This is a genomic window from Microbispora sp. ZYX-F-249, from assembly GCF_039649665.1.
Lineage (GTDB): Bacteria > Actinomycetota > Actinomycetes > Streptosporangiales > Streptosporangiaceae > Microbispora > Microbispora maris.
This window is the reverse complement of record NZ_JBDJAW010000008.1, coordinates 170,707-228,377: the sequence shown is the minus strand read 5'-3', so window position 1 is coordinate 228,377 and position 57,671 is coordinate 170,707. Positions and strand designations below refer to the sequence as shown.

Genomic DNA, 57,671 nt, shown 5'->3' with positions numbered 1-57,671 from the left:
GCTGACGGCCGTGCTGCGCATCGGGCACCGCGACGACCGCGCGCACGGGGAGCTGCGCCACCGCCTGGCCTCGCTGCGCGCGGGCGACGACAGGATCTGGCACCCCTTCTGAGGCCGGAAGATCCGCAGGGGACACTCCCGGGAGCCGATACCCTGGAGGCATGTCTGTCGAGTCGTTGTTTCCCCGCCTGGAGCCGCTGCTGCCGAAGGTGCAGAAGCCGATCCAGTACGTCGGGGGCGAGCTTAACTCGACGGTCAAGGACTGGGACGAGGCGACCGTCCGGTGGGCCTTGATGTACCCGGACGCCTACGAGGTCGGCCTGCCCAACCAGGGGGTGCAGATCCTCTACGAGATCCTCAACGAGCTGCCCGAGACGCTGGCGGAGCGCACCTACGCGGTGTGGCCCGACCTCGAGGCGCTCATGCGGTCCGAGGGCGTCCCGCAGTTCACCGTGGACGGCCACCGGCCGGTTCGCGCGTTCGACGTCCTCGGGGTGTCGTTCGCCACCGAGCTCGGCTACACGAACCTCCTCACCGCGCTCGACCTCGCGGGGATCCCGCTGGAGGCGGTGGACCGCACCGACGAGGACCCGATCGTGCTGGCGGGCGGCCACGCCGCATTCAACCCGGAGCCCATCGCCGACTTCCTCGACGCCGCCGTGCTCGGCGACGGCGAGCAGATCGCCATCGCGATCTCCGAGGTGCTGCGCGAATGGAAGGCCGAGGGGTCGCCCGGCGGCCGCGACGAGCTGCTGCTGCGCCTCGCCTCCACGGGCGGGGTGTACGTCCCGAAGTTCTATGACGTCGAGTACCACCCGGACGGCCGCATCAAGCGCGTCGTCCCCAACCGCGACGGCGTGCCGACGCGCGTTTTCAAGCACACGGTCATGGACCTCGACGAGTGGCCGTACCCGAAGAAGCCGCTGGTCCCGCTCGCCGAGACCGTGCACGAGCGGTTCAGCGTCGAGATCTTCCGGGGGTGCACCCGGGGCTGCCGCTTCTGCCAGGCGGGGATGATCACCCGTCCGGTCCGGGAGCGGTCGATCACCACGATCGGCGACATGGTCGAGGCCGGGATCAAGGAGTCGGGCTTCAGCGAGGTCGGGCTGCTGTCGCTGTCCAGCGCCGACCACTCCGAGATCGCCGACGTCACCAGGGGTCTCGCCGACCGCTACGAGGGCAGCCAGGTCGGCCTGTCCCTGCCGTCCACGCGGGTCGACGCGTTCAACATCGACCTGGCGAACGAGCTGTCCCGCAACGGCCGCCGTTCCGGGCTCACGTTCGCGCCGGAGGGCGGGTCCGAGCGGATGCGCAAGGTGATCAACAAGATGGTCACCGAGGAGGACCTGATCCGCACCGTCACCACCGCCTACTCCAACGGATGGCGGCAGGTGAAGCTCTACTTCATGTGCGGGCTCCCGACGGAGGAGGACGAGGACGTCCTCGGCATCGCCGACCTGGCCAAGAAGGTCATCAAGGCGGGCCGTGACGCGACCGGTTCGCGGGACATCCGCTGCACGGTCTCCATCGGCGGGTTCGTGCCCAAGCCGCACACGCCGTTCCAGTGGGCCGCCCAGTGCGACCACGAGACGGTGGACCGCCGGCTGCGCGCGCTGCGCGACGCCCTGCGCTCCGACAAGGAGTACGGCAGGGCCATCGGCTACCGCTACCACGACGGCAAGCCCTCGATCGTGGAGGGGCTGCTGTCGCGGGGCGACCGCCGGGTGGGCCGGGTCATCCGCGCCGTCTGGGAGGACGGCGGCCGGTTCGACGGCTGGAGCGAGCACTTCTCGTTCGAGCGGTGGATGGCGGCGGCGGACCGTGCCCTCGCCGACGAGCCGGTCGACGTGGACTGGTACACGACGCGCGAGCGGGACGAGCACGAGGTGCTTCCCTGGGACCACCTCGACGCCGGCCTCGACCGCGAGTGGCTGTGGCAGGACTGGCAGGACGCGGTCAACAACGTCGAGGTCGAGGACTGCCGCTGGACGCCCTGCTACGACTGCGGCGTCTGCCCCACGATGGGGACGGAGATCCAGATCGGCCCCACCGGCAAGAAACTGCTGCCACTCACCGTGATCTAGAGACGGCGCGGCTTGCAGTCGTCAGAACGACGACGCAAGCCGCGCCTTTCACTGCCGTAATCTCCTGTATGCCGTAGGCGCGATCATCGATGGCGTTACGCTACGTACAGGAGGGTGGCTTATGAGTGACGGGCCGGGCGTCAGGGAAGAGTACTTCCTGGATCGCCCCATGGACGTCGAGGCTGAGCAGGAAGCGGCCGACGCACCGCTTGAGGCACTAGAGCAGCCCTGGAACCCGGTCGACATCCGGGTGTCGTCGAAGAACTTCTCAATTCGCAACGTCCTGGACATGATCGACGAGGACGAACTGGAGCTGGCCCCCGACTTTCAGCGTAACAAGGTGTGGAAACCGGGGCAGCGCTCCCGTTTGATCGAGTCGATCCTCCTGCAGATCCCCCTCCCCGCCTTCTACTTCGCCGCTGATCGTGACGGCAGCATGAAGGTCGTCGACGGCCTTCAGCGTCTGAGCACCATCCACGCGTTCGCGCGGGAGAGTGCGAACCAGTTCGCGCTCAGCGACCTCGAGTACCTGCGCAACGAGCAAGGCAAGACATTCGCCGACCTGCCCGTGGCATGGCGCCGGCGTTTCTACCAGACGCAGCTCGTCGTCCACGTCATCGATGCCGAGACTCCTTCCCAGATCAAGTACGACATCTTCAAACGCATCAACACCGGCGGGACTCCCTTGAACACGCAGGAGATCCGGCACTGTATGAGTAAGCGCCGTAGCCGTGAGTTCCTGAAGGACTGCGCCCATCACCCTGCTTTCGCGCAGGCGGTCGGATCCTCTTTCGTCGATCACCTCCGCATGGCGGACAGGGAACTCGTGCTGCGCTTTTGCGCGTTCCGGCTGCTCGGTGTGGATCGCTATGAAGGCGCGATGGATCCCTTCCTGGACGAGGCGCTCACCGTACTGGACGATCCCGGCAAGGTCGGCGACGCGAGGCTGGCCGAGTTGCGCGCAGAGTTCGTTGAGGCCATGACAATGGCGCGGAAGGTGTTCGGCGACAACGCGTTCCGTAAGTGGCCGTGGAACGCCACGAGCCGCTACCCGGTCAACAGGGCGTTGTTCGAGAGCTGGGCGACCGCCCTGGCCGCGCACCCTGAGGCGATCGACGGCCGGGAAGAGACCATAGTCCGTCGTGCGCGCGACCTTATGACGAACGACGGCTTCTACCTGGAAGCGATCACGACCTCGACCGGTGACGTACGAAAGGTCCGTTACCGCTTCGGCACGGCCAGTGAGGTGGTGTCCTCCGCGTGATCACCCGGCTGCGCATACAGAATTTCAAACGATTTCCGGAGCTCGCCATCGCGATGCGCCCGCTGACGGTGCTCACGGGATTGAACGGAACCGGCAAAAGCACGATCCTGCAGGCGCTGTTGCTCGCCCGGCAGGTGGCTGAACGTCCGCAGCGGGGCACGGTGGCCCTCAACGGTGTGCACGGGCTGGCGCTCGGCGAGGCCGAGGAGGTGCTGCATCCCGACGCGGACGAGGCCGTCATCGATATCGGCATCGACACTGCGACGGACTCGTATCGCTACCGGCTCGCGGTGCCGGACGATCGTTCTCTCAATCTTCGCGTCGTCGACCCGGATGCTGCCGCGCATCCCGCAGTCCTGTCGGGACGGGGGAGCGCCTTCACCTACCTCATGGCCGAACGTCTGGGACCGCGCGACCAACTCGCGGTTACCGCAGAGGACATGACGGATGTAGGGGTGGGCGAGCAGGGACAGTATGTCGCACAGGTGCTGGCCGTCCATGACAACGACGTTATCCGGGAGCCTCTCAGGCACCCGGGCACCGTCGATCCGCCCGGCGTCATCACTCTGCGGGCACAGGTCGAGGCGTGGGCGGAAGAGATCATTCGACCGATCCGGATCACCGCCCAATGGCCTCCCGGCCTCTCCCTGAGCGTGATCCGGTTCCAGCAGCCGGGACTGCTCAGGGACGACATCCGTCCCGCCAACATGGGATTTGGGTTTTCCTACGCCCTGCCCGTGATCGTCGCCGGCCTGCTCGCCGGTCCGGGATCGCTGTTGATCGTGGAGAATCCCGAGGCGCATCTGCATCCCGCCGGACAGTCGCGCATCGGCCGGTTTCTGGCGCGTGTGGCCGGTGCGGGGGCGCAGGTGATCGTGGAGACGCACAGCGATCACGTGCTGAACGGCATTCGCCTGGCGGCGGTGGAGGACCGCACGGTCCCGGTCGAGCAGATGCTGGTGCACTTCTTTGACGGGCAGGGCCCCGCCCCGGCGTCTGTCGAGATAACACCTCGTGGCGAGCTGACGCACTGGCCGATGGGGTTCTTCGATCAGATGGAGGAAGACCTGGGGAGGCTGGCACGTGCCAAGAGGCGATGACATCCCCCGCATCGTCATCGACGAAACGAGCTTCAACTTCGGTGATCGCCGACCGGACGAGGTCGAGATCGCGTTGGATGATTTCAACGACCAGGTGGAGGAACTCCGGTGCCGCGGCTGGACCCCATGGAAGCCCCCGATGTTCGAGGCGACCACCTGCACGCAGAGTATGGAACTGCACGAATATCTCCAGGCAGGCCCGAACGCGCAGATCAACCGCGACACACGGCTGAGGTTCTGGGGTCTGCTGGACAAGTGCCGTGAATGGGACGCTGCTGATGCGGAGTGCGATGAGGTCGCCATCGGGGCTGACCCGTCTGCAACGATGGCGATGTCAGTCGCTTATGCCCTCTCCATGTCGCTGCGCAGGCGGGCGGTCGCTTGCCTGGTGTTCCCGCTCTCTCCTCGCTCCGGGTTCGCCGAGGTCCGTGCGAGGATTGTGACGGGGCGCCTCTTCTTCTTCGCGTTCCACCGAGCTCTCGCCCCGTTCTGGCGGTATGTCTATCTGCTCGAAGATGTCGCCGAGAGTGAGTTCTTCGAGCTTGTCGAGGCCGCCTTCCCGAATCTGCTGTTCCATCCGGACCTGACCTTCCGTAGGTTGAAGGGGACCTACCAGGAGTTACGGGACCAGGTGATCGAACACCTCGGGGCCTTGAACGATCACTTTCTGTCCGTGCATCGGGAGGCCGGTGGCATGCCGGACCGGATTGCGGCCGCTTTCAGGTCGCTGGGGCTGGCCGGCATCTCACCCGACAGTCCGAACACGCACCGCAACCGGAAAGCCATGGCGCAGCGCGAGGTCAGCTACCAGGGGCAGATCTACCTTTGTGAGTGGCATTCCAAGCTGGGGCCGACGGCGGGTCGCATTCACTTCGCCTTCGGGGGTCCACTCAACGACAAGATCCTTATAGGGCTCTTCGTGGACCACCTTGAGACCTGAGGCCGTCCTAGTACTCCTGCTGCGCGACTATCCTGAAAGACGATCGACCGAGACCGGAAGGACGACGGAACTCTGAAACCCGTTCCCGACGGGCCCGCGCCCGAACCCACGGTGCAGCGACTGCGCGTGCGCTACGCCAAGCGGGGCCGCCTGCGCTTCACCAGCCACCGCGACATCTCCCGCGCCGTCGAAAGGGCGGTGCGGCGAGCAGGCATCCCGGTGGCCTACAGCGCGGGCTTCAGCCCCCACCCGAAGATCTCCTACGCCGGCGCCGCCCCCACCGGAGTGGCGAGCGAGGCCGAGTACCTCGAGATCGGGGTGAACCGGCCGTGTGACCCGCGGCGGGTTCGCGACGACCTCGACGCCTCGCTGCCGCCGGGGCTGGACGTGCTCGACGTGGTGGAGGCGCGGGACGGGAACCTGGCCGACCGGCTGGAGGGCTCGATGTGGGAGCTGGGGCTCCCCGGGGCCGATCCGGGCGAGGCCGAGCGGGCGGTCAAGGAGTTCCTGGCGGCAGGCCAGGTGGAGGTCGAGCGCCTGACCAAGAAGGGAATGCGGCGATTCGACGCCCGCCAGGCGGTGCGTTCGCTCGCCGTAGTGGAAGGGCCGGGAATTACGGCAGGTCAGGAGACCGTTCAACCGTGTGTCATACTTCGTATGGTTGTTCGGCACGAAACACCTGCCGTACGGCCCGATGACGTGCTCATGGGTCTGCGTCTCGTGGCAGGCTTCGCGCCGCCGTCACCCGCAGCGGTGACCAGGCTGGCGCAGGGGCCGCTCGACGCGACCGGTGAGCCCGCCGACCCGTTCGCCTTCGACCGGGCAGGCGGAGACCGATAAGACTTGCCGCCGAGGCGCCGACAGGAAGCCCGGCGGACCGCGAGAGACGAGAGCCTTCGCGCGGCGCGGCAACGTGCCCGGAGGCTGACGGGAGAGCGCCCGCATGCTCGACAACGAGCCCACTGACGGGGCTGTGAGCCTTGACGGTGACACGACAACGGAAGAACGAGACCAGGCCGGGGGAGACGCGGTTTCCTCCGGTCCGTCCGGCGTGTCCGCGACGCCGCGGCGCCGGTCGGCGAGCCGCCCGGCCGGGCCCCCGCCCGAGCCGGACGAGGTGCCGCCGCCGGTGACCACGGTGGTCGCCGCCGACGTCCCGGTGGCCGCCGAGCCCGCCGGCGAGACCTCCGCGCCGCCCGCGCAGGAGCCGGCGACGCAGGAGGAGCCGGTCGCGAAGGAGCGGCCCAAGCGGGTCACCCGCCGCCGTACCAAGACCGCCGAGACACAGGCCGCCGAGACACAGGTCATGGACACACAGGTCACCGAGCCGGCCGCGGAGCCGGCCGTTCCGGAGGCGGCGACGACCGGGGACGACGAGCCGGCCGCGCCGGCCCGGCGTCGCCGCACCCGCAAGAGGACCGAGGAGACCGAGCCGTCCCCCCAGCCGGAGCAGGCGGCGCAGACGGCGCAGGCCGAGGACACGGCACAGGCCGAGGAGCCCGCCGCTCCGCGGCGGCGTCGCCGTGCCCGCGCGGAAGAGCCGGCGCCGGAACGATCCAGGGCCATGAGCGCAGCCGAGGCCGAGGTCGCCGCCGCGCTCGGGCTCAACCTCCCCGACGAGGAACCGCTGGACGACGAGCCGCTCGACATCGAGGACATCGACGTCGAGGAGGACGGCGGGCGGCCGGACGTGGTGGCCGATCCCTTCGGGCTGTCGGCGCCCCAGCCGTCCGTGCCCTCGGTGACCTTCCAGGCGCCGTCGGCGCTGTTCCAGCCGATCTTCCAGGCTCCCGACCCGTTCGCGGTGCCCGCGCAGAGGCCCGCGTCGCCCGTCGCCGAGCCGACGCCGGCGGAGGACGAGGAAGCCGAGGAGCCGGAGGAGACGAGCGAGTCCGGCGACGACGAGTCCGAGGCCGACGGCGGCGCCCGCAGGCGTCGCCGCCGTCGCGGCGGACGCGGCCGGGGCGCCCGCGCCAGGGACACCGAGGACGGCGAGGAGTCCGAGGGCGAGGGCGAGGAGTCGCAGGCCGCGCCGGGCGACGAGGAGGACCGCGAGCAGGGGGACGACGACTCCGAGGGCCAGGCCGGCACCCGGCGGCGTCGCCGCCGTCGCCGCCGCGGCACCGAGGAGGCCGAACTGGCCCCCGACGACCCGCCGAACACCGTCGTCCGCATCCGGGCGCCCCGCGCCACCCGGTCCACCTCGGTCGACGAGGTCCAGGGCGTACGGGGATCGACGCGGCTGGAGGCGAAGAAGCAGCGCCGCCGCGAGGGCCGCGAGCTGGGCCGCCGCCGTCCCCCGATCATCACCGAGTCGGAGTTCCTGGCCCGGCGCGAGTCGGTCGAGCGGATCATGGTCGTGCGCCGCCAGGGCGGCCGCACCCAGATCGCGGTGCTCGAGGACGGCGTCCTCGTCGAGCACTACGTCGACCGTGAGTCGAGCCAGTCGTACGTCGGCAACGTCTACCTCGGCAAGGTCCAGAACGTGCTGCCCTCCATGGAGGCGGCGTTCGTGGACATCGGCAAGGGCCGCAACGCCGTGCTGTACGCCGGCGAGGTGAACTTCGACACCGCGGGGCTGGAGGGCCAGCCCAAGCGGATCGAGGCGGCGCTGAAGTCCGGGCAGTCGGTGCTCGTCCAGGTCACCAAGGACCCCATCGGCCACAAGGGCGCCAGGCTGACCTCCCAGGTCAGCCTGCCCGGCCGCTACCTGGTCTACGTGCCGGACGGCTCGATGACCGGGATCAGCCGCAAGCTCCCCGACAAGGAGCGGGCCCGGCTCAAGCAGATCCTGCGCAAGGTCATGCCGGAGAACGCGGGCGTCATCGTGCGCACCGCGGCGGAGGGCGCCTCGGAGGAGGAGCTCAGCCGCGACGTGGCCCGGCTGTCGGCCCAGTGGGAGAACATCCAGCGCAAGGCCAAGTCGGCCAGTCCGCCGGAACTGCTGTCCGGGGAGCCCGACCTGACCGTCCGGGTGGTCCGCGACGTCTTCAACGAGGACTTCAGCTCCCTGGTCGTCGAGGGCGACGAGGCGTGGACGACGGTGGACGAGTACGTCCGCTACGTCGCCCCGCACCTGGCCGAGCGCCTGACGAAGTGGGAGGAGGAGACCGACGCCTTCTCCGCCTACCGGATCGACGAGCAGATCGCCAAGGCGATGGAGCGCAAGGTGTGGCTCCCGTCCGGCGGCTCGCTGGTGATCGACCGCACCGAGGCGATGACGGTCGTCGACGTCAACACCGGTAAGTTCACCGGGCAGGGCGGCAACCTCGAGGAGACCGTCACCCGCAACAACCTGGAGGCGGCCGAGGAGATCGTCCGTCAGCTCAGGCTGCGGGACATCGGCGGCATCATCGTGATCGACTTCATCGACATGGTGCTGGAGAGCAACCGCGACCTAGTGCTCCGGCGACTGCTGGAGTGCCTCGCGCGGGACCGGACCAAGCACCAGGTGGCCGAGGTCACCTCGCTGGGTCTGGTGCAGATGACGCGCAAGCGGGTCGGCCAAGGCCTGCTGGAGGCGTTCTCCACGCCGTGCGACTGCTGTCACGGGCGCGGGATCATCGTGTCGACCGAGCCGGTCGAGGCGAAGCCCGAGCCGCGTGGCACGCAGGGCAAGATGGCCATCGAGAAGACGGTGGCCGAAAAGCTCGCGGCCAACGAGGGATCGGTGGCCGCGGCGTCGGGTTCGGCGCGCGAGAGCGTCACCGACGCCATCGACGCCGATCCCACCAACTCCGACGAGGGCGACGGCTCCGCGCCGGCTTCCCGGGGACGGCGACGTTCCCGCAGGAAGACGGCGGAGTAACGACTTCGTCACCCGGCGGTCCGCTCGGTTCGACCTGGGTGCCGGATATCCGGTACCCTAGGCAACCGGTGCGCCCGGTGTCGGCGTGCCTGGCTTCGCGCGCCTGCCCGGATCGCCGGTCGTGTTATCGACAGCAGCTGGATGCGGGGCGCGGCATCTCAGCATTTAGCCAGTAGAAGGGTTCCGCGGTGTACGCGATCGTTCGTTGCGGCGGCAGGCAGCAGAAGGTCTCCGTCGGGGACGTCCTCGAGGTGGACAAGGTCGCCGGAGAGGTTGGCTCCTCGGTGTCGCTGCCGGCGGTGCTCGTCGTCAACGACGGCGATGTCACCACCGACGCAGCCACGCTTTCCCGGTTCCAGGTGACCGCCGAGATCCTCGGCGAGACCAAGGGCCCGAAGATCCGGATTCTGAAGTACAAGAACAAGACCGGATACAAGAAGCGCCAGGGTCACCGCCAGCGGTACACCCAGGTCAAGGTCACCGGCATCAACCCCGGACAGTAGTTTTCCCGGGGGACGACCCCCGCTTACCCCCGAAAGGGAGTGAATCATGGCACACAAGAAGGGCGCCTCGTCCACCCGGAACGGCCGTGACTCGAACGCTCAGCGCCTCGGTGTGAAGCGTTTCGGCGGTCAGCTGGTGAACGCGGGCGAAATCATCGTCCGTCAGCGCGGCACGCACTTCCACCCCGGCGACAACGTCGGCCGTGGTGGCGACGACACGCTGTTCGCCCTGGCCACCGGCCGGGTGCAGTTCGGCACCAAGCGCGGTCGCCGCGCGGTGAGCATCGTCCCGGCCGCGGAGTAGATCCGCCCCGGACACCAGCAAGCAGCGCGATGAGGCGGATCGAGCATTCGGTCCGCCTCATTCGTTTTTTCATACGGCAGTTAGGGGGAGCGGCTGATGGCCGACTTCGTGGACCACGTCGTCCTGCATATCAAGGCGGGTGACGGGGGCAACGGCTGCGCCTCCATCCACCGGGAGAAGTTCAAGCCGCTGGGCGGGCCCGACGGCGGCAACGGCGGACGCGGCGGCGACGTCGTCCTGGAGGTGGATCCCAACACGGCCACCCTGCTGGAGTACCACCACCGGCCGCACCGCCGCGCGGGCAACGGCAAGCAGGGCATGGGCTCCAACCGGGACGGCGCCAACGGTGAGGACATCGTCCTTCCGGTGCCCAACGGCACGGTCGTGAAGGACGCCAGGACCGGCGAGGTGCTGGTCGACCTGGTCGGCGCCGGCACCCGGTACGTCGCCGCGCAGGGCGGCTTCGGCGGTCTCGGCAACGCCGCGCTGGCCAACGCCAAGCGCAAGGCGCCGGGTTTCGCGCTGCTCGGCGAGCCGGGCGACGAGGCCGAGATCGTGCTCGAACTCAAGACGGTCGCCGACGTGGCGCTGGTCGGGTTCCCCAACGCGGGCAAGTCGTCCCTGATCGCGGCGCTCTCCGCGGCCCGGCCCAAGATCGCTGACTATCCGTTCACGACGCTCATCCCCAACCTCGGCGTGGTGACGGCGGGTGAGACCGTCTTCACGGTCGCCGACGTGCCGGGGCTCATCCCGGGGGCGTCCGAGGGCCGGGGCCTCGGCCACGAGTTCCTGCGGCACGTCGAGCGCTGCTCGACGATCGTGCACGTGCTCGACTGCGCGACGATCGAGCCCGGGCGCGACCCGGTCACCGACTACGAGGTGATCGAGGCCGAGCTCGCGGCGTACGGGTCGCTGCAGGACCGGCCGCGGCTGGTCGCGCTGAACAAGGTGGACGTGCCCGACGGCCGGGATCTGGCCGACATCGTCACGCCCATGCTGGAGGAGCGCGGCCTGCGCGTCTTCGAGATCTCCGCGGCCAGCCACGAGGGTCTGCGGTCCCTGGCGTTCGCGATGGCGGAGATGGTGGCGGCGGCCCGGGCGCAGGCTCCGGTCGAGGAGCCCACGCGGCTGGTCATCCGGCCCAGGCAGCTCGGCGAGACCGGGTTCTCGGTGCGGCGCGTCGACGAGAACCGCTTCCAGGTGACCGGTGAGAAGCCCGAGCGGTGGATCCGGCAGACCGACTTCTCCAACGACGAGGCCGTCGGCTACCTGGCCGACCGCCTCGAACGGCTCGGGGTCGAGGAGGCGCTGATCAAGGCCGGTGCGACGGCCGGCGCCGAGGTGATCATCGGCTCGATGGAGGGCGGCTACGTCTTCGACTGGCAGCCGTCGCAGGGCACGGAGGCGACGATGGGCCCGCGTGGCAGCGACGCGAGGCTCGGCTGATCGGGGAGCCGGAGTGGGAGAAGGCGTGACAGGCAGGGAACGGATCCGCGAGGCCGCGCGGCTGGTGGTCAAGGTGGGGTCGTCGTCGCTGACGACGTCCCGCGGCACGATCGACGTCGACCGGGTGGACGCGCTGGTCGACGTGCTGGCGGCGCGGCGCAAGGCCGGCACGCAGATCGTGCTCGTGTCGTCCGGCGCGATCGCCGCCGGGCTCGGGCCGCTGGGGCTGCGCGACCGGCCCAAGGACCTGGCGACCCAGCAGGCGGCCGCCTCGGTCGGGCAGGGCGTGCTGGTCGCCCGCTACACCTCGTCCTTCGCGAGGTACGGCCTGCGGGTGGGGCAGGTGCTGCTGACGGCCGACGACATGATGCGCCGCATCCACCACCGCAACGCCCAGCGGGCGCTGGCCCGGCTGCTGGAGCTCGGCATCGTGCCCGTCGTGAACGAGAACGACACGGTCGCCACCGACGAGATCCGGTTCGGGGACAACGACCGGCTCGCGGCGCTGGTGGCCCATCTCACCCACGCCGACGGGCTGGTGCTGCTGTCGGACGTCGACGCGTTGTACGACGGCGACCCGCGCAAGGACGGCGCCACCCGCATCGCCGAGGTCCGGGGTCCCGAGGACCTGGAAGGCGTCGAGCTGGGCACCTCCGGCCGGGTCGGCACCGGCGGCATGATCACCAAGGTGGAGGCGGCCCGCATCGCGACCGGGGCGGGCGTCCCGGTCGTGCTCACCGCGGCGGCGCACGCGGCGCAGGCGCTCGCGGGGGCCGACATCGGCACCTGCTTCCACCCGGGGGGCCGGCACCCCGGCACCCGGCTGCTGTGGCTCGCCCACGCCACGACCGGCCGGGGCCGCCTGCACCTGGACGCCGGCGCGGTCGAGGCCGTGGTCGGGCGGCGCAAGTCGCTGCTGCCCGCGGGCGTCGAGAAGGTCGAGGGCGACTTCGCCGCGGGCGACCCGGTCGACCTGTGCGCGCCGTCGGGAGCCGTCGTCGCCCGGGGTCTGGTCAACTATGACGCGGGGGAGATCCCCGACCTGCTCGGCCGCTCCACCCGGGAGCTCGCCAGCACACTCGGCCCGGAGTACGAGCGCGAGCTGATCCACCGGGACGACATCGTGATATTGGAGCCTGTCCACCACCACAAGTGACGGAGCGCGAGGCAATGTCTGAGGCAGAGGAATTTCTGAAGGTCGCGCGGGCGGCGAGGGACGCCGCGACGGTGCTCGCGCCGATGCCGCGCGCGCCGAAGGACGCGGCGCTGCGGGCCGTGGCCGACGCCCTCGAGGCCGCCACGGACGAGATCGTCGCGGCCAACGCCGCGGACGTGGACCGCGCCAGGGAGAACGGCACCTCGGAGGCGATGATCGACCGGCTGCGGCTCGACGCCGGCCGGATCGCCACGATCGCGGCGGCCGTCCGCCAGGTGGCGGACCTGCCCGACCCGGTCGGCGAGGTCGTGCGCGGCGGCACGCTGCCCAACGGCCTGGAGTTGCGTCAGGTGCGGGTGCCCCTCGGTGTCATCGGCATCATCTACGAGGGCCGGCCCAACGTGACCGTGGACGCGGCCGCGCTGTGCCTCAAGAGCGGCAACGGCGTGCTGCTGCGCGGGTCGTCCAGCGCGTACTCCTCCAACACGGCGCTGGTGCGCGTCATGCAGCAGGCGCTGGCGGCGACCGAGGTGCCGGCGGACGCCGTGCAGCTCGTGCCGGGCCGGACCCGCGAGTCGGTCAAGCATCTGATGCGCGCCCGCGGCCTGGTCGACGTGCTGATTCCGCGCGGCGGCGCCTCGCTGATCAACAGCGTGGTCGAGGAGTCGACCGTGCCGGTCATCGAGACCGGCGTGGGCAACTGCCACGTGTACGTGGACGCCGACGCGGACGTCGACACCGCCCTCAAGATCCTGGTGAACGCCAAGGCGCAGCGGCCCTCGGTGTGCAACGCGGCCGAGACGCTCCTCGTGCACTCGGCCATCGCCGACGAGTTCGTCCCCAAGGCGCTGACGGCGCTGAAGGACGCGGGCGTCACCGTCCACGGGGACGAGCGGGTGCGGGCCTACGGCGCCGACGTCGTGGCCGCCACCGAGGAGGACTTCACCACCGAGTACCTCTCCCTCGACATCGCCGCCGCCGTGGTCGACTCGCTGGACGACGCCGTCGCGCACATCCGCACGTACGGCTCGGCCCACACCGACGCCATCGTGACCCGTTCCCAGCAGGCCGCCCGCAGGTTCGTGGCGACCGTGGACTCGGCGGCGGTCGCGGTGAACGCCTCGACCCGCTTCACCGACGGCGGGGAGTTCGGCTTCGGGGCGGAGATCGGCATCTCCACCCAGAAGCTGCACGCCCGCGGCCCGATGGGGCTGCCGGAGCTCACCTCCACGAAGTGGATCTACACCGGCGAGGGGCACATCCGCGGGTGACGCTCAGACGCGCGTGAGCACGGGACGCGAGCCGAGGCCCGCGTCCCTGGCCCGCAGGGCGGCGTCCACCCGGCTCGGCGCCTCCAGCTTCGCCAGCACGTTGCTCACGTGGTTGCGCACGGTCTTGGTGGCCAGGCACAGCTCGCGGGCGATCTCGGCGTTGGACCTGCCGTCGGCCAGCCGCTCCAGGATCTCGTGCTCCCTCTGGGTGAGGCCGGGAAACGGGCTGCGGGACGGCGGCGTGGTGAGACGGCCGAGGAGCCGGGGCGCCAGCCCGCCGCCGAAAACCATCTGCCCGAGCGCCACGGACCGGACCGCCGCCGCGATCTCCGCGGGCTGCGAGTCCTTCAGCAGGTAGCCGTACGCGCCGGCGCGCAGCGCGCCCAGGAAGCCCGCCTCCCCGTCGTCGTCGCCCAGCGCGAGCACCCGTACGGACGGGCAGCGGCGGCGCAGGGAGTCGAGCCCGTCCAGCATGGCCAGGTCGGCCAGCAGCACCCGCGGCGACAGCCGTACGCACAGGCGGAGGGCGTCGAGGTCGTCGCAGGCCGTGGCGGCGACGGAGAGGCCGTCCGCGTGCGCGGCTTCCTGCTGCAGGGCGGACCGGATCCCCTCGACGTACAGGGGGTGATCGTCGGCGATCACGACGGTGATCGCGCCGGAGGAGTCAGTCATCGTTCATCTGTCTTCGTCTCGCCGATGGGGAGCGCGGGCCCTGCGGTCCGGCCGTCGTCGTCGTGGACAGACTGCCGGGGCGCGCTTGTGAGCCGGTTGGCAACGGCTTGTATGGGGCCTCGACGGCGCGCCTCCGCCGATTCGGGCGCCCGGGCCGCTATGGTTGGCGCTCCTATGGCTGGACGTCTTGGTCGGGTCGGCCCCTACGCGCTGCAGGAGCGGCTGGGCCGGGGTGGCATGGGTGAGGTGTACCTCGCCGTCGGCCGCCGGGGCGACAGCGTCGCGGTCAAGATGCTCCGCGACCCCATCGAGCACGACCCGGACGCCCGATTACGACTCGAACGCGAGGTCCGGGCGCTGCGCCGGGTCGAGAGCCCGTACGTCGCCCAGGTGCTCGACGCCGACCTGTCCGGCGACCGGCCGTACCTCGTGATGGAGTACATCGAGGGGGAGAACCTCCTCGACGCCGTACGGCGGCGCGGGCCGCTGCAGGAGTCCCGGCTCATCGCGCTGGCGCAGGGCCTCGCGGCCGCGCTGGCGATCATCCACGCGGCCGGGGTCGTGCACCGCGACGTCAAGCCGGCCAACGTCCTGCTGGGCGAGGACGGGCCGGTGCTGATCGACTTCGGCATCGCCCAGGTGCTCGACGCGACGCGGGTCACGATGACCGGCGCGTTCCTCGGCACGCCCGGCTACTGCGCTCCCGAGGTGTTCTCGGACGAGACGGTGGGGGAGCCCGCCGACGTCCACGGCTGGGCCGCCACCGTGGCGTTCGCCGCCACCGGACGGCCGACCTTCGGGCGGGGCACGGCGGAGTCGCAGATGTACGCCGTGCTCAACGGCAAGGCCGATCTCGTGGGGGTCCCCGCGGCCCTGCTGCCGCTGGTGCGGGCGGCGCTGCACCGCGACCCGGCCCGCCGTCCCACCGCGGCCCTGCTGGCCGACCGCCTGTCCCGGCTCGCCCGGGTCAGCGAGACGTCCGCCGCCGACCGTGTCACCGACCGCGTCACCGACCGTGTCACCGACAGGGCGGCCGACAGGGCCGACAGGAGCGCCGATCGCGCCGCCGACAGGGTCGGGGCGGAGGCGGTCGCGCGGGTCCGCGCGGAGGCGCCCGCCCGTACGGCGACGGGGCAGACCGCGGACCCGGCGGCAAAGGGCCAGGCCGCGGAGCGTCCACGTGGGCGCGGCGGGACGGGCGCACAGGCCAGGTCCGCCGGCGGCCGCGCGGACACCCACGCGCCCGAGGGGGCGCTCGGCATCCCCACCGGGAACGCCGCCCTGGTCCTGGTCGCCCTGCTGGCCGTCCCGTGCGTGGTGGCGTCGGTGATCTACCCGCTCGCGACCTTCGCGATCACGGCGGCCTTCGCCGTGGTGACCAGGGCCGTGTGGACCAGCCACTGGCTGGTGCGCGGCCGCAGGCCCGGCCGCGCCCGCGCACTCCTGCGCGCGCTGGCGTTCCCGCTCACGCTCGCGGGCTCGCTGCTGTCGGCCGCCGCGTGGCCGGGGCTGCCCGCCGCCGCGGCGGCGTTCGCGGCGCTGTGGGCGGGCTCGGGGGCGCGGCTGGAGCCGGAGTGGTGGACGCGGCCCGTGCCCGTCACCATCGCCGGCGTCGCGTTCGGCGTCGTCAGCGGCGCGATCATCGGACGGGAGATCGAGCGCGCGGGAGCGGCCATTCCCGGCCTGCGGCGGGAGGGCCTGCGCGCGCTCGCCGTCCTGGGCGGCTTCGTCGCGCTCTGCGCGGCGGCCGTGCGCGCCCTGGCCTTCTTCTTCTGACGGCCTTCTTTCTGACGGCCGCGGGCAGCCCGCGGGCGCGTCCCGGGGTCAGTTCTCGCGGCGGGCGAAGCGGTTGAAGATACGCTCGCCGGCGTTGACCGCGCCCTCGGCGACGTCGCGCAGCACGCCGATGAACGGGTCCTGCGACTGGGCCCAGGACTCGCGGTAGGAGTTGGCCGCCGCCTTGATCTCTTCGGTGATCTTGGCGTTGGCGTCGTCCTCCCGCCGGGGGTAGTCGCCCGCGATGATGCGCTCGTACTCGCCGCTGCGACGCCACCGGTCGAGCTCGGCGACCCGGGTCACCGCGAAGGGGTGGGTGGTGCCGAGCATGTTGAGGACCTTCAGCAGACCGTCCCGCACGTCGCCGGCGGTGTCGTACTCCCTGGCCTGGTCGAGGAACGCCTCGATGTTCATCTCGTGCAGGCGCGAGCCGCCGGCGAGCTTCATGAGCGCCCGCAGCGCGGCGTCGGGGTCCTGCCCGGCGAGCAGGCCGCCGCGGTCGGCGGACATCTCCGCCTTGCGCTGCCATTCCTCCAGGGCGGCGACGATGACCCGAAGGCCGATGTAGCCGAGCGGGATCCAGGCGACCCGCGTGGCCAGGCGGGTCAGGATCGCGAGCATCGTGCCGTAGACGGCGTGACCCGACAGGATGTGCGAGGTCTCGTGGCCGATGACGAAGCGCAGCTCCTCGTCGTCCATCAGGTCGAGCAGCCCCGTCGAGACGATGATGAACGGCTCGTCGAAACCGATCGCCATCGCGTACGCCTTCGGGTCCTGCTGCACGTAGATCTCGGGGATCTTGTGCAGGTCGAGGATGTAGGCGCTGTCGCGGCCGATGTCGTGCAGGGCGCGGAACTGGGTGTCGGTGGTGCGCACCGCGGAGGCCAGGAACATCAGGCGGAGCCGGCGCTCGCTGAACAGGCCGGACGTGCGCTTGAGCACCGCGTCGAACCCGGACAGCGAACGCATCGCGACCAGGGCGGAACGGTCGGCGGGATGTTCGTAGGCTCGTGAGCTGATGCCGGTCAGCTGCACGCGATTGCGATCGGGAGTGGTCATGTCCCGCATGCTATGTCTCACAAGCCGGGCGCGCGCGGGACGCCGTGAGGAGCCCGGGCCGGCCGGGCAGGGGCCGGTTTCGGGCGTGGTCCGGCAGGCGCGTTATCGTCCGTGCATGCGAAACGGGACGGCGATCCGGAGACTGGGCGTGATGGGCGGGACCTTCGACCCGATCCACCACGGCCACCTGGTGGCGGCCAGCGAGGTGGCCCACCACTTCGATCTCGACGAGGTGGTGTTCGTCCCGACCGGGCGGCCCTGGCAGAAGGCCGAGCAGACCGTGTCCTCCACCGAGGACCGCTACCTGATGACGGTCATCGCCACCGCCTCGAATCCCCGCTTCTCGGTCAGCCGGGTGGACATCGACCGGCCCGGCCCGACGTACACGATCGACACGCTGCGGGACATCGCCGCGGTGTACGGCCCGGGGGTGGAGCTGTACTTCATCACCGGCGCCGACGCGCTCGCGCAGATCCTCAGCTGGCGCGACGTCGACGAGCTGTTCACCATCGCGCACTTCGTCGGCTGCACGCGGCCCGGTCACACGCTGCAGGACCCCGGCCTGCCCGCGGGCAAGGTCAGTTTGGTCGAGATCCCGGCCCTGGCGATCTCCTCCTCCGAGTGCCGCGACCGGGTGGCCGCCGGGGAGCCCATCTGGTACCTGGTCCCCGACGGCATCGTGCAGTACATCAACAAGCGCCACCTGTACCGCGATCCGGAGTCCTGACGGCCCGTCGCCGGTCCCGCAGGCCGTACGCCGCGGCGAGCGCGCCGGCGAGCGCCGCCGCGTACAGCACCGGACGGTGGGAGGTCAGGGCGAGGAGTCCCGCGCCGAGGGCCATCCCCACGGCCGTCGGCACGAACAGCAGGCTGTTGGCGGTCGCGGACACCGTGGCGAGCAGGTCGCGGGGTGTGATCCGCTGTACGGCGGTGAAGGCGGCGACCAGCACCCAGGGCAGGCCAAGCCCCGACAGCAGGCTCGCCGCCGCCACGACGGGCTCCGAGGGGGTGGCGCGCAGTGCCACGGAGACGGCGAAGAGGAGCCCTCCGGCGGCGGACAGCCGCGCCTCCCCGGCCCGGCGCAGCACCGGCCCCGCGATCAGGCCGCCGAGGACCGTGCCGCCGCCCTGGATCGCGGACAGCACACCGGTGAAGCCCGGCTCCCGGTGCAGGCCGTGGTCGACCACGGCGAAGACGGCCGCGCCGTTGACGCCGGAGACCAGCATCAGCACCGCGCCGGACAGCACGAGGCGGCGCAGGAACGGGTCGCCGAACAGGAAGCGCGCCCCGTCCGCCGTCCGGGCCGCCCACCCGCGCGCCGCGGGGGCGCGAGATCCGGCCGTGCGCGGCAGGCGCAGTGAGGCGAGCAGCCAGGCGCAGGCCGCGAAGGTGGCCGCGTCGAGCGCGACCACCGCGTCGCCGCCCGCGACGGTGAACAACCCGGCGCCGAGCAGGGGCGCGGCGAGACGCGTGCCCTCCGACGCGCTCATGCGCAGGCCGTTGACCTCGGCCAGCAACGCCTCCGGGACGGCCGCGGGCAGGACGGCCGCCTCGGCCGCGTCGAGCAGGACGAAGCTCACGCCGTAGAGCACCAGCACCGCGAACAGCAGCCAGACCTGCGCGGGGGAGCGGACCAGGAAGAGCAGGCACAGCACCGCGCCCATCACGACGTTGGTCCAGATGAGCACGGGCCGGGCGCCGAGGACGTCGGCCAGCGCGCCGAGCGCGGGCCCGGCCGCCGTCGGCGCCCAGAAGCAGAACGCGGTGAGACCGGCGAGGCTGTCCGACCCGGTCAGCGACTTCACCCAGATGCCCGCGACCAGGGACATGGCCATGGTGCCGAAACCGGAGACGACGACGGCGCTCAGGTAACGGCGGGCGTTGCGGTCGGCGAGAGCGGCTTTCACGACGATCGATGATCGCCTCAAGCAACCCCCAAGTCAATGCTTGGGGGTTGTGATGGTGTTTACTTTCCGCCATGGCGGAGTCGGATCCCAGGCTCAGGGCGCTCGCGCATCCGATGCGGCTGCGCATGCTCTCGCTCATGTGGGGCGAGCCCATGTCGGCGGCCGAGCTCTCCCGCGAGCTGGGCATCTCGCACGCCCTCGCGAGCCACCACCTGCGCTGCCTGGACGACGCCGGGCTGGCCGAACTCGCCGACGTACGGGTCCGGCGCGGCGGCCGGGAGCGCCGCTACCGGGCGGTGGGAGGCACCCCGCTGACCGAGCAGCGGGACGATTTCCCGCTGCTCGCCGAGGCGCTGGCGCGGTCGCTGCGCGAGCGGGCCGGGCGGCGGCGGGCGGGCGAGGAGGGGGTGACGGCCGACGCGGAGCTGTGGGTCGAGCCCGAGCTGTGGCACGACGTCCGCCGCAGGATCCTCGCCGCGATCGTCGACCTGCACGACGGTGCGGCGGCCCCGCACACGCCGGGCACCATCCGGGTCGGCGCCACCGTCGCGGCCTTTCCTCTGATGGAATCGACGGGCTCCGGAGGACGTTGAAATCCTGATCCCGGGCATAACACCGGAATCGACAGGGTGTGCCGGTAGGGTCGTGGCCGGGAAAGCCGGTTGTAGGGGACACGTGGACTGTGCACCCTGGTAAAGAGCCCGTCAACGGAGGACAGAACCGAATCGTGACAGCATCCGAGAGATCGATCCAGCTCGTGCGGGTGGCGGCCGAGGCCGCCGCCGAGAAGCTGGCCGACGACATCATCGCCTACGACGTGAGCGACCAGCTCGTCATCACCGACGCCTTCCTCCTCTGCTCCGCCTCCAACGACCGCCAGGTCCGCGCGGTCGTCGACGAGATCGAGGAGCGCCTGCGCGTCGAGGCCGACGCCAAGCCCGTACGCCGTGAGGGCGAGCGGGAGGGCCGCTGGGTCCTGCTCGACTACCTCGACATCGTGGTGCACGTGCAGCACGAGGAGGACCGCAACTTCTACGCGCTGGAGCGCCTGTGGAAGGACTGCCCGTCCATCGAACTGCCGGAGAGCGTCAAGCGCGTGGCCGAGCAGCGCGGGCACGGAGCGGCCCGGTGACGAACGCCATCATCGGGGCGGCGCGATGAGCCGTCGCGTCGTCTGCCTTCGGCACGGGCAGACGCTGTGGAACGTCGAGAAACGCTTCCAGGGGCACACCGACATCGCGTTGGACGAGACCGGCATCGCGCAGGCGGCCCGGGCGGCCTCCCTGCTCGCGGCGCTGCGGCCCACCATGCTGGTCTCCTCCGACCTGCGGCGCGCGTACGACACCGCCTCGGCCCTCGGCCGGCTCACCGGACTCGACGTCGCCGTGGACAAGGACCTGCGCGAGCGCGGCGGCGGCGAGTGGGAGGGCCTGACCCGCGACGAGATCAGGGCGGGCTGGCCGGTCGAGTACGAGGCGTGGGAGGCCCCGGGCGGCGAGGACGTGGCGTATGTCGCCGACCGCGTCGCCGGTGCGATCGGGCGCTGGGCGTCCCGCCTCGACGAGAACGGCCTGCTGGTCGTCGCCTCGCACGGCGCCGCGCTGCGGCTCGGCATCTGCCGGTTGCTCGGGCTGCCGCAGGAGCTGTGGTCCGCGCTCGGCGGTCTGGGCAACTGCTCGTGGTCGGTCCTGGAGGAGGGCCGCCGCGGCTGGCGCCTGCTGGAGCACAACGCCGGCACGCTGCCGGAGCCGATCAGCAGCGACGACAGCCCGGCCGCCACCGCCGACTCCTGATACGGGTGGGACCGGTGACGATTAGGTAAACGGACGGGCATCCCTATATGCTCTCCGAGCGCCGCGCCGGGAGCACCCGGAGCGGTGGCAAGGGGCTATAGCGCAGCTGGTAGCGCACTTCCATGGCATGGAAGGGGTCTGGGGTTCGAATCCCCATAGCTCCACCCACGACGACTGGAACTTTCACGTCCGTCTCCCGATGACCTGCGCTCCCGCCCAGCGCCTCGCCGCGGGCGTTGACTCGCCTCCGGCCGCCGGCCGACTCTTCCGAGCGTGAGACGTCACAGCGCTCTTCTCCTCGCGGCCGCCGTGGTGGGCTCGGCCATCACGGTTCCGGCCCCGGCGCGCGCGGCGGCGTGGGAGACGGTCGTCGACACCGGCTCGTTCTCCGGCTACGCCGCCCTCGAGTCGGAGTGGAAGTACCTGTATCCGTGGGGATCCGACCACAACGGCTCCGCCCGGATGTACGGCTCGCCGAGCGACCACAACCACATCGCGCTGTCCGGCGGTGTGCTGACGCTGACGGCCACCCGGATCACCTGGGACGAGGGCACGAGCAGCGCCGACCCGCATCCGGCGATCCACTACCACTCCGGCGCGATCCACGCCCGGGACCAGGTCGTGGTGAACGACCAGTTCCCCAACTGGGAGGTCAAGGGAGACTTCCAGGCGCCGTCGTCCCGGGGGACCTGGCCGGCGTTCTGGCTCACCGGGGTGAACAGCTGGCCGCCCGAGAGCGACATCCTGGAGTTCAAGGGCGACGGCCGCAACTGGTTCAACACGTTCCGGACCTCGTCCGACGTGGACAGCACGGTCGTGGGCGTCTCGTCGCCCGGTTCCTGGCACACCTACCGGGCGTGGATCACCAAGGTGAGCGCCACGGACGTGGACATCCACTACTACGTCGACGGCCAGTGGAAGGCCGTCCACCACGCCCGTGGCTTCGTCGGCAAGCCGATGTGGCTGATCATCAACCTGCAGATGGAGGGCTCGTCCGGCTCGCCGGGGCCGAGCGCCGCCACCTACTACCGCGCCCGCAACGTCTACGTCGGCCGCTCCCGAGCCTGACGAGGGGTCAGAGGCTCTTGAGATAGGCGAGGGACGGCATGAAGAAGTACTCGCCGCCCTTCATCGTCACGGTCTGGGGGACCTGCCGCTGGGGCGCGCTGAGTTTCGTGCCGCCCCACGTCTTCGGGTAGCGCACCTTGACCTCCCGCTTGCCCTGGCCGATCACCGGGTCGTGGCCGGTGTCGCCGGCCGGGAAATCGGGGTTGTCGGCCCAGGTCTGCTGGGTGAACTCGAACTGGTTCTGCAGGCTGGAGTTGAACGCCATGAACAGCAGGCCCACCCCGCCCGTCGGCCTGGTCTCCGGACCCGCGTCGTCCCACGGCCTGTCGGTGCGCCTGCCGTACGTCTGACCGCGCCGGGCCATCATGACGCCGAGGGCGCGCTCCAGGCCGCCGTCCCGCGAGTCACGCGGGTTGGCCTTGCGGATGTGCGCGCTCACCGGGCACTTCGCCCCGGGGTCGTCGCGGTAGCTGAAGTCGTTCTGCACCGGGTGTCCATCGGAACTCGGCTTGCCGTGCAGCCGCAGCGGGGTGCCGTTGCGGAACCGGCCCACCAGCATCGCGCCCGCGAGCGGCCGGTCGTCTCCCTTCAGGCCGAGCGCGTCGGCGAGGGCCTCCTCGGCCTCGCGGAACGCGCGGACGTTCTGCTCCAGCTTGCGCAGGACGAGGTAGCTGCCGAAGTGCCGGCTCGGATGGGGAGCGAGGGGGTCGGGGACGAGCACGTGGCTCAGCGGGAAGAACGGGTTCCAGTTGGTGCCGGACTCGGCGGCCACCTGGTCGGCGAGGAACAGCGGCTGGCTGCGGCCGTCCACGTAGCCGAAGTGCTCGATGCCCCGTCCCTGGGCGTCGCGCAGGCCCTCGCCCTTCTCCTCTCCGACGATCTTCGCGCTCTTCGGCAGCAGCGCGAGGACCCGCGTGCGGGTGGCGGCGACCGGCTCGGACGTGGCGTCGCCGATCAGCACGATCGCGTGGATCTCCTCCTGGTAGTGCTTCTCCCAGGCGCCGACCGCGGGGTCGCTCAGCGTGTCCTTCCGCCGCTTCATGCCCGACTTGAACGCGTTGTCGGTGAATTTCGTGGTGGATTCGCCCAGTTTGAGATAACCGAGCTTGCTGATTCCCACGCCCACGTACGGCGTGCCGGGCTTCTTCGAGCGGTTGAAGTCGCGGACCTCCTCCAGGTGCTTCCTGGCCGATTTCATCAGCGGCACGAGGGAGCGCAGGAAGCGCCTGCCGTCCGGGCCGTCGCCGAAGCGCACCAGCAGCAGGGACATGCTTTCCCGTACGTGCCCCTGCAGAATGTTCGGCTGCAGGTTGTCGAGCATCGCTTTGGTGTCGGCGTCGAGTTTCGCCGAATCCCATGCGAGCGGTTTTCCGTTGGACAGGTCGACCGGCATGTCGATTCCTTCCCCGTAGTGGAAATGTCGGGCCCCCACCGATAAGAGTCATCATCCACGGAAAAGGTTCGGTGCGCTCTGACTTTCCCTGTGCGGGACACGCCAGGTCAGGCCTATTCCGCACCACGCGGGTAGTGATCGGTCATGACGAAGAGACGGCCTGTCGGCGTTGAAGAGGAGTTCCTTGTCGTCGATCTCGAGACCCGGCGGCTGACGCCGCTGGCGGAGTCGATGCTGGAGAGGCTGCCGGACGAGGGGTTCGCGGCCGAACTGCAGCGGTCGGTGGTGGAGACCAACAGCACCCCGATGGAAGACCTGGCCGACGTACGGGCCGAGATCGTACGGCTGCGCCAGGCGCTCGTGTCGGCCGGCGAGCCGCTGGGGGTGGGCGTCATCGCCTCCGGCACGACCCCGATCACCGGCATCGAGGGCTACACGTTCACTCCCGGGGAGCGCTACCGCTACCTGTCGGAGTCCTACCGGTTCCTCGCCGAGGAGCAGCTCATCTGCGGGGCGCAGGTGCACGTGGAGATCGACGACAGGGACGTGGCGGTGCTCGCCGCCCAGCGCGTCGAGGCGTGGCTTCCCCCGCTGCTCGCGCTCAGCGCCAGCTCGCCGTACTGGATGGACGAGGACAGCGGGTACGCCAGCAGCCGGGCGCTGACCTGGCAGCGCTGGCCGACGGCCGGGCCCCTGGGCCCGTTCGCGGACGCGGCCGACTACGACAGGACGGCCGAGGACCTGGTGGCCTCAGGCGTCATCGAGGATCGGGGCATGGTCTACTTCGACCTGCGGCTCAGCGCCCACGTGCCGACCGTGGAGATGCGCATCTGCGACTCCTGCCCGCTCGCCGACGACGTGGTGCTGCTCGCCGGGCTCTTCCGCGCCCTCATGACGAGGGAGATGGAGGCCGTGGAGCGGGGCGAGCCGCCGACCGGCGAGCAGCGTCTGGCGCTGCTGCGCGCGGCCAACTGGCGGGCGGCGCGGGACGGGCTGGAGGGCGACCTGCTGTCCCCGTTGACGAGCCGGCCGGAGCCGGCCCCGCGGCTCATCGCCCGGATGCTGGAGGAGCTGCGGCCGACCCTGGAGGACCTCGGCGACTGGGAGACCGTCTCGGAGCTCGCCGACGCCGCGCTGCGCCGGGGCAGCTCCGCCTCCCGCCAGCGGGGGGCGTACGCGGTCGAGGGAAAGCCGGAGGACGCGGTCGACCTGCTGCTCGCCGAGACCCGGCAGCGCTAGTCGCCAGGTGCACGTGACGGGGCGGGCGAGCGGGCCGATACCCTACTGGCCATGTCACTGGCCATGTCTGCGATCCCCGCCCCGAGCGCGGCGTGAACGGCGCCTACTCCGGCTGGCTGATCGGCGCAGCCCTGCTGCTGGCGCTGGCCGCTGTCGTCACCGCCGTACGGGACAGGCCGATGGGGCCGGTGCTGCTGGCCGGGCTGGGACTGCTTGAGCTGGCCGTGCTCGCGCAGGCGGGTCTCGCGCTCGCCGGGCTCGGCCACGTCGCAGAGAAGGCGACCTTCATCGGCTACCTGGCGGGCACCGCGGTGATCCCGCCCGCCGCCATGTGGTGGGGCCGTGCGGAGCGTACGCGCTGGGGCCCGGGGGTCATCGCCGTGGCCGCCTTCACCGTGGCCGTGATGACCGGGCGGCTGCTGCAGATCTGGAACGCGGGCGCATGAGCGCTCCTTCCGGCACCGGGCCGGGGCGCGTGCTCGTGGCCGTGTACGGGATCTTCGCGCTGGCCGCGACGTCCCGCGCCGCCGTGCAGATCGCCACGCGGTTCGCCGAGGCGCCGCTGGCGTACGCGCTGTCGGCGTTCGCCGGGGTGGTCTACATCGTGCTCACGGTGGCGCTGGCCCGGGGCGCCCGGCGCCTGGCGGTGGCCGCCTGCCTGGTCGAGCTGGCCGGAGTGCTGGTCGTCGGCACGCTGAGCCTGGCCGACCCCGCCGCCTTCCCGGACGAGACCGTGTGGTCCGGGTACGGCAGCGGGTACCTCTTCGTGCCGCTCGTGCTGCCGGTCGTCGGTCTGCTCTGGCTGCTGCGCGGCGTCCGCCGCTCGTAGCGGCCCTTTCGCAGAGCAGCGGAAGCCCGCGGGAAGCCGGGAACAAATGAGAGCGATGGGGGCTTTGGTATGTTGCCAATCGTAGGATGACTGGATGAGGGGAGATGTTGCGGCGATGAGTGCCGTCGAGACGCGGAGGGGCGTGCTGCGAGCACCATGGAGATCACCATGGGGAGCACGGCGCGGATCGATGGCCTGGCTGATCGCCGGGGGTATCGCTCTCGCCGCGTTGAACCTGCGCACCGCGGTGACCAGCGTGGGGACCGTTCTCGACGAGGTGAGCACGGGCCTCGGCATGTCGGGGGCGATGACGGGGCTCCTCACCACGCTGCCGGTGATGAGTTTCGCCCTGTTCGGCGCCCTGACGCCGGCCATGTCCCGCAGGATGGGGGAGCACAGGCTGCTGCTGGCCGCGATCGTCCTGCTCGCGGCAGGGCAGGCCGTGCGCTCGCTCGTCGACTCGGCCGTGCCGTTCATGGCGGCCAGCACGGTCGCGCTGGCGGGCGGCGCGGTCGGCAACGTCGTCATCCCCGCGCTGATCAAGCGGCACTTCCCGCGGCGGGCGGGCGCGATGACCACCGTCTACTCGACGGCCCTCGCGGCCGGGACGATGGTCGCCGCCGCCGCGACCGTTCCCGTGCAGCAGGCCGCGGGAGGCAACTGGCACGTGGCACTCGGGGTGTGGGCGGTTCTCGCCGCCGTCGCCGCGATTCCGTGGCTCGCGCTCAGGCGCGGTGAGCCGGAGCGGCGCGACACCTCCGTGAAGGCCGGAGCCGACGGCCTCCTGCGCAGCAGGCTCGCCTGGGCGGTGGCCGGTTATTTCGGCTCGCAGTCGCTCATCGCGTACGTGATGTTCGGCTGGCTGCCGCTGCTGCTGCGGGACAACGGCTACACCGCCGGGCAGGCCGGTCTGGTCCTCGCCGTGTTCACCGGGCTCGGCATCCCCGTCTCCATGGCGGTGCCCGCGCTGGCGACCCGGCTGTCCGGCCAGCGCCCGATGGTGATCGTCTTCGCCGTCCTGTACGCGGTGGGCTTCGCGGGCCTGCTCACCGGGCAGGCACTGTGGGCGTGGTCGATCCTCGTGGCCGTCGGCGGGGGCACGTTCCCGCTCGCGCTGGCGATGCTGGCCATGCGGACCCGCACCGCGGCGGGCACCGCCGCGCTGTCGGCCTTCGGGCAGAGCGCCGGTTATCTCATCGCGGGTGCGGGGCCGATCACGTTCGGCCTGCTGCACCAGGTGAGCGGGGGGTGGGTGCTGCCGTTCGGCCTGCTGTTCGCCGCGCTCGCCGTGCAGGTGGTCACCGGCTGGTACGCCGCGGCCGACCGCGTGCTGGAAGACGAGACCGTGGTCACGCCCGGGTCCGCGCCCGGCGGGCGGCGCGACGACCATGTCTCCCGGGGCGTGCGCGACCTCGTGGTGGGGCGGATGCGCGGGTCGGCCGACAAGGCGCGGCGTGCGCGGTCGCGCCTGACCCGTCCGGCCGGACGGCGCGGTGCGGGCCGGGGAGATGATCGCCGCAGGTCGGCCTCCCGCTGAGCTCGCGCGCCCGGGTTTACCTCTCCCTCTCGGGGCAGGCGTAAGTGCAGAAACCCACGAGAGAAGGAGAAGGCATGAGCTCGATCGAGCAGTCAATCGACGTGAATGTCCCGATCCGCACCGCGTACAACCAGTGGACGCAGTTCGAGAGCTTCCCGGAGTTCATGGAGGGCGTGGAGTCGGTCAAGCAGATCGGCGACACGCGCACCGACTGGGTCGTCGAGATCGCCGGTGTCCGGCGGGAGTTCGAGGCGGAGATCACCGAGCAGCACCCCGACGAGCGGGTGGCCTGGCGCTCGGTGGACACGCCGCGGCAGGCCGGCGTCGTCACCTTCCACCGGATCGACGACGACACCACCCGCGTCACCCTGCAGATGGAGTACGACCCCGAGGGCTTCCTGGAGAAGGCCGCGGACGCCCTGCAGATCGTCCGCATGCGGGTCAAGGGCGACCTGGAGCGTTTCAAGACGTTCATCGAATCGCGCGGCAGCGAGACCGGCGCCTGGCGCGGTGAGGTTCCCGGCCCGCACCAGCAGGGCGGCACGGGCACCGGCGGGTCCGGCACGGGGTATGACATCGGCGAGCCGATGCCGCCCCGGACGGTGAACCCCGAGTATCCGCGCGAGACGCCCCTGCCGCCGCCCGGCACCGGCCCGATCCCGCCCGCTCCCGGCACGGGTCCCGTCCCCGGCACCGGCCCGCTGCCGCCGCGCGACACGCCCGGTCCGCTGATCTGATCCACGCATCGGCAGGCCCATCTCCCGATATTCGGGAGATGGGCTTGTTATTTGCACGAGATCGGAAATTTATTTTGCCATGATATGATGGGAAAACATTCTTATAGCCTCACGGGTGTATCCATTGACGCGATCGAAAGGGATGCAGCCCGTGTGCTACGAACCCGATGCCATGCCCCCCGTCCACGGCTCTCCGCGTACGACGGTGACGTCCGGGCGTGTCGTCCTCACGTCGGCCGACGGGGCGAGGTTCGCCGCCTTCCTGTCCCGCCCCGGCCGCCCGTCCGGTCCGGCGGTGCTCGTCCTGCCGGACAACCGGGGGCTGTCGGGGTTCTACGAGCGTCTCACCGAGCGGCTCGCGGAGCAGGGCCACACCGCTCTCGCCATCGACTACTTCGGGCGTACGGCCGGCACCGGCACCCGGCCAGACGACTTCCCCTTCATGGAGCACCTGGGCCGGGCGCACAAGGACGGGCTCTTCGCCGACATCGCCGCGGGCGCCGCACACCTGCGCGCCGAGGGGCGCGAGGAGGTCGTCTCGCTCGGTTTCTGCTTCGGCGGCAGGCTCGCGTTCATGGCGGCCCGGCCCGGCTTCGGGCTCGCCGGCACGATCGGCCTGTACGGCTATCCGGACGTGCTGTTCGGCAACCCAGGCCCCACGCAGATGGCCGGCGAGCTGCGCGGGCCGATCCTGGGGCTGTTCGGCGGCGCCGACGAGGGCATCTCCCCCGAAGTGGTGGGCGCGTTCGGCGAGGCGCTCGGCAGTGCCGGGGTGGCGCACGAGTTCGTCACCTATCCGGGAGCGCCGCACAGCTTCTTCGAGCTGGGCCGCCCGGAGCTGGCAGAGGCCTGCGCCGACGCCTGGGCGCGCATCCTGGGCTTCCTCGACGGGGAGCGTCCGGCAAGCGTCCGGCAAGCGTCCGGAGAGCGTCCGGGAGAGCGGACAGCCCGAGGCGACCTGACCTCGCCTCGGGCTGCCACGATGCAAGACTAAGCCTTCCCGCCGAGGCCGCGCGCACCGGCACCCCCGAAAGTGCCTAAATGGTGATGCGGTGAGCTGCTCGGGCGCGTTACGGTGCCCGCGTGACATTGATCGTCTCTCCGCCGCCCGCCCGCTAGCGGGCGGCGTCCTCCGGTGAGCCGGGCCCGGGGGCCCGGCCGGTGGCCCCTGCCCGCGTACGGGAATCGGGCCCACCTCACTGGAGAGACGTCGATGAACCACGCTCCAGCCCTGTCCGTACGGCAGGGCCTCGTTTACGTGTCCACCGCCGCGATCGCCTGGGGAACCGGGGGACCGGCGGGGGCGATGCTGCACGGCGCGGGACAGCTGAGTCCCGTCGCCGTGTCGTTCTGGCGCTTCGCCTGCGGCGCGGTGCTCCTGCTCGCCGTCGCCCGCAGCCGCCCCTCCTGGCGGGCGGTGCTGCTCGTCGGCCCCGCGATGGCGGTCTGCCAGGCCGCCTATTTCGCGGCGATCGCCCAGGCCGGGGTCGCGGTCGCCACGATGATCACGATGGGCGCCACCCCGCTCCTGGTGGCGGCCGGCGGCCGGGTCTTCCTGGGCGAACCGCTGCGCCGCAGCGGCCTCGGGTGCGCCGCGCTCGCCGTCTGCGGTCTCGCCATGCTCGTGGGAGGGGCGGACGCGATCACCCCCGCGGGCGCCGGCTACGCGCTGCTGTCGGCGGCGGCCTACTCCCTCGTCACCCTCACGACCCGCCGGATGCCGGCCGACGGCGTGGCCGTGTGGGGGTTCGCCGGGGGTGCGGCCTGCCTGCTCCCGCTCGCCGCCGCCGGAGGGCTCCTGCCCGCCGGGCACGCCGTGACCAACGTGCTGCTGCTCGGTTACCTGGCGGCCGTGCCGACGGCGCTCGCGTACGGGCTGTTCTTCGCGGGGCTGCGCGTCGTGGGCGGCACCACGGCGTCGGCCCTGTCCCTGATCGAACCGCTCGTCGCCGCGGTCATCGGCGTCGTGCTGCTGGGGGAGCGCGTGTCCGCCGTACAGGCGGGCGGCGCGGTCGTGCTCCTGTGCGCCCTCGCCTGGCTCACTCGTGGTGAGCTGCGCGGCCAACCGGCGGGAGCGTCACGGCAGGGCGAAACGAGCTGTTAGCGATACCATCAGGAGGGCGGTAGGGCATACGCGATCACCAGGCGGAACGCGCTTCGCAAGCCTCGTGACGCAACAGTGATCATGTCAACGTTGACAGGGCTCGCTGTTACCGCGAACTCAGGAAACCTGACGAACGAGCGGGGACGCGGCGGATGACGAAAGTCCGGCCTGGAGAGAACCCGGCCGAACGCCCCAGGGCGGCGGTCATGGAGGACGTCGCGGAGCTGGCGGGAGTGTCGGCGATGACGGTGTCGCGAGTGCTGAACGCCCCGGAGAAGGTGCGCCCGGAGACCCGCGCGCGTGTCCTCGCGGCGGTCCGCGAGCTGGACTACCGGCCCAATTCGGCGGCGCGGGTCCTGGTGACCGGCCGCTCGGGCGTGCTGGGAGTCGTCTGCTTCGACACCACGTTGTACGGCCCGGCCTCCACGTTGTTCGGCATCGAGCAGGCGGCCAGGGACAGCGACTACCTCGTCAGCATCGCCAGCCTGCCCGCGCTCAACCGCAGGTGGATCACCAGAGGGATCGACCGTCTGCGGTCCCAGTCGGTGGACGGCGTCATCGTCGTCGCGCCGCACGAGTCGGCCGCCGAGGGGCTGCGGAACCTTCCCCCGGGGCTCCCGGTGGTCGACGTCGGCGGCGGATCGGACCTGCCGGTGCCGGTGGCGGCGGTGGACCAGTACGCCGGCGCCGCCCGCGCCACCCGCCACCTGCTCAGTCTGGGCCACCGCACGGTGTGGCACCTGTCGGGCCCGCCCAACTGGATCGACGCGAGCGGCCGCGTGGCAGGGTGGCGGTCGGCGCTGGAGGCGGAGGGCCGGGAGGTCCCCGATCCGCTGGTCGGCGACTGGACCGCCCACTCCGGCTACGAGATCGGCAAGCGGCTCGCCCGCGAGCCCCACGTGACGGCGATCTTCGTGGCCAACGACCACATGGCGATGGGCGTGCTGCGGGCCCTGCGGGAGGCGGGCCGGCGGGTCCCCGAGGACGTGAGCGTCGTCGGGTTCGACGACGTCCCCGAGGCGGCCTACTTCTGGCCGCCCCTCACCACCGTGCGGCAGAACTTCGGCGAGGTCGGACGGCAGGCGTTCCAGCTCCTGCTGGACCGCATCGCGGGCGCGGAAGGCGAGGCGAGACGCATGGTGGAGCCCGAACTCGTGGTGAGGGAGAGCACCGGCGCGAGGCCCTGAGAGAGCTTCCGCCCGGCTCGCTCGCGAGCCGGCGGAACATCGCGTCTCGCCGGTCTAGGCCCCCGGCGGGACGCGTGGAACACGCCTTCCCTGAGGATCGTCCCCCCGTGCGGGCTGTCGGCCGCGCCGTCCGCTCCGGTGATCGGACACGGCGAGGAACGGCGGCAGGCGTGTCCACGCCTGCCGCCGCTCACGGGTGGAGGCCGCCCCGGGCGGCGGGTCCTACGGCTTCACCTCCAGGGTGAGGGTGGTGCTCGACGGCCGGAAGCGGGCGTCGCCGGAGTAGGAGACGGTGAGCTCGTGCGTGCCGGTCGGCAGGTCGAGGCCGAGTTCGGTCCTGCCCTGGCCGCCGGGGTCGAGCGTGCCCTCGCCGAGGATGGTCGCGCCCTCGGACACGGTCACCGCCCCGGTCGCGCCCTTCGGGCTGAGGCTGTAGTGAACCTGGACCTTCTTGCCCTGCTTCACCTGCTTGGGCGAGGCGTGCGCGGTGACGGTGGTGTCGGCCCGGGTGTCCTTGCCGAGGCGGATGAACGTCACCGAGTGGGCGGGGAAGTCGTAGGTGAACGACTCGGAGAAGCCGCTCACCTCGCGCTCGACGGGGGAGATCTTCGTGGGCTCGGTGAGTGAGTTGACGGCGGCGGGGTCACCGGTGAGCGAGGTGACGACGGCCTTCGGCGCGATCTTGGCGTGGCCGAGGTCGACCGTGCTGCGGACGGCGGTGTCCTGGACGTTGACGGCCTTGATCACGATGTCGCCGGTGTCGCCGTCCTTCGAGACCACCTGGTAGAGCGGCTCGACGGAGGCGTTGTCGATGAAATCGTTGATCTTCTGGCCGTCCAGCCAGGTGGTGATGCGCCGCCCGGCGACCTGAATCTTGATTTTGTAGTCGCGGCCCGTCTGGACCGTCGTGCCGGAGGTCGCGATCGACGACTTGGCGCCGTTGGTGGCCTTCTCGACGGCCGACTGGGTGTTGTTCCAGCCGCCGATGTTCCACCAGTAGAAGTTGCCGGTGTCCTTCGCGCCGAACATCACCAGGAAGCCCTCGGCGCCGCCGGTCTTGCGGGCGGTGACCTCCAGTGTGTAGCCGGACCAGTCCGCCGAGCCGGCCGTGGAGCGGGCGTCGGTCACGTTGGCCGACTGGACGTACGCGCCGTCCTGCACGCCCCACGTCCCCTGACCCGGAGTCCACCTGCCCGCGCCGTCCGAGAAGTCGTCGCTGAACAGGACCGTGCCGTCGGCTGCGGTCACCTTGACGTCGTCGTAGCGGACCTGGGTGCTCCAGGAGCCGAGGCCGATGGCGCCCTTGATGTCGTCCACCGGCAGGGGGCTCGCCTTGTACGTGCTCGGCAGCACGGTGTCGCCCACGTTGCGGGAGAACATGCGCTGCACGTAGTAGCTGGGCGAGCCGTACACCTGGTCGTTGTCGAACCAGATGAGGTCCGGCGTCCAGTTGACGTAGTCGACGTTGGACAGCAGCGGCGCGTACGACGCGAGCTCGACGACGTCGGAGTTGCGCTCGATGCCGGTCAGGTACGACGCCTCGGTCAGCGCGTTCCAGTAGGTGTTGCCCTTCGAGGCGTACTCCCCGACGAAGACGTGCGGGCCGTTGCGGTCGTAGGTGTCGTAGCGGTGGTTGTTGGCCAGGAACCAGCTCGGGTCGTTGTAGTAGTGCTCGTCGACCAGGTCGGCCTTCTGGTCACGCGCGAACTGCCACATGCGGTCGAACCAGGTGCCCTGGGAGGTCTGGCCGGAGTTCGAAAGGATCTTGATGTCCGGATACTTGGCCCGGATCGCGTTCGCGAACTTGGGATAGTTCGTGAAGAACTCGTTGTAGATCTCCTCGTTGCCGAGGCCGATGTACTTCAGGCCGAACGGCTTGGGGTGTCCCATCGCGGCCCGCTTGGCGCCCCAGGTGGTGTCGGCCGGGCCGTTGGCGAACTCGATGAGGTCGAGCGTGTCCTGGACCCAGCGCCGCAACGTGGTCTCGTCGGTCAGCGGCCGGTTCTCGTTGCAGCCGTTGACCCCCACCGACAGGACCGGCAGCGCCTCGGCGCCCAGGTCCTCGGCGAACTGGAAGTACTCGTAGTAGCCGATGCCGTACGTCTGGTTGTAGCCCCAGAAGTTGAAGTTGGTCGGCCGCTCCTCGACCGGGCCGAGCGTCTCCTTCCACTGGTAGATGCGGCGCCGGTCCTGGGTGAGCGAGTACGGGTCGTAGGTGCCGACGTTGGTCACGCAGCCGCCGGGGAAGCGCAGGAAACGCGGCTTGAGCGCCGCGATCGTCTCGGCGAGGTCCTTGCGCATGCCGTTCGGGCGGCCCTTGAAGGTGTCCTCCGGGAACAGCGAGATCATGTCGAGGTCGACCCGGCCGGAACCGCCGGCCAGCACGACCAGGCGTGCCGCGTCGCTGGTCTCGCTCGCGGTGATCGTCGCGGTGTACTTCTTCCACTCGGCCGACTGCGCGTCGATCGTGGCGGTGCCGTACACCTGCGAGCCGTCGGCGTTCTCGATCGTCGCGGTGATCGGGCCGCCGCTGGTGCGCCGGGCGAACAGCGACAGGTCGTACGCCTTGCCGGCCTGCACGGCGATGCCTCTGTTGAAGCCGGCGTTGCGCACACCGACGCCGGTGCCGGGCGTGGCGATGTCGAGCCGCAGGAAGTTGCGGTTGTTGTCGTTCAGCGGGTGGTCGCCGCTGACCGCGGCCGTGCCGGTCGCGCCCCCGCGCTCGACCTTGGTCCACGCGGTCAGGCCGTTGTAGCTCCGGTTGTCGACCGAGTTGAACTCGAAGGACCGGTTCTGCACGAGCTCGGCGTACAGGCCGCCGTCGGCCGCGTGGTTGATGTCCTCGTAGAAGATGCCGTACAGGTTGGGGCCGACCTTGGTGCCGGCCGCGGTGGTGTCCACCGTGAGCTCGCCGACGTCCTTGGCGTAACCCTCGACCTGGAACTTCGTTCCCTGTGCCGCCGAGTCCTGCGCCGTGGCGACGAGCGTGCCGTCGTCCACCGCGACCTGCTTGTCCCCGGCGGACAGGTACACCTTGCCGCCGCCCGCGTCACGCAGCTGGAACGCTCCGGCCGCAGAGCCGAGGCGCAGCGTGGAGTCGTCGGCGACGCGCAGGTAGCCCTTGCCGTTCAGGTCCTTGAGCGCCACCGTGCCGTCGCCCTTGTCCTCGGCGGTGAGCGCGAGGCTCGTCATGCCCTGGGCACCGGAGGCGGTCACCCGCCCGTCCTCGGCGACCGACAGGTACGGCGTCGCGCCGGCCGCGCGCAGCGCGAACGGCCCGGACGGTACGACCGCCCTGCCCTCGGCCGTCTTGACGGCGAAGTAGTCGAAGTCGGCTGTTATGGGCGTGCCGTTCTGCGCGGACAGCGCGAACAGGCCGACCTGCCTGACGTCGAGCGTGGCGGCCACCTTGGACGCCTGCGCCCAGCCGGAGCCGTCCCAGTAGGCGCTGGTGAACTCGTTGCCCGACCTGGTCAGCTTCAGGATCTCCCCGGCCGAGCCGGGGCGGCTCGCGAACGCCGCGGTGAAGGCCGCCTTGACCTCGGTGTCGGTCTCGATCACGTTGCCGCCGGAGGATCCGACGTGGGCGAGGCCGGCGCGGACGTAGTTGTCCCAGTCCTGCCAGGCGAAGATGCCGGCGCTCTGGTAGTCGAGCGCGACCGGGGCGCTGAACTTCGCGACGACCTCGAAGTCTCCGGCCGGGACGTCCATGAGGAAGATGTTCTTGGCCGAGTTGTCGGTCTGGTAGGTGTCGCCTTTCAGCGAGTGCAGTCGCAGGCTGCCGGGCTGCTCGCGCAGCGACCACTGCGTGTCGTCGGGGTTGAGGACCTGCCAGTCGGGACCGAGCGCGGCGGCGTCGAACCGGTCGACGGCCGCGCCCGCGGGGATCGGGTCGGCGGTTTCGGCCCGAGCGGGCGTGGTGAGGACCACGCCCCCCAGCGCACCGCTCACCGTGCCACTCAACAGGGCCGCCGACAAGGCCAGTGACCAGGCCTTTCTGCTCATTCGGGGGGCTCCTCCGGGTTCTGTTAGCGCTAACATCGCCGGGTGGGCGCAGAGTGAGCGCTAACAAGCTGGATTCGGCCCCCAGTTAAAAGCCCTATGGCATGTCCGTCAATAGGACGTTAACGCGATGTTTCGGTGTGACCGGACCGTAACCGGCCGCCTCCTTGACGAGAGGTCGTGTTAACGCTCACAGTCTTCCCAAGCACTTGAGAGGAGCGCCAGTGAGACCGAACGTCGACCGCCGCCCGCCCGTCATGGCCGACGTGGCCAGGCTGGCCGGGGTGTCGCACCAGACGGTCTCGCGGGTGCTCAACGACCATCCGAACGTCCGCGCCGAGACCCGCACCCGGGTCATGCGGGCCATCGACCAGCTCGGTTACCGCCGCAACCTCGTCGCCCGGGCACTGGTCACCAAGCACTCGCGCACGCTGGGCGTGGTCAGCTTCGACACGACGCTGTACGGCCCCGCGAGCACGGTATACGGAATCGAACAGGCCGCGAGGGACGCGGGCTACTTCGTCAGCATCGTGAGTCTGCGAACCATCGACAGGGCCGGCGTGAACGACGCGATCGGCTACCTCGCCGAGCAGGGGGTGGACGGCATCGTCGTCGTCGCCCCGCAGCGTTCGGCGGCCCGGGCGCTCGACGACCTGCCGGCGGGCATGCCCGCCGTGGCCGTCGAGGGCTGGCATCAGGGCGACGTCTCCGTGGTCAGCGTCGACCAGGTCGAGGGCGCCAGGCTGGCGACCTCGCACCTGCTCGACCTCGGGCACGAGACCGTCTGGCATGTCAGCGGCCCGGCGGACTGGCTGGAGGCCGAGGGCCGGATCGAGGGCTGGCGCGGGGTCCTGACCGCCGCGGGCCGGCCCGTCCCCGGCCCGTTGACCGGCGACTGGAGCCCGCGCTCGGGTTACCGGGCCGGCAAGCAGCTCGCCGCCATGGCCGGCGACGTCACCGCGGTGTTCGTCGCCAACGACCAGATGGCGCTCGGCCTCCTGCGCGCGTTCACGGAGGAGGGGGTGAAGGTCCCCGAGCAGATCAGCATCGTGGGCTTCGACGACATCCCTGAGTCGGAGTTCTTCTCCCCGCCGCTCACCACCATCAGACAGGACTTCGGGGCCGTCGGCAGGCGCAGCATCGACGTGCTGCTCAGGCAGATCGAGTCGGGCGAGCCGCTCCCTCACGAGCGTCTCGTCGTGCCTCCCCAGTTCGTGCTCAGGGGAAGCACCGCCGCGCTCTAGCCGTACGGAGACAACGAATAATCAGCGCTGCGCCCACCTGGGGTGTTAGCGCTAACAGAAATGAAAGGATCCCCCCAGTGTTGAAGAGGTTCTCGGCACTGATCCTGGCCGGCGCCACGGCCCTGACGATGGCCGGTTGCGGCAGCAGCGACGACGGCTCGACGTCGGCGGGCGGCTCGTCCGGCGGCGACGACAAGATCGTCATGGGCTTCGCCCAGGTCGGCGCGGAAAGTGGCTGGCGTACCGCCAACACCAAGGACATCCAGGAGTCGGCCAAGACCGCCGGCATCGAGCTGAAGTTCTCCGACGCTCAGCAGAAGCAGGAGAACCAGATCAAGGCCATCCGCTCCTACATCCAGCAGAAGGTCGACGTGATCGCCTTCTCGCCGGTGGTCGAGTCGGGCTGGGACACCGTCCTCAAGGAGGCGCAGAACGCGAAGATCCCGGTCATCCTCACCGACCGGGCCGTGGATTCCAAGGACACCAGCCTGTACAAGACCTTCCTCGGCTCGGACTTCGTCGAGGAGGGCAAGAAGGCCGGCCAGTGGCTGGTGGACCAGTACAAGGACAGCAAGGACGAGGTGAACATCGTCCAGCTTGAGGGCACCACCGGCTCCGCGCCCGCCAACGACCGCAAGTCCGGTTTCCAGGAGGTCATCTCCGCCGATCCGAAGTTCAAGGTCATCGCTTCGCAGAGCGGAGACTTCACCCGCGCCAAGGGCAAGGAGGTCATGGAGGCCTTCCTCAAGTCCAACCCCAAGATCGACGTGCTGTACGCGCACAACGACGACATGGGTCTCGGCGCCATCGAGGCGATCGAGGGCGCGGGCAAGGTGCCCGGCAAGGACATCAAGATCATCACGGTCGACGCGGTCCACGACGGCATGCAGGCCCTCGCCGACGGCAAGATCAACTACATCGTCGAGTGCTCCCCGCTGCTCGGCACCCAGCTCATGGACCTCGCCAAGAAGGTCGTCAAGGGTGAGCAGGTGCCCCAGCGGGTGGTGACCGAGGAGACCACCTTCACCCAGGAGCAGGCCAAGGAGGCCCTGCCCAACCGCAAGTACTGATCGGGTTCCGGGCCGCTCCCCCCGCGGGGGGCGGCCCTTCCCACGAGGACCGAGCGATCCTGAGGGGCGCGCCGCCGATCCGGACCGAGGAGTGCGCGGGAGCGAAGCGACCAAGCGCGACGAGGGAGGCGTTCATCTGCGCGCCTCCGGCACGACCAGGCGGGCGTGAGCGTCCCGATGGTGAGCGGGAAACACAGAGGAGAGAGAGGGGCGCCGCATGGCCGCACCCGCGCCGATCCTGCGGATGAGCGGGATCGGCAAGCAGTTCCCCGGTGTGAAGGCACTGGACGGCGTCGACTTCCGGCTGTTGCCGGGCGAGGTCCACGCGCTGATGGGAGAGAACGGCGCAGGAAAGTCGACCCTGATCAAGGTACTGACCGGCGTGTACGACATCGACGCCGGCGAGATCGAGCTGGAGGGCAGGCGCGTCGTCTTCCACAGCCCGCTCGCCGCCCAGCACGCGGGGATCAGCACCGTCTACCAGGAAGTCAACCTCTGCACGAACCTGTCGGTGGCGGAGAACATCTTCATCGGCCGTGAGCCGCGCAGCTTCGGCCGGATCCTATGGAAGAAGATGCGCCGCCGGGCGGCGGAGATCCTCGCCCGGCTCGACCTCGACCTCGACGTGTCGGCCCCTCTGTCGTCGTACTCGCTGGCGATCCAGCAGATGGTGGCGATCGCACGCGCGGTGGACATCGACGCGAAGGTGCTCATCCTCGACGAGCCCACCTCCAGCCTCGACGCCGGGGAGGTCGCCCAGCTCTTCCGGGTGATGCGCCGGCTCAAGGAGGAGGGCATCGCGATCCTGTTCGTCTCGCACTTCCTCGACCAGATCTACGAGATCTCCGACCGGATGACGATCCTGCGCAACGGCAAGCTCGTGGGGGAGTACCTCACGAGCGAGCTCAGCCAGGTCGAGCTGGTCGGCAAGATGATCGGCCGTGAGCTGGCCGACCTGGAGAAACTGGAGGGCCGCCCGCCGGCCCGCGAGGCCGCGCCGCTGGTGGAGGCCGTCGAGCTGGGCCGCTCCGGGGCGATCGAGCCGTTCACGCTCACCATCCACGAGGGCGAGGTCGTCGGCCTGGCCGGGCTGCTCGGCTCGGGCCGTACGGAGGTCGCCCGGCTGCTGTTCGGGGCCGACCACGCGGGCACGGGCGCGCTGAAGATCGGCGGCGAGCAGGTCAGCTTGCGCACGCCCCGGGCCGCGGTCTCCCGGAAGCTGGCCTTCTGCTCGGAGAACAGGCGCGCCGAAGGGCTCGTCCCCGACCTCACCGTCCGGGAGAACCTCATCCTCGCCCTGCAGGCCGCGCGTGGCTGGACCCGGCCGATCCCGCGGCGCAGGCAGGACGAGCTGGTCGACAAGTACATCGCCGCGCTGAACATCCGCCCGGCCAACCCCGACCAGCTCATCAGGAACCTCAGCGGCGGCAACCAGCAGAAGGTGCTGCTGGCCCGCTGGCTCATCCTGGAGCCCCGCCTGCTCATCCTCGACGAGCCGACCCGCGGCATCGACGTCGGCGCCAAGGCCGAGATCCAGCGCCTGGTCGCCGAGCTCTCCGACGGTGGGATGGCCGTGCTGTTCATCTCCGCCGAACTGGAGGAGGTGCTGCGGCTCAGCCACAAGGTCGGCGTGCTGCGCGACCGCAAGCTGGTCGCCCAGATCGACAACGACGAACGCCTGACCACCGACAGCCTGACGGAGACGATCGCGAGCGGAGCTCGGTCATGAGAGGGTTCCTCAAACATCGCCTGTTCTGGCCCCTGCTGATCCTGGTGGCGCTGCTGGCGCTGAACCTGTTCTTCACCGACAACTTCTTCAAGGTCCAGATGAAGGATGGGCACCTCTACGGCAGCCTGATCGACATCGTCCGGTTCGGCGCTCCGCTGATCCTGGTGTCGCTCGGCATGACGCTCGTCATCGCCACCAGCGGCATCGACCTGTCGGTCGGTTCCGTCGTGGCGATCGCCGGCGCCCTGGCCTGCCTGCGCATCAGCGACCTGTCGGACCAGAACTCGGTGACCGGTGTGCTCGGGGCCGTGGGCCTCGCGCTCGTGCTGTCGGTGGTCCTCGGCGCGTGGAACGGCTTCCTCGTCGCGGGCATCGGGATCCAGCCGATCATCGCGACGCTGATCCTGATGGTCGCCGGGCGCGGTCTGGCGCAGCTCATCACCGACGGCCAGATCACCACGGTGAACAGCTCGCCGTACAAGCTGATCGGCGGTGGTTACTGGCTGACGCTGCCGTTCGGCATCATCATCGTGGCGGTGGTCCTCGCCCTCACCGCGTTCCTCACCCGGCGGCTGGCGCTGGGCCTGCTGATCGAGTCCGTCGGCGGCAACGCCGAGGCGAGCCGGCTGGCCGGCATCAGCGCCCGCGGCGTGCTGATCATGGTCTACACCTTCTGCGGGCTGTGCGCCGGCATCGCGGGCCTGATGATCAGCTCGAACGTCTCCAGCGCCGACGGCAACAACGCCGGCCTGTGGATCGAGCTGGACGCCATCCTCGCCGTCGTCATCGGAGGCACCTCGCTGGCCGGCGGCCGGTTCTCCCTGAGCGGCACCGTGCTGGGCGCCCTCATCATCCAGACGCTGACCACCACGATCTACTCGATCGGCGTTCCGCCGGAGACCACGCTGCTGTTCAAGGCGCTCGTGGTGACCGTGGTCTGCCTGATCCAGTCCCCGGCCTTCCGCGCGAAGGTCTTCCAACGCCGCATGCGCCCGGTCGAGGCGCGCCCGGCGACCGAAGAGAAGGTGAGGGTCTCGGCGTGACGAGCATCACCGGCCTGCCGGGCCTGCGTCGCGCGGTCCCGCAGAAGTACATCCCGGTCCTGGTGACCGCGGGCCTGTTCGTGGCGATGTTCGTGGCGGGAGGCATCCGCTACGAGAACTTCGCCACCGGGCAGATCATCCTCAACGTCTTCATCGACAACGCCTTCCTGCTGGTGGTCGCGGTCGGGATGACGTTCGTCATTCTCACCGGCGGCATCGACCTGTCGGTCGGGTCCGTCGTCGCGCTCTCCACCATGATCGCGGCGAGCCTGCTGAAGGACGGCTGGCCGGCGCCGGGGGTCATCGCCCTGGTGCTGGTGATCGGCGCGGTGCTGGGCCTGGGCATGGGCGCGATCATTCACTACTTCGAGATCCAGCCGTTCATCGTCACGCTGGCCGGGATGTTCCTCGCCCGCGGCCTGTGCTACACGATCAGCACCGACTCGATCCCGATCGAGAACGAGACGTTCACCGCGATCGCCCAGACGCGGATCGGCCTCGGCGGCGACCTGTCGGTCTCCCCGAGCGCGCTGATCGCCGTCGTGGTCGTGCTGATCGCGGCGTTCGTGCTGCACTACACCCGGCTCGGCCGCAGCGTCTACGCGACCGGCGGCAGCGAGCAGTCGGCGCTCCTGATGGGCCTTTCGGTGGCCCGCACGAAGATCGCCGTCTACACGATCAGCGGCTTCTGCTCCGCCCTCGGCGGCCTGCTGTTCGCCTTCTACTCCCTGTCGGGCTACGGGCTCAGCGCCGTCGGCATGGAACTGGACGCGATCGCGGCGGTCGTCATCGGCGGCACGCTCCTCACCGGCGGCAGCGGCTATCTGCTCGGCACCGTGCTCGGCGTGCTCGTGCTCGGCCTGATTCAAACGATCATCAGTTTCGAGGGCACGCTGAGCTCGTGGTGGACCAAGATCTTCATCGGCGTGCTGCTGTTCGCCTTCATCCTGCTGCAACGGCTGTTCCTGGGTCGCTCACGCCGGTGAGCACCGCGACATGCCGACGATGCGTCTATAGATTTGGCAAAGATGCAGGTCACACCAGTGAACTTTGAGTCGATTTGGTAGGTTCTGTGAACCCACTCCCTCCATCGGCAGCAGCCACACCCAGCTCTGCCGTGCCCTCACCAACAAGGAGAAGCACATGAGATTGGCACGTATCGGGGGCGTGGTGTCCGCCATCGCGGTCGCCGTGACCATGACGGCCTGCGGCTCCAGCCAGAAGACGGTGGACGCCCAGGCCTCGGCGTCCACCGCCGCCGGCAACGCCGGCGCCCTGATCGGCGTCACCATGCCGACGAAGTCGTCCGAGCGCTGGATTCACGACGGCGACAACGTCAAGCAGCAGCTCGAGAAGCTGGGCTACCAGGTCGACCTGCAGTACGCGGAGAACGACATCCCGACCCAGGCGAACCAGATCGAGAACCAGATCACCAAGGGCGCCAAGCTCCTGATCATCGCCTCGATCGACGGCACCGCGATCACCTCGCAGCTGCAGCAGGCCGCGGACAACAAGATCCCGGTCATCGCCTACGACCGGCTCATCCGCAACAGCCCGAACGTCGACTACTACGCCACCTTCGACAACTTCAAGGTCGGCGTGCAGCAGGCGACGTCGCTGCTGAAGGGCCTCGGCGTCGAGGACGGCAAGAAGGGACCGTTCAACGTCGAGCTGTTCGGCGGCTCGCCCGACGACAACAACGCGACCTTCTTCTGGAACGGCGCCATGTCGGTGCTGCAGCCGAAGATCGATGACGGCACGCTGGTGATCAAGAGCGGCCAGACGGACTTCAAGCAGGCCGCCATCCTCCGGTGGGACCCCGCCACCGCGCAGAAGCGCATGGAGGACATCCTCACCAAGACCTACACCGGCGACACCAAGGTCGACGGCGTGCTCTCCCCGTACGACGGGCTGTCCATCGGCATCCTGTCGGCGCTGAAGAGCTCCGGTTACGGCAAGCCGTACCCGATCGTCACCGGCCAGGACGCCGAGCTTCAGTCGGTCAAGTCGATCATCGCCGACGAGCAGTACTCCACCATCTTCAAGGACACCCGCAACCTCGCGGAGCAGACCGTGAAGATGGCCGACGCGGTGCTGAAGGGCGGCAAGCCCGAGGTGAACAACGACAAGGACTACAACAACGGCGTCAAGGTCGTCCCGTCGTACCTGCTGGACCCGGTGATCGTCGACAAGGGCAACTACAAGGACGTCCTCGTCGGCAGCAACTACTACACCGAGGACCAGCTCAAGTAGGGGATCCGGGCCCGGGGAGGCGTCTCTCCGGGCCCTCCCTGAGCGAGGGGCAATATGACCGAGCACATCTTGCGGATGAGCGGGATCACCAAGACGTTCCCGGGAGTGAAGGCGCTACAGGACGTCAACCTGTCCGTGCGGCGGGGCGAGATCCACGCGATCTGCGGCGAGAACGGCGCGGGCAAGTCGACGCTGATGAAGGTGCTGTCCGGGGTGTACCCGCACGGCGAGTACGAAGGTGAGATCACCTTCGAGGGCAGGCGCTGCGAGTTCGGCGGCATCCGCGACAGCGAGCACGCGGGCATCGTCATCATCCATCAGGAGCTGGCGCTCAGCCCGCAGCTGTCGATCGCCGAGAACATCTTCCTGGGCAACGAGCGGGCCAAACGCGGCGTGATCGACTGGAACCGCACCAACTACGAGGCCGGCGAGCTGACGAAGCGGGTCGGCCTGCGCGAGAATCCGACGACGCTCATCTCCGACATCGGCGTGGGCAAGCAGCAGCTCGTGGAGATCGCCAAGGCGCTGTCGAAGGAGGTCAAGCTCCTCATCCTCGACGAGCCGACCGCGGCGCTCAACGACGACGACTCGGCGCACCTGCTCGACCTGCTGCGCGGGCTCAGGGACGAGGGCATCACCTGCGTGATCATCTCACACAAGCTCAACGAGGTGATCGCCATCGCCGACGCCGTCACGATCATCCGCGACGGCCGCACCATCGAGACGCTCGACATGGCCGGCGACGACGTGACCGAGGACCGCATCATCTCCGGCATGGTCGGCCGCGCTCTCGACAACCGCTTCCCGGTGCGGGAACCGGCGATCGGCGAGGAGGCGTTCCGGATCGAGGACTGGACGGTCTACAGCCCCAGCCAGCCCGGCAGGAAAGTGGTCGACGGGGCCTCGCTCAGGCTGCGCCGCGGGGAGATCGTGGGACTGGCGGGGCTGATGGGCGCCGGACGCACCGAACTGGCGATGAGCGTGTTCGGGCGGACGTACGGGACCCACATCTCCGGCAGGATCTTCAAGGACGGCAAGCCGATCGAGATCCGCACCGTCCAGGACGCGATCAAGCACGGCATCGCCTACGCCACCGAGGACCGCAAAAGGTACGGCCTCAACCTCATCGAGGACATCAAGCGGAACGTCAGCGCCGCCGGACTCAGGGGCCTGTCCCGGCGCGGGTGGGTCAACGAGAACGAGGAATTCCGCGTCGCCGAGCAGTTCCGCAAGAGCATGAACATCAAGGCGCCCGGCGTCAACAGCGTCGTCGGCAAGCTGAGCGGCGGCAACCAGCAGAAGGTCGTCCTCTCCAAGTGGATCCTGACCGAGCCGGACGTGCTCATCCTCGACGAGCCCACGAGGGGCATCGACGTCGGTGCGAAGTACGAGATCTACACGATCATCAACCGCCTGGCCGACCAGGGCAAGGCCGTACTGGTGATCTCTTCTGAGCTGCCTGAGCTGCTTGGCCTGTGCGACCGCATCTACACGCTCTCCGAGGGGCGCGTCACCGGGGAAGTGCCGCGCGGGGAAGCCACGCAGGAACGCCTCATGTATCTCATGACCAAGGGACAGGAGTAGCTCGGATGAGCAGCATCACGCCCGCCGACGTGCAGGTCGGCGCCAAGGGCGACGGGGGATCGCCACGGCAGCCGGGACGGGTGTCGCTCGGCGGACTGTCGATCAACCTGCGCTCGAGCGGTATCTACATCGCCTTCGCGCTGATCATCGTGCTGTTTTCGGTGCTGACCGACGGCGCGTTGCTCCAGCCGCAGAACATATCCAACATCATCGTTCAGAACTCCTACGTCCTGATCCTCGCGATCGGGATGATCCTGATCATCATCGCCGGGCACATCGATCTGTCGGTCGGCTCGGTGGTCGCGGTCACCGGGGCGCTGGCCGCCGTGCTCATGGTGAACATGGGCATGCCCTGGCCGCTGGCCCTGCTGATCACGCTTGTCGCCGGCGGGCTGATCGGGGCCTGGCAGGGATACTGGATCGCCTACTTCGGCATCCCCGCGTTCATCGTGACTCTGGCCGGCATGCTGCTGTTCCGGGCGCTGACCCTGACCGTGCTGGGCAACCAGGGCATCGGCCCGTTCCCCGACCAGGTCCGCACGCTGGCGAACGGCTTCACCGACGGCTACCTCGGCAACATCGGCCTCGGTCCGCTCGGCGGCGCGGACCTGTTCAGCCTGTTGATCGGCCTGGTCGCGATCGCCGGCATGGTCGTGGCGCAGTGGCGCACACGCAATGCCCGGAAGGGCTACGGCCAGACGGTCGAGCCCGTCGCGTTGTTCGCGCTGAAGATGGCCGCCGGAGCCGCGCTGATCCTCTTCGTCGTGGTGCAGCTCGCCCGCTTCAAGAACCTGCCATGGGTGCTGGTGCTGCTGGCCGTGCTCGTGCTGGGGTATTCGCTGATGGCCAACCGCACGGTGTTCGGCCGGCAGATCTACGCGATCGGCGGCAACCTGCAGGCGGCCGTGATGTCCGGCGTGAAGGTCAAGTCCGTCGTCTTCTGGATTTTCGTCAACATGGGCGTGCTCTCGGCCATCGCCGGCGTCATCTTCGCCGGCCGGCTCAACCAGGCGGGTCCGACGGCGGGCAACAGCTTCGAGCTGGACGCGATCGCGGCGGCCTTCATCGGCGGCGCGGCCGTGCAGGGCGGCGTGGGCAAGGTCGTGGGTGCGATCACGGGTGGTCTGATCATGGCGGTGATCAACAACGGCATGTCCCTGATCGGCTCGCCCAGTGAGCGGGTCATGCTTGTCAAGGGCGCCGTCCTGCTCGCCGCCGTGGCGTTCGACGTGTGGACCAAGCGCAGGGCAGGTGCCTCACGCTGATCGAATAAGTCGCCGACAGGAAACCTATCGAGGGCAGGATCGACGCCTGAAGCCCGCTCTGCAGCACGCAGGTCGTCATCGCATCGAGGTGCTGGTGAGATCAGCGCGGGCCCCACCGCGACGAGCACCTGCTCCTGAGAGCCGGCTTGGTGGTGAGGCCGAAGCCCCTGGACATGATCCGGACGCCCCCCAAAGTCCCTGGAGTTCAATGTGAACGCTAACAACAACCGCTATGTCATCGGCGTCGACTACGGCACGCTGTCCGGGCGCGCGGTCGTCGTGCGGGTGAGCGACGGCGAGGAGGTGGGCGGCGCCGTCCACGAGTACGCCCATCGCGTGATCGAGGACGCGCTGCCGGGCTCCGGCGTCCGCCTCGGCCCCGACTGGGCCCTTCAGTCGCCGGCCGACTGGATCGACGTGCTTCGGCACGCCGTGCCGAAGGCGCTGGCCGCCGCCCAGGTCCCGGCCGAGCAGGTGATCGGCATCGGCACGGACTTCACGGCCTGCACGATCCTGCCCGCGACCGCCGACGGCCACCCGTTGTGCGAGGAGTTCCCCGAACGTCCGCACGCCTGGCCGAAGCTCTGGAAGCACCACGCGGCGCAGCCCCACGCCGACCGGATCAACGCGCTGGCCGCCGAGCGCGGCGAGTCGTGGCTGCCGCGATACGGCGGCAAGATCTCCTCCGAGTGGGCCTTCGCCAAGGGCCTGCAGCTGCTGGAGGAGGACCCGGAGCTGTACGACCGGGCCGACCGCTGGATCGAGGCGGCCGACTGGATCATCTGGCAGCTCACCGGGGTGGAGACCCGCAATGTCTGCACCGCCGGGTACAAGGCCATCCACCAGGACGGCGGCTATCCGTCCGAGGACTTCCTGGCCGCGCTCAATCCCGCCTTCTCCGGTTTCACCCGGAAGCTCGGCCAGGATCTCGCTCCGCTCGGCGGCCTCGCCGGTCACCTGACCGCGCGGGCCGCCGAGTGGACGGGGCTGCCCGAGGGCATCGCGGTCGCGGTCGGCAACGTCGACGCCCACGTCACCGCCGCGGCGGCCGACGCGGTGCGGCCGGGGCAGATGGTCGCCATCATGGGCACCTCGACCTGTCACGTCATGTGCTCCGACCAACTCGCCGAGGTCCCCGGCATGTGCGGCGTCGTCCGCGACGGCATCGTCCCCGGGCTGTGGGGCTACGAGGCGGGCCAGTCCGCCGTGGGCGACATCTTCGCCTGGTACGTGGACAACTGCGTGCCCGCCTCCTACGCGGAACGGGCGGCGGAGGCGGGGACCGGCCCGCACGAGTACCTGACCTCCCTCGCCGCCGAGCAGAAGGTCGGGCAGCACGGGCTGGTCGCGCTCGACTGGCACGGCGGCAACCGCTCGGTCCTGGTCGACCACACCCTGTCCGGCGTCATCGTCGGGCAGACGCTCGCGACGCGCCCGGAGGACGTCTACCGCGCCCTCATCGAGGCCACCGCGTTCGGCGCCCGGACGATCGTGGAGACGTTCGAGGCGTCGGGGGTGCCGGTCGAGGAGTTCGTGGTCGCCGGCGGCCTGCTCAAGAACCGTTTCCTCATGCAGACGTACGCCGACGTGCTGCGCCGCCCGCTGTCGGTGATCGGCTCGGACCAGGGGCCGGCCCTCGGCTCGGCGATCCACGCCGCCGTCGCGGCGGGCGCCTACCCCGACATCACGGCCGCCGCGGCGGCGATGGGCAAGCGCGAGGCCGCCGCCTACGTGCCCGACGCCGGGCGGGCCGACGCCTACGACCGGCTGTACGCCGAATATCGCAGGCTGCACGACCACTTCGCGGACGGCGGCATGCTCCACCGGCTCCGCGCGATCAGGAACGAGGCCAGTGCATGATCGATGACCTTCGCGAAACCGTTTGCAATCTCCACGCCGAGCTGGTGCGGTACGGCCTGGTGGTGTGGACGGCGGGCAACGTCTCGGGCCGGGTGCCCGGCGAGGACCTGTTCGTCATCAAGCCCAGCGGCGTGTCGTACGACGACCTGACCCCCGAGTCGATCGTGGTCTGCGACCTCGACGGCAACCTCGTCGAGGGCGACCTGGCCCCTTCCAGCGACACGGCCGCGCACGCGTACGTCTACCGGCACATGCCGGAGGTGAACGGCGTGGTGCACACCCATTCCACGTACGCCTCGGCGTGGGCGGCCCGCGGTGAGGCGATCCCGTGCGTGCTCACCGCGATGGCCGACGAGTTCGGCGGGGAGATCCCCGTCGGGCCGTTCGCCCTCATCGGCAACGACGACATCGGCAAGGGGATCGTCGAGACCCTGACCGGGCACCGCTCCCCGGCGGTGCTGATGCAGAACCACGGGGTGTTCACGATCGGCGAGTCGCCGAAGGCGGCGGTGAAGGCCGCCGTGATGTGCGAGGACGTGGCTCGCACCGTGCACATCTCCCGCCAGCTCGGCGAGCCGCTGCCGATCGCCCAGAGCGACATCGACAGCTTGTACGACCGCTACCAGAACGTCTATGGACAGAGGAGTCACCTGTGAGGCTATGGTTTCTGACCGGCAGCCAGGGCCTGTACGGCGAGGAGACGCTGCGGCAGGTGGCCGAGCAGTCCCGGCGCATCGCCGAGCAGCTGGGCGAGGCGCTGCCGTTCGAGCTCGAGTGGCGGCCCGTGCTCACCGACGCGGCGGCCATCCGCCGCGTGTGCCTGGAGGCCAACGGTGACGACGACTGCATCGGCCTGATCGCGTGGATGCACACGTTCTCCCCGGCCAAGATGTGGATCGCCGGGCTTGACGCGCTGCGCAAGCCGCTGGTGCACCTGCACACGCAGGCCAACGTGGAGCTGCCGTGGAGCTCCATCGACATGGACTTCATGAACCTCAACCAGGCCGCCCACGGCGACCGCGAGTTCGGCTACATCCAGACGCGCCTCGGCGTGCCGCGCAAGACCATCGCCGGGCACGTCAGCGACCCGTCCGTGGCCGGGCGCATCGCCACCTGGGCGCGGGCGGCGGCGGGCCGGGCGGAGGTCGGCTCGCTGCGCCTGGCCCGGTTCGGCGACAACATGCGGGACGTCGCCGTGACCGAGGGCGACAAGGTCGAGGCGCAGCTGCGGTTCGGGGTGTCGGTGAACACCTACGGGGTCAACGAGCTGGTCGAGGCCGTGGACGCCGCCGCGGACGCGGACGTGTCCGCGCTCGTGAAGGAGTACGAGGACCTCTACCGGATGGCGCCCGAGCTGCGCGCGGGCGGGGAGCGGCACGAGTCGCTGCGGTACGCGGCCCGCATCGAGCTGGGCCTGCGGCACTTCCTGGAGGGCGGGGGCTTCAAGGCGTTCACCACGAACTTCGAGGACCTGGGCGGGCTGCGCCAGCTCCCCGGCCTGGCCGTGCAGCGGCTGATGGCCGACGGCTACGGCTTCGGCGGCGAGGGCGACTGGAAGACCTCGGTGCTGCTGCGCACGCTCAAGGTCATGTCGGCGGGCCGGCCCGGCGGCACGTCCTTCATGGAGGACTACACCTACCACCTCACTCCGGGCGAGGAGCTCATCCTCGGCGCGCACATGCTGGAGGTCTGCCCGACGATCGCGTCCGACACCCCCGCGTGCGAGATCCACCCGCTGAGCATCGGCGGGCGGGAGGACCCGGTGCGGCTGGTGTTCGACGCCGCCCCCGGCCCCGCCGTGGTGGTCGGCCTGTCCGACATGGGCGAGCGGTTCCGCCTGGTGGCCAACGAGATCGACGTGGTCGCGCCGCCCGAGCCGCTGCCCGCCCTGCCGGTCGCCCGGGCCGTGTGGCGCCCCCGGCCCGACCTGCGCACCTCCGCGGAGTCGTGGATCACAGCCGGCGCCCCGCACCACACCGTGCTCTCCTCGGCCATCGGGTCCGAGGAGCTGACCGACTTCGCCGACATGCTCGGCGTCGAGCTGCTCGTGATCGACGAGGCGACCACCTCCCGCCAGTTCGTCAAGGAACTGCGGTGGAACCAGGCCTACTATCGGCTCGCGCAAGGCTTCTGACGCGTGATGGGCGGCCTGGCCGCCCTCACGCTCGGAGCAGAGGCACTCGTCCCGTCTGCCGCCTCGGCGGCGGACGAGGGCCTCGTGGTCCGGTACGGGCTCGACGAGACCTCTGGAAGGACCCGGGCCACTCGGTCATCGGCTCGACCGTGAGGGCGTCACGCAGGCCGAGTACGACCGGCTGCTCTCCGCTCTCGGCTGATCCGGGCTTTCGGCTGATCCGGGCTTTCGGCTTGTCCGGGCCCTCGGCTGATCCGGTCCCGGTGATCACACGGGCCCTTCCCCGGCGGGGGAAGGGCCCGTTTCGTTTGCGTCAGGCGGCCCGCCGGGACCGCGATCGGGAGGCGAGGGCGGCCCGGGCCGCCGCGAGCGCGCTGGTGACCGAAACCTCGGCCAGCAGGCCCGGTGCGGCCACCTGGTCGCCGGCCAGCCAGACGCCGTCGCCGCGCTCGACCGCCGGGCGGTCGCGCCACGAGGCGCCGGGCAGGTCGAGGGCGCCGGTGCGGCCGGCGGCGATCGACTCACGGCGCCAGGTGACCCGGTCGCGCCAGCCCGGCAGGGCGAGGTCGGCGATCCGCTCCAGCCGTGCGAGCGCCGTCCCCTTCGCCTCGCCGGGGCGCACCGGCAGTTCGAGCTGCACCAGGCTCTCCCCGCGGGGGGCGACCGACCGGTCGGGCAGCGAGTAACGCTCCAGGAACCCGCCCTCGTCCAGGTCGCTGACGAGGAACAGGTCCCGGGGGTGCGCGCGCAACCCGAGATCGAGGAGGACCCCCCGCCCGCTCTCCCAGCGCAGCGAGCCGTCGCCGAGCAGGCCGCGTGCGGCGTCGAGCGAGGTGGCGACGATCACCCGTCCGTCCGGCAGCCGGTCCACCTTCGACCCGGTCTCGACGCGCACCCCCAGGTCGCGGGCGTACGCCGCCATCCGGTCGATCATCCGTCCCCAGCCGCCGACCAGATACCGTACGGCCGGATACCGCGGGGCCGCGACGCGCAGGAGGCGCTCCCAGACGAACGCCGCCGACAGCCTGCCGGGGTCGGCGTCGTAGGTCACCACTCCGGTCGCCCCGGCGGCCATCCGGGCGGCCTCCTCGCCGAAGTGGCGCGTGGCCCAGGACCCGAAGTCCTCCTCCACCGGCGCCCGGAGGCCGCGCCGGGCGGCCATCCGCAGCAGTGCGGCCGGAGGCCGTCCGGTGAGCCTCCCGTCGCGGCGGAACCGTGCCCGGAGCAGGTGCCCCGGCCGGGGCAGCGCGTACGGCCGGACCAGCCTCCGTTCGTCCAGCCACCGCCACGGCGGGCCGTCCGCGTAGAGGGCGTGGACGCCCTCGTTCGCGACGTACGGCGCGGCGGTGGACCGGGCGCGTCCGCCGAGGGTGTGGTGCGCCTCGTGCAGGACGACGGACGCGCCGCCCTCGGCGCAGGCGATGGCGGCGGTCAGCCCGGCGAGCCCGCCGCCCACGATCGTGATGTCGTCTCTCATGCACTTGCGGACGCGTCCGAGACCCCGAGCCGTGACATCTTCTCGGGATTGGCGATGAGATAAACGGTGCCGACCAGTCCGGCGGTGACCACCAGCGAGACGACGGTGACGGGCCGCCCGTCCAGCCGGGCGACGATCGCGGGCCCGCCGTTGACGTCGGCGATCTCCAGGTCCATCTCCACGCCCGGGGGAGCCCCGATGGACGCCAGGAAGCGCCGGCGGCCCCCGGGGCTCGCGATGGCGAGGAGGAACCGGGCGACCGGCACGGCCCCGGCCAGCTCCCGCAGCGGCGCCCGCGCCTTGCCGCCGCCGTCGCCGACGAGGCGGACGTCCGCGGTGAGCAGCGCCGTCAGGGCCTCGACGTCCCCCTTCTCGCAGGCCGCCACGAAGCGCTCGGTGATCGTGCGGCGCTCGCGCCGGTCCACGTCGAAACGCGGCCTGCGTTCGCGCACGTGGTCGCGGGCGCGCCGGGCGAGTTGCCGTACGGCGGGCTCGCCCCGGCCGAGGAACTCGGCGATCTCGGCGTGGGAGAAGCCGAACGCCTCCCGCAGGACGAACACGGCCCGTTCCAGCGGGGACAGCGTCTCCAGCACGACGAGGAGGGCCAGCTCGAGGCTGTCGGCGCGTTCGGCGGGATCTGCGGCGTCCGGCGCGGCGACGACGGGCTCGGGCAGCCAGGGCCCGACGTACGCCTGCCGCCTGGCCCGCAGCCGGCGCAGCCGGTCGATGGCGAGGTTGGTGGTGACGCGCACGAGGTAGGCCTTCGGGTCGGCCACCGACGTGGCGTCCACGTCCGCCCAGCGCAGCCATGCCTCCTGGACCACGTCCTCCGCGTCCGCGGCGCTGCCGAGGATGCGGTACGCCACGCCGACGAGCAGGCTCCGGTGTGCGGTGAAGACTTCGATGGTCATGTCATGCCAGACGTATCACGCCCACCGCTGTGTGACGTCGGCTCGTCCGGTTACCACCCTCGCGCGGACTCCTATACACTGACTGCGTCGCAAGGGGCTATAGCGCAGCTGGTAGCGCACTTCCATGGCATGGAAGGGGTCTGGGGTTCGAATCCCCATAGCTCCACCACACTCGAAGGGCGGTCGATCCGACCGCCCTTTTTCGTCGCCCGCTTTCCGCGCCGCCCGGGAGACCGGAGCCTCAGGGACGACGATAGGGCGACTGTTCGGATCGCAGCACGTGGCCGGCGCCCATCCGCGGACCGTTCCTGCCGAGCAGGCGGGAGATCGCGGCCGCGGCCACCACTCCCACGGTGCCGACGCCCATGAGGACCGTGGAGACGGTCAATGCGATGTTCATCGTCCCGCCGTCATTCCGATGCAGATGCCGCTGGCAAGGATGGTGAGAGGAAAGAAGATCAGGGACAGGGTCACTATGGCGGCGGGCTGGGCGACCGGCACCTGCGTGTACGCGACCGAGTTGGCCAGGCAACACAGCAGGCAGAAGAAACCGGCGATCACCTGCAGCATGTCGCCTCGCCGGGTCGAGGACGAGAAGAACAACTCGCCCATGGCTCCGGCGGACATGGCCGCCGACGAGATGAACAGTTGTCCCCGGGCCAGGGTCGTGATCACGCTGAAGCCCTGTACGGACAAAGTCGCCCGCAACGTGTCGAAGACGAGCGGCATCAGGCCGATTATCACGCCGAACAGGATCCACAGGGTGAGCCGTGCCACGACGGCGCGCCGCCTGTTCGGGGGAGAGGTGTCGACCGCTGGGGCGACGTTCTGGAAAGGTGCGACCATTTGTATCCCTGCCGGGCGATGTCGAGGGCTCGTTGCGTCAGACGTTCGGCTGCTGGAGAGGCGGCAGGCTGTAGTAGCCGCGTATCCTGTCGGCGAGCAGACGGGTCGCGCTGTCGGCGACGTGGACACCGTTCTGATCCAGGGTCACCCCGATGAGATATTTGTTCTCGTCTATCCGGCAGTAGTAGACGGCGCCCCTCTCGACGTCCAGGACAGTCCGGATGAGCACCCCTCCCTCGGCGTCCGCGAGGAAGTCGTTGAGGCCGTTGATGAGCCAGCCCACCTGCTTCCCCACGTTGATGTAGACGTTCCTCCTCTGGTCCTTTCCGGTGTCGCCGAAATAACGTGCGAGCAGGGGATGGTTCAGGATGTCGGCCGACAGCAGTATTCCGTCGCGAGCACATACCTGCACGTAATGGAGGCCCTCGACGTTCAGTTCCGGTCGGCACAGAAGGATCAGCTCACTCACGTCCTGCGGCGAATGCCGGTATTCATGGACGGTGAGATGCTCCTCGGGGGTGAGAGTCTCGTCCACGGGGCGATATCCCGCATCGGCGGCGGGCCCGCTCGGGAAGGGCGCGATGTGGACGCTTCTCATGTCGAGATACACGAGCGACAGCGACAGGCCGAAGACGAAGAGTCCCCCTCCCAGCGTCAGCCCACCCGCGACACCGAGGTCCAAACCGCCGGAACCGTCGTCGCCTCCGGTCAGCAGAATCGCCCCGATCCCCATGTTCAGTAGGCCGATCAGTACGAGCGGAATCAGCATCAGGGAGTAGATCTGCGTTCTTCGCGCCAATCTCTCCGCTCCTCTGGCCAGCGCCAGCAATATCGCAAGACCGAGGACCTGCAGCACCACACGGGCCGGGCTGAAAGTGCTCCTGACGGCCGCGATTATCAACTCGATGGCCACTGGAGTCGCCAAGACCAGGAGCAGGACGGCGAGCCTGATGCGCCATGCACTCACGAGATCTCCGACTGATCAAGGCCGTACCGGCGCTCTGCGGGAGGGGTGATCACGTCTCCGCTCGATTCTCGCGGCGTGATTCGTGGTCATCGATTAGATCGTCGCAGTCCAGCACCTGTTACAGCGCGAACGCGAAAGGTGGCGGTCTGGCATTCAAGATGGCCGTGTTCTTCCCTGAAAATCGGATATGCCTACTCAATACCGCATAGACGCAGCAAAGCGGTGGTGGCGGCGGCGAGGACGACGACCAGGGGGAACGGCGCCTTCCGCAGCGCGAGGATCCCGGCGGCGAGCACCCCGGCGAGCCTGGCCCAACCGGCGAAGCCGTGCCCCTCGGTGAGGGCCGAGGTGGCCACCAGGGCGACGAGCAGCACGGTCGCGGTGACGGACAGCAGGTGACGCAGGCGTCCGGGCAGCCGGAGCCTGTGGTGCAGCACCGGACCCGCCAGCCGGAACGCGTAGGTGCCGGCGGCCAGCGCGAGGACGGCGATCAGGGGCATGAGACCTCCGAACCGGAGGGGGCCCGCACGGTGAGCACGAGACCGGTCAGGGCGAGCAGCACCGGCAGGCCGGCGGGCAGGAACGGCGTGGCCGCCACCGCGACGGCCGCCCCGAGCAGGGCGGCGTTCCGCTCGGTCCGCGCGGCTCGCTCGGTCCGTGCGGCGTTCCGCTCGGTCCGCGCGGCTCGCTCGGTCCGTGCGGCTCGCTCGGTCCGCCCGGTGAGCGAGGGCAGGACGAGAGCCAGCAGCACCGCGGGGAAGGCCGCGTCGAGGCCCAGCGCGGCCGTGTCGCCGATGCCGCGCCCGGCCAGCGCGCCGAGCACGACGGCCGCGTTCCAGCTGACGAACAGACCGAGCCCGCAGGCCCAGAACGCGGCGTGACGCCGGCGGGGATCGCCGTCGCGCAGCACGAAGGCCACCGCCTCGTCCGTCATGAGGTGCGCGCCGGCGAGCCGCGTCCACCACCTGCCGCGGAGGACGTCGCCGACCGCGAAGCCGAACGGCAGCAGGCGTGCGTTCAGCACCAGCCCGGCCGCGACGGCGGCGATCGGCGCGCCGCCCGAGAGCACCACGCCGACGGCGGCGAACTGGGCGCCTCCGGCGAACACCAGCAGGGACATGGCGACCGGCACCCACGGAGGCAGGCCGCCGGACACGGCGATCGCGCCGAACGCGGCGCCCACCACGGCGTCGGCGAGGCAGACCAGGGCGATGTCGCGGAGCGTGCCGCGATCGAGTGTTCGCCATAGCGAATGCATGTCCAGTACAGTGAACAAAACTGAGTGGGTTCGTCAAGTCGAACGATAGGAAGTATGGAGCGAACACGTGGCTGAGAAGGCGTCCTTCGACCTGATCGCGCTGATCGCGGCGTCGATCCGCCGGGAGCGTGAGCGTGCCGGTCTGTCGCTGACCGAGCTGGCGAAGCGGGCGGGCATCGCCAAGTCCACGCTCTCGCAGCTGGAGTCGGGCGCGGGCAACCCGGGCGTGGAGACCCTGTGGGCGCTCGGGGCCGCGCTCGGCGTGCCGTTCAGTCGCCTGGTGGACCCGCCGCGCACGGTCGTCCAGGTCATCAGGGCGGGGGAGGGCCCCGCCACCTACTCGGAGCAGGCCAGCTACGGGGTCACACTGCTCGCCTCCTGTCCGCCGCACGCCCGGCGCGACCTCTACCGCATCTCGGCCGAGCCGGGCCCGCCGCACAGGTCGGACCCGCACCGGCCCGGTACGACCGAGCATCTGGTCATCGGAACCGGCCGGGCATCGGCCGGGCCGGCGGAGGAACCGGTGGAGCTCGGGCCGGGGGACTACATCGTCTATCCCGGAGACGCGCCGCACGTCTTCGAGGCGCTCGAACCCGGCACCACCGCGGTGATCGTCATCGAGCACATCTAGATTGACAACGATCTTTGACACAATCGCCAGCCGAAAAGCCCATTTGGCCGGGGAATGTCTTGACTTGTTGGGGTTCAGCCCCCTATCTAGAAGGAGGCAAAGACGGCTGATCATTAACGGCGGCGACGATGACAATCGAATCAGGACCGGACAATCCGCGTCAGGAGTACCGTGCCATCCAGGCCGAGGCGTTCAATCGCATCGGCGGCCGGTACGACGAGGCGTTCCCGCACAAGGAAGGCCAGGTGGCCGCCGGCGACTGGATGATCAAGCAACTCAAGCCGGGAGCGAGGGTCCTCGACGTGGGCTGCGGGACCGGCGCGCCCACGGCCCAGCAGTTCGCCGACGCCGGCTGCGAGGTGACCGGCATCGACATCTCCCCGGTCATGCTGGATCTGGCCCGGAAGAACGTGCCGACCGGGACCTTCCTCGAACGCGACGTGCTCGACCTCGACGACTCGCTCGGTGTGTTCGACGCCGCGACGGCCTTCTTCAGCCTGCTGATGCTGCCGCGCGCCGAGATCGAGCAGGCGCTGCACAAAATCCACGCCGTGCTCGCGCCGGGCGGCCTGTTCTCGCTGAGCATGGTGGAAATCGACCTCGACGACGTGCCTTTCCAGTTTCTCGGCGCGCCGGTGCGGGTGACCGGATATCTGCGCGACGAGTTGCGCGAGGTCATCGAAGGCGCCGGTTTCAGCGTGCTGTCGGAGAATCACCTTTCGTATGCTCCGGCGACCACCCAGGCGCCGCCGGAAATCCAGCTGTTCGTCAACTGCCGGCGTGACGACAAATTCTGAGCGGCCCCACCCGTGTCGGGAGACGGGGAACCGCTCGCCGTGCTGAGTGATGTCAGTGGGATCGTCCGTGCCATCGGCGAAAGCCCCGGGCCGGAGGAGGCGACGAGGGTTCTCTGCGAGGCGGTCGTGCCCGGCCTGGCCGACGCCGCCGCGGTCTACGTGGACGGCGCCGTCTGCCAGCGGGTCGATCCCGACGGACGGCTGCCGCCGCGCTGGACCGGCGACGGCATCCGTGAGGCGGCACTGCTCGACGGGCACCTGCTCGCCGTGCCCCTCCGCGCGTACGGCGCGCCGGTCGGCTGCGCGCTGCTGGCGCGCGACGCCCGGCGGCCGCCGTTCGGCGAGGCCCACGTGCTGGCCGCCGGGCAGTTCGCCGTGCCGGCCGCGCTCACGATCTTCCACGGGCGACGGGACCGGCAGCAGGACGAGACCCTGGAGATCCTCCAGCGCGGGATGCGCCCGGGCGACCCGCCCGAGCTGCCCGGGCTGGAGATCGCCTACCGCTACAAGCCCGCCGCCGAGCGAGTGGGCGGCGACTGGTACGACGTCATCCCGCTCCCGGGCAGCAGGGTCGCGCTGGTCGTCGGCGACGTGATGGGACACGGGCTGGCCGCGGCGGCCGTGATGGGTCAGCTTCGCACGGCCGTGCAGACCCTGGCCTCGCTCGACCTGCCGGCCGAGCAGGTGCTGCACTCGCTGGACGAGATGGCCCAGCGGCTGGCCGCGCAGACGCTCACCACCTGTGTCTACTGCGTGTACGACCCGGTGCTGCGCAGATGCACGATCGCGAGCGCCGGGCACCTCCCGCCGATCCTGCTGGGGCCGGACGGCAAGGCGGAGGTGCTGTCGCCGCCCCGGTGCCCGCCGATCGGGCTGGGCCGTACGCCGTTCGAAACTATGGAGATCGCGGCGGAGGACGGCAGCATGCTCGTCCTCTACACCGACGGGCTCGTGGAGGAGCGCGGGCAGGACATCGGGCTGAGCGTGGAGTCGCTGCGCCGCAGGCTCGCGAACGGCACCTCGATCGAGGCGCTGAGCGACGACGTGCTGTCCGCGGCCAGGACCGACGACGTCACCGTGCTCGCCATCCGGTTTCGCGGCATCCCCAGCGAGCACGTCGCCCAGTGGCTGCTGGAGCCCCAGCCGACGACGCCGGGGCGCGTGCGCGGCCTGGTCCGCCGGACGCTCGACTCGTGGGGCCTGACGCGGCTGATCCCGGTGGCCGAGCTGCTCGCCGGAGAGCTCGTCACCAACGCCGTACGGCACACCCAGCGGCCCATCACCCTCAGGCTGCTGCGCACCGACCACCTGTTGTGCGAGGTCAGCGACGACGACCACCGGCTGCCGGTGGTCCGCGAGCCCGGCCCGCTCGACGAGGACGGCAGAGGGTTGTATCTGGTCAGCCAGCTCGCCGAGCACTGGG

52 protein-coding genes and 2 tRNA genes (2 of these 54 only partly in view) are annotated in these 57,671 nt (G+C 70.3%); 42 read left to right on the top strand and 12 right to left on the bottom strand.

Annotation, left to right across the window (positions count from 1 at the left end):
- From AAH991_RS13170 to AAH991_RS13115, 12 genes are all read left to right on the top strand, one after another.
- A protein-coding gene (locus AAH991_RS13170) for a phosphotransferase family protein (protein ID WP_346226066.1) crosses the window boundary here: on the top strand, positions 1–112 show its 3' portion. 770 nt of this gene lie to the left of the window's left edge; only the last 112 of its 882 coding nucleotides appear in the window; its start codon lies off the left edge, out of view; it ends in the stop codon at positions 110–112.
- A 49-nt stretch (positions 113–161) separates the two neighbouring features.
- Positions 162–2,084 (top strand): TIGR03960 family B12-binding radical SAM protein, encoded by a 1,923-nt coding sequence (locus AAH991_RS13165; RefSeq protein WP_346226065.1) that lies wholly within the window; start codon positions 162–164, stop codon positions 2,082–2,084.
- Positions 2,085–2,205: 121 nt separating this feature from the next.
- A complete protein-coding gene (locus AAH991_RS13160; protein WP_346226064.1) occupies positions 2,206–3,348 on the top strand; it encodes a GmrSD restriction endonuclease domain-containing protein in 1,143 nt (380 codons plus the stop codon).
- A complete protein-coding gene (locus AAH991_RS13155) occupies positions 3,345–4,448 on the top strand; it encodes a DUF3696 domain-containing protein (RefSeq protein ID WP_346226063.1) in 1,104 nt (367 codons plus the stop codon). Before AAH991_RS13160 ends, AAH991_RS13155 begins: the two co-directional genes overlap by 4 nt.
- Complete coding sequence (locus tag AAH991_RS13150; RefSeq protein ID WP_346226062.1) at positions 4,432–5,388, top strand: hypothetical protein; 957 nt, start codon at positions 4,432–4,434, stop codon at positions 5,386–5,388. Before AAH991_RS13155 ends, AAH991_RS13150 begins: the two co-directional genes overlap by 17 nt.
- A 111-nt stretch (positions 5,389–5,499) precedes the next feature.
- The gene (locus AAH991_RS13145) at positions 5,500–6,228 is read left to right on the top strand and encodes a TIGR03936 family radical SAM-associated protein (RefSeq protein ID WP_346226061.1); all 729 of its coding nucleotides are present in this window, start codon (positions 5,500–5,502) and stop codon (positions 6,226–6,228) included.
- Positions 6,229–6,952: 724 nt separating this feature from the next.
- Positions 6,953–9,196 carry an Rne/Rng family ribonuclease gene (locus tag AAH991_RS13140; RefSeq protein ID WP_428833982.1) on the top strand — a complete coding sequence of 748 codons (2,244 nt, stop codon included), beginning with the start codon at positions 6,953–6,955 and terminating at the stop codon, positions 9,194–9,196.
- A 188-nt stretch (positions 9,197–9,384) separates the two neighbouring features.
- Positions 9,385–9,699 carry a 50S ribosomal protein L21 gene (gene rplU, locus AAH991_RS13135; protein WP_030505848.1) on the top strand — a complete coding sequence of 105 codons (315 nt, stop codon included), beginning with the start codon at positions 9,385–9,387 and terminating at the stop codon, positions 9,697–9,699.
- Between the two features lie 46 nt (positions 9,700–9,745).
- Positions 9,746–10,003 (top strand): 50S ribosomal protein L27, encoded by a 258-nt coding sequence (gene rpmA, locus AAH991_RS13130; protein ID WP_030505847.1) that lies wholly within the window; start codon positions 9,746–9,748, stop codon positions 10,001–10,003.
- 96 nt (positions 10,004–10,099) lie between these two features.
- The gene (obgE, locus tag AAH991_RS13125) at positions 10,100–11,449 is read left to right on the top strand and encodes a GTPase ObgE (RefSeq protein ID WP_346226059.1); all 1,350 of its coding nucleotides are present in this window, start codon (positions 10,100–10,102) and stop codon (positions 11,447–11,449) included.
- A 25-nt stretch (positions 11,450–11,474) separates the two neighbouring features.
- Positions 11,475–12,605: a glutamate 5-kinase gene (proB, locus tag AAH991_RS13120; RefSeq protein WP_346226058.1), complete on the top strand. Its 1,131-nt coding sequence runs from the start codon at positions 11,475–11,477 to the stop codon at positions 12,603–12,605.
- A 14-nt stretch (positions 12,606–12,619) separates the two neighbouring features.
- Positions 12,620–13,876, top strand: a complete 1,257-nt coding sequence (locus AAH991_RS13115) for a glutamate-5-semialdehyde dehydrogenase (protein ID WP_346226057.1) — start codon at positions 12,620–12,622, stop codon at positions 13,874–13,876.
- 3 nt (positions 13,877–13,879) lie between these two features.
- Here the strand turns inward: AAH991_RS13115 and AAH991_RS13110 are convergent, their stop codons facing one another.
- Positions 13,880–14,548 (bottom strand): LuxR C-terminal-related transcriptional regulator, encoded by a 669-nt coding sequence (locus AAH991_RS13110; protein WP_346226056.1) that lies wholly within the window; start codon positions 14,546–14,548, stop codon positions 13,880–13,882.
- Positions 14,549–14,722: 174 nt separating this feature from the next.
- On the opposite strand from AAH991_RS13110, the gene AAH991_RS13105 reads away from it, so the two are divergent.
- Positions 14,723–16,324 carry a serine/threonine-protein kinase gene (locus AAH991_RS13105; RefSeq protein WP_346226055.1) on the top strand — a complete coding sequence of 534 codons (1,602 nt, stop codon included), beginning with the start codon at positions 14,723–14,725 and terminating at the stop codon, positions 16,322–16,324.
- A gap of 48 nt (positions 16,325–16,372) precedes the next feature.
- Here the strand turns inward: AAH991_RS13105 and AAH991_RS13100 are convergent, their stop codons facing one another.
- Complete coding sequence (locus AAH991_RS13100; RefSeq protein ID WP_346226054.1) at positions 16,373–17,392, bottom strand: M48 family metallopeptidase; 1,020 nt, start codon at positions 17,390–17,392, stop codon at positions 16,373–16,375.
- 106 nt (positions 17,393–17,498) lie between these two features.
- On the opposite strand from AAH991_RS13100, the gene nadD reads away from it, so the two are divergent.
- Positions 17,499–18,110: a nicotinate-nucleotide adenylyltransferase gene (gene nadD, locus AAH991_RS13095; protein ID WP_346226053.1), complete on the top strand. Its 612-nt coding sequence runs from the start codon at positions 17,499–17,501 to the stop codon at positions 18,108–18,110.
- On the opposite strand, the gene AAH991_RS13090 is transcribed toward nadD, so the two are convergent.
- A complete protein-coding gene (locus tag AAH991_RS13090) occupies positions 18,073–19,290 on the bottom strand; it encodes an MFS transporter (RefSeq protein ID WP_346226052.1) in 1,218 nt (405 codons plus the stop codon). The genes nadD and AAH991_RS13090 overlap by 38 nt on opposite strands.
- Before the next feature lie 71 nt (positions 19,291–19,361).
- Here AAH991_RS13090 and AAH991_RS13085 point away from each other — a divergent pair, with 71 nt between their 5' ends.
- The 5 genes from AAH991_RS13085 to AAH991_RS13065 all read left to right on the top strand — a co-directional run bounded on the left by AAH991_RS13085 (position 19,362) and on the right by AAH991_RS13065 (position 22,151).
- Complete coding sequence (locus AAH991_RS13085; protein ID WP_346226051.1) at positions 19,362–19,883, top strand: helix-turn-helix domain-containing protein; 522 nt, start codon at positions 19,362–19,364, stop codon at positions 19,881–19,883.
- A 134-nt stretch (positions 19,884–20,017) separates the two neighbouring features.
- Positions 20,018–20,422 carry a ribosome silencing factor gene (rsfS, locus tag AAH991_RS13080; RefSeq protein ID WP_030505838.1) on the top strand — a complete coding sequence of 135 codons (405 nt, stop codon included), beginning with the start codon at positions 20,018–20,020 and terminating at the stop codon, positions 20,420–20,422.
- 25 nt (positions 20,423–20,447) lie between these two features.
- Positions 20,448–21,083 (top strand): histidine phosphatase family protein, encoded by a 636-nt coding sequence (locus AAH991_RS13075; protein ID WP_346226050.1) that lies wholly within the window; start codon positions 20,448–20,450, stop codon positions 21,081–21,083.
- 91 nt (positions 21,084–21,174) lie between these two features.
- Positions 21,175–21,247, top strand: a tRNA-Ala gene (locus AAH991_RS13070).
- Positions 21,248–21,356: 109 nt separating this feature from the next.
- Complete coding sequence (locus AAH991_RS13065; RefSeq protein WP_346226049.1) at positions 21,357–22,151, top strand: glycoside hydrolase family 16 protein; 795 nt, start codon at positions 21,357–21,359, stop codon at positions 22,149–22,151.
- 7 nt (positions 22,152–22,158) lie between these two features.
- On the opposite strand, the gene AAH991_RS13060 is transcribed toward AAH991_RS13065, so the two are convergent.
- A complete protein-coding gene (locus AAH991_RS13060) occupies positions 22,159–23,544 on the bottom strand; it encodes a Dyp-type peroxidase (protein ID WP_346226048.1) in 1,386 nt (461 codons plus the stop codon).
- 144 nt (positions 23,545–23,688) lie between these two features.
- On the opposite strand from AAH991_RS13060, the gene AAH991_RS13055 reads away from it, so the two are divergent.
- From AAH991_RS13055 to AAH991_RS13020, 8 genes are all read left to right on the top strand, one after another.
- On the top strand, positions 23,689–24,783 hold the full coding sequence (locus AAH991_RS13055; RefSeq protein ID WP_346226047.1) for a carboxylate-amine ligase: 1,095 nt from the start codon (positions 23,689–23,691) through the stop codon (positions 24,781–24,783).
- A 92-nt stretch (positions 24,784–24,875) separates the two neighbouring features.
- Entirely contained in the window at positions 24,876–25,229 is a 354-nt protein-coding gene (locus tag AAH991_RS13050; protein ID WP_346226046.1) for a hypothetical protein, read from the top strand.
- The gene (locus tag AAH991_RS13045) at positions 25,226–25,612 is read left to right on the top strand and encodes a hypothetical protein (RefSeq protein ID WP_346226045.1); all 387 of its coding nucleotides are present in this window, start codon (positions 25,226–25,228) and stop codon (positions 25,610–25,612) included. The genes AAH991_RS13050 and AAH991_RS13045 overlap by 4 nt, the downstream gene beginning before the upstream one ends.
- 190 nt (positions 25,613–25,802) lie before the next feature.
- Complete coding sequence (locus AAH991_RS13040) at positions 25,803–27,149, top strand: CynX/NimT family MFS transporter (protein ID WP_346226044.1); 1,347 nt, start codon at positions 25,803–25,805, stop codon at positions 27,147–27,149.
- Between the two features lie 74 nt (positions 27,150–27,223).
- Positions 27,224–27,886 (top strand): SRPBCC family protein, encoded by a 663-nt coding sequence (locus tag AAH991_RS13035; protein WP_346226043.1) that lies wholly within the window; start codon positions 27,224–27,226, stop codon positions 27,884–27,886.
- 151 nt (positions 27,887–28,037) lie between these two features.
- Positions 28,038–28,880, top strand: coding sequence for a dienelactone hydrolase family protein (locus tag AAH991_RS13030; RefSeq protein ID WP_346226042.1), 843 nt, complete (start codon positions 28,038–28,040; stop codon positions 28,878–28,880).
- Between the two features lie 219 nt (positions 28,881–29,099).
- Positions 29,100–29,990, top strand: a complete 891-nt coding sequence (locus AAH991_RS13025; protein WP_346226041.1) for a DMT family transporter — start codon at positions 29,100–29,102, stop codon at positions 29,988–29,990.
- Between the two features lie 152 nt (positions 29,991–30,142).
- On the top strand, positions 30,143–31,177 hold the full coding sequence (locus tag AAH991_RS13020) for a LacI family DNA-binding transcriptional regulator (protein WP_346226040.1): 1,035 nt from the start codon (positions 30,143–30,145) through the stop codon (positions 31,175–31,177).
- Positions 31,178–31,399: 222 nt separating this feature from the next.
- On the opposite strand, the gene AAH991_RS13015 is transcribed toward AAH991_RS13020, so the two are convergent.
- Complete coding sequence (locus tag AAH991_RS13015) at positions 31,400–35,182, bottom strand: alpha-L-arabinofuranosidase family protein (protein WP_346226039.1); 3,783 nt, start codon at positions 35,180–35,182, stop codon at positions 31,400–31,402.
- Between the two features lie 254 nt (positions 35,183–35,436).
- On the opposite strand from AAH991_RS13015, the gene AAH991_RS13010 reads away from it, so the two are divergent.
- From AAH991_RS13010 to araA, 11 genes are all read left to right on the top strand, one after another.
- Entirely contained in the window at positions 35,437–36,423 is a 987-nt protein-coding gene (locus AAH991_RS13010) for a LacI family DNA-binding transcriptional regulator (RefSeq protein ID WP_346226079.1), read from the top strand.
- A gap of 77 nt (positions 36,424–36,500) precedes the next feature.
- Positions 36,501–37,493, top strand: a complete 993-nt coding sequence (locus AAH991_RS13005) for an ABC transporter substrate-binding protein (RefSeq protein WP_346226038.1) — start codon at positions 36,501–36,503, stop codon at positions 37,491–37,493.
- Positions 37,494–37,710: 217 nt separating this feature from the next.
- The gene (locus AAH991_RS13000; protein ID WP_346226037.1) at positions 37,711–39,222 is read left to right on the top strand and encodes a sugar ABC transporter ATP-binding protein; all 1,512 of its coding nucleotides are present in this window, start codon (positions 37,711–37,713) and stop codon (positions 39,220–39,222) included.
- Complete coding sequence (locus AAH991_RS12995) at positions 39,219–40,265, top strand: ABC transporter permease (protein WP_346226036.1); 1,047 nt, start codon at positions 39,219–39,221, stop codon at positions 40,263–40,265. The genes AAH991_RS13000 and AAH991_RS12995 overlap by 4 nt, the downstream gene beginning before the upstream one ends.
- Positions 40,262–41,251, top strand: coding sequence for a galactofuranose ABC transporter, permease protein YjfF (gene yjfF, locus AAH991_RS12990; RefSeq protein ID WP_346226035.1), 990 nt, complete (start codon positions 40,262–40,264; stop codon positions 41,249–41,251). Before AAH991_RS12995 ends, yjfF begins: the two co-directional genes overlap by 4 nt.
- Before the next feature lie 157 nt (positions 41,252–41,408).
- Positions 41,409–42,518 carry a multiple monosaccharide ABC transporter substrate-binding protein gene (gene chvE / locus AAH991_RS12985; protein ID WP_346226034.1) on the top strand — a complete coding sequence of 370 codons (1,110 nt, stop codon included), beginning with the start codon at positions 41,409–41,411 and terminating at the stop codon, positions 42,516–42,518.
- Positions 42,519–42,572: 54 nt separating this feature from the next.
- On the top strand, positions 42,573–44,102 hold the full coding sequence (gene mmsA, locus AAH991_RS12980; RefSeq protein WP_346226033.1) for a multiple monosaccharide ABC transporter ATP-binding protein: 1,530 nt from the start codon (positions 42,573–42,575) through the stop codon (positions 44,100–44,102).
- A gap of 5 nt (positions 44,103–44,107) precedes the next feature.
- A complete protein-coding gene (gene mmsB, locus AAH991_RS12975; RefSeq protein ID WP_346226032.1) occupies positions 44,108–45,367 on the top strand; it encodes a multiple monosaccharide ABC transporter permease in 1,260 nt (419 codons plus the stop codon).
- A gap of 210 nt (positions 45,368–45,577) precedes the next feature.
- Positions 45,578–47,227: a ribulokinase gene (gene araB, locus AAH991_RS12970; RefSeq protein WP_346226031.1), complete on the top strand. Its 1,650-nt coding sequence runs from the start codon at positions 45,578–45,580 to the stop codon at positions 47,225–47,227.
- Positions 47,224–47,883, top strand: coding sequence for an L-ribulose-5-phosphate 4-epimerase (locus AAH991_RS12965; RefSeq protein ID WP_346226030.1), 660 nt, complete (start codon positions 47,224–47,226; stop codon positions 47,881–47,883). Before araB ends, AAH991_RS12965 begins: the two co-directional genes overlap by 4 nt.
- Positions 47,880–49,361 carry an L-arabinose isomerase gene (gene araA / locus AAH991_RS12960; protein WP_346226029.1) on the top strand — a complete coding sequence of 494 codons (1,482 nt, stop codon included), beginning with the start codon at positions 47,880–47,882 and terminating at the stop codon, positions 49,359–49,361. Before AAH991_RS12965 ends, araA begins: the two co-directional genes overlap by 4 nt.
- 313 nt (positions 49,362–49,674) lie before the next feature.
- On the opposite strand, the gene AAH991_RS12955 is transcribed toward araA, so the two are convergent.
- Entirely contained in the window at positions 49,675–50,838 is a 1,164-nt protein-coding gene (locus AAH991_RS12955; RefSeq protein WP_346226028.1) for a phytoene desaturase family protein, read from the bottom strand.
- Complete coding sequence (locus AAH991_RS12950) at positions 50,835–51,749, bottom strand: RNA polymerase sigma-70 factor (RefSeq protein ID WP_346226027.1); 915 nt, start codon at positions 51,747–51,749, stop codon at positions 50,835–50,837. Before AAH991_RS12950 ends, AAH991_RS12955 begins: the two co-directional genes overlap by 4 nt.
- A gap of 93 nt (positions 51,750–51,842) precedes the next feature.
- Between AAH991_RS12950 and AAH991_RS12945 the strand changes: the two genes are divergently transcribed.
- A tRNA-Ala gene (locus AAH991_RS12945) sits at positions 51,843–51,918 on the top strand.
- Positions 51,919–51,990: 72 nt separating this feature from the next.
- On the opposite strand, the gene AAH991_RS12940 is transcribed toward AAH991_RS12945, so the two are convergent.
- From AAH991_RS12940 to AAH991_RS12920, 5 genes are all read right to left on the bottom strand, one after another.
- Entirely contained in the window at positions 51,991–52,149 is a 159-nt protein-coding gene (locus AAH991_RS12940) for a hypothetical protein (RefSeq protein WP_346226026.1), read from the bottom strand.
- Positions 52,146–52,526 (bottom strand): hypothetical protein, encoded by a 381-nt coding sequence (locus tag AAH991_RS12935; RefSeq protein ID WP_346226025.1) that lies wholly within the window; start codon positions 52,524–52,526, stop codon positions 52,146–52,148. The genes AAH991_RS12940 and AAH991_RS12935 overlap by 4 nt, the downstream gene beginning before the upstream one ends.
- Positions 52,527–52,632: 106 nt before the next feature.
- Positions 52,633–53,562 (bottom strand): hypothetical protein, encoded by a 930-nt coding sequence (locus tag AAH991_RS12930; RefSeq protein ID WP_346226024.1) that lies wholly within the window; start codon positions 53,560–53,562, stop codon positions 52,633–52,635.
- Between the two features lie 191 nt (positions 53,563–53,753).
- Positions 53,754–54,062, bottom strand: a complete 309-nt coding sequence (locus AAH991_RS12925) for an AzlD domain-containing protein (protein ID WP_346226023.1) — start codon at positions 54,060–54,062, stop codon at positions 53,754–53,756.
- Positions 54,053–54,820, bottom strand: coding sequence for an AzlC family ABC transporter permease (locus tag AAH991_RS12920; RefSeq protein WP_346226022.1), 768 nt, complete (start codon positions 54,818–54,820; stop codon positions 54,053–54,055). Before AAH991_RS12920 ends, AAH991_RS12925 begins: the two co-directional genes overlap by 10 nt.
- A gap of 67 nt (positions 54,821–54,887) precedes the next feature.
- On the opposite strand from AAH991_RS12920, the gene AAH991_RS12915 reads away from it, so the two are divergent.
- The 3 genes from AAH991_RS12915 to AAH991_RS12905 all read left to right on the top strand — a co-directional run.
- Complete coding sequence (locus tag AAH991_RS12915) at positions 54,888–55,451, top strand: helix-turn-helix domain-containing protein (RefSeq protein ID WP_346226021.1); 564 nt, start codon at positions 54,888–54,890, stop codon at positions 55,449–55,451.
- Positions 55,452–55,696: 245 nt separating this feature from the next.
- Entirely contained in the window at positions 55,697–56,248 is a 552-nt protein-coding gene (locus tag AAH991_RS12910; RefSeq protein WP_346226020.1) for a class I SAM-dependent methyltransferase, read from the top strand.
- Positions 56,249–56,287: 39 nt separating this feature from the next.
- Positions 56,288–57,671: the 5' portion of a SpoIIE family protein phosphatase gene (locus tag AAH991_RS12905; protein ID WP_346226019.1), read on the top strand. 56 nt of this gene lie beyond the right edge of the window; only the first 1,384 of its 1,440 coding nucleotides appear in the window; the start codon lies at positions 56,288–56,290; the stop codon falls past the right edge of the window.

Coding starts and splice junctions, on each gene's coding strand:
- AAH991_RS13015 (WP_346226039.1), bottom strand. CDS start 35,182: ATGAGCAGAAAGGCCTGGTCACTGGCCTTGTCGGCGGCCCTGTTGAGT.
- AAH991_RS12940 (WP_346226026.1), bottom strand. CDS start 52,149: ATGAACATCGCATTGACCGTCTCCACGGTCCTCATGGGCGTCGGCACC.
- AAH991_RS13160 (WP_346226064.1), top strand. CDS start 2,206: ATGAGTGACGGGCCGGGCGTCAGGGAAGAGTACTTCCTGGATCGCCCC.
- AAH991_RS12950 (WP_346226027.1), bottom strand. CDS start 51,749: ATGACCATCGAAGTCTTCACCGCACACCGGAGCCTGCTCGTCGGCGTG.
- obgE (WP_346226059.1), top strand. CDS start 10,100: ATGGCCGACTTCGTGGACCACGTCGTCCTGCATATCAAGGCGGGTGAC.
- AAH991_RS12955 (WP_346226028.1), bottom strand. CDS start 50,838: ATGAGAGACGACATCACGATCGTGGGCGGCGGGCTCGCCGGGCTGACC.
- mmsB (WP_346226032.1), top strand. CDS start 44,108: ATGAGCAGCATCACGCCCGCCGACGTGCAGGTCGGCGCCAAGGGCGAC.
- AAH991_RS13010 (WP_346226079.1), top strand. CDS start 35,437: ATGGCCGACGTGGCCAGGCTGGCCGGGGTGTCGCACCAGACGGTCTCG.
- AAH991_RS13045 (WP_346226045.1), top strand. CDS start 25,226: ATGAGCGCTCCTTCCGGCACCGGGCCGGGGCGCGTGCTCGTGGCCGTG.
- AAH991_RS12965 (WP_346226030.1), top strand. CDS start 47,224: ATGATCGATGACCTTCGCGAAACCGTTTGCAATCTCCACGCCGAGCTG.
- rpmA (WP_030505847.1), top strand. CDS start 9,746: ATGGCACACAAGAAGGGCGCCTCGTCCACCCGGAACGGCCGTGACTCG.
- AAH991_RS13060 (WP_346226048.1), bottom strand. CDS start 23,544: ATGCCGGTCGACCTGTCCAACGGAAAACCGCTCGCATGGGATTCGGCG.
- AAH991_RS13040 (WP_346226044.1), top strand. CDS start 25,803: ATGGCCTGGCTGATCGCCGGGGGTATCGCTCTCGCCGCGTTGAACCTG.
- AAH991_RS13025 (WP_346226041.1), top strand. CDS start 29,100: ATGAACCACGCTCCAGCCCTGTCCGTACGGCAGGGCCTCGTTTACGTG.
- AAH991_RS13100 (WP_346226054.1), bottom strand. CDS start 17,392: ATGCGGGACATGACCACTCCCGATCGCAATCGCGTGCAGCTGACCGGC.
- AAH991_RS12920 (WP_346226022.1), bottom strand. CDS start 54,820: ATGCATTCGCTATGGCGAACACTCGATCGCGGCACGCTCCGCGACATC.
- AAH991_RS13110 (WP_346226056.1), bottom strand. CDS start 14,548: ATGACTGACTCCTCCGGCGCGATCACCGTCGTGATCGCCGACGATCAC.
- AAH991_RS12995 (WP_346226036.1), top strand. CDS start 39,219: ATGAGAGGGTTCCTCAAACATCGCCTGTTCTGGCCCCTGCTGATCCTG.
- AAH991_RS13165 (WP_346226065.1), top strand. CDS start 162: ATGTCTGTCGAGTCGTTGTTTCCCCGCCTGGAGCCGCTGCTGCCGAAG.
- AAH991_RS13020 (WP_346226040.1), top strand. CDS start 30,143: ATGACGAAAGTCCGGCCTGGAGAGAACCCGGCCGAACGCCCCAGGGCG.
- AAH991_RS13115 (WP_346226057.1), top strand. CDS start 12,620: ATGTCTGAGGCAGAGGAATTTCTGAAGGTCGCGCGGGCGGCGAGGGAC.
- AAH991_RS13105 (WP_346226055.1), top strand. CDS start 14,723: ATGGCTGGACGTCTTGGTCGGGTCGGCCCCTACGCGCTGCAGGAGCGG.
- AAH991_RS13055 (WP_346226047.1), top strand. CDS start 23,689: ATGACGAAGAGACGGCCTGTCGGCGTTGAAGAGGAGTTCCTTGTCGTC.
- nadD (WP_346226053.1), top strand. CDS start 17,499: ATGCGAAACGGGACGGCGATCCGGAGACTGGGCGTGATGGGCGGGACC.
- mmsA (WP_346226033.1), top strand. CDS start 42,573: ATGACCGAGCACATCTTGCGGATGAGCGGGATCACCAAGACGTTCCCG.
- AAH991_RS13085 (WP_346226051.1), top strand. CDS start 19,362: ATGGCGGAGTCGGATCCCAGGCTCAGGGCGCTCGCGCATCCGATGCGG.
- chvE (WP_346226034.1), top strand. CDS start 41,409: ATGAGATTGGCACGTATCGGGGGCGTGGTGTCCGCCATCGCGGTCGCC.
- AAH991_RS13035 (WP_346226043.1), top strand. CDS start 27,224: ATGAGCTCGATCGAGCAGTCAATCGACGTGAATGTCCCGATCCGCACC.
- AAH991_RS13000 (WP_346226037.1), top strand. CDS start 37,711: ATGGCCGCACCCGCGCCGATCCTGCGGATGAGCGGGATCGGCAAGCAG.
- AAH991_RS12925 (WP_346226023.1), bottom strand. CDS start 54,062: ATGCCCCTGATCGCCGTCCTCGCGCTGGCCGCCGGCACCTACGCGTTC.
- AAH991_RS13075 (WP_346226050.1), top strand. CDS start 20,448: ATGAGCCGTCGCGTCGTCTGCCTTCGGCACGGGCAGACGCTGTGGAAC.
- AAH991_RS13140 (WP_428833982.1), top strand. CDS start 6,953: ATGAGCGCAGCCGAGGCCGAGGTCGCCGCCGCGCTCGGGCTCAACCTC.